The 56,105-nt window shown below is 40.2% G+C and carries 67 protein-coding genes (1 of these 67 running past the window's edge); 21 read left to right on the top strand and 46 right to left on the bottom strand.

All coding sequences use genetic code 11. The features are described 5' to 3' along the window. The 4 genes from ABDJ41_RS18820 to ABDJ41_RS18805 form a co-directional block, all read left to right on the top strand. On the top strand, positions 1-671 hold the 3' portion of the coding sequence (locus ABDJ41_RS18820; protein WP_349787639.1) for an SRPBCC family protein. Its footprint begins 64 nt before the window's first position; the window shows 671 of its 735 coding nt (coding positions 65-735); its start codon lies beyond the left edge, outside the window; the stop codon is at positions 669-671. After that, positions 672-1,178 (top strand): DUF892 family protein, encoded by a 507-nt coding sequence (locus ABDJ41_RS18815; protein WP_349787638.1) that lies wholly within the window; start codon positions 672-674, stop codon positions 1,176-1,178. Between the two features lie 63 nt (positions 1,179-1,241). Continuing rightward, the gene (locus ABDJ41_RS18810) at positions 1,242-1,394 is read left to right on the top strand and encodes a lmo0937 family membrane protein (protein WP_152541993.1); all 153 of its coding nucleotides are present in this window, start codon (positions 1,242-1,244) and stop codon (positions 1,392-1,394) included. A gap of 158 nt (positions 1,395-1,552) precedes the next feature. Next, entirely contained in the window at positions 1,553-1,771 is a 219-nt protein-coding gene (locus tag ABDJ41_RS18805) for a hypothetical protein (protein WP_349787637.1), read from the top strand. A 304-nt stretch (positions 1,772-2,075) separates the two neighbouring features. Here ABDJ41_RS18805 and ABDJ41_RS18800 read toward each other — a convergent pair whose 3' ends face one another. The 5 genes from ABDJ41_RS18800 to ABDJ41_RS18780 all read right to left on the bottom strand — a co-directional run bounded on the left by ABDJ41_RS18800 (position 2,076) and on the right by ABDJ41_RS18780 (position 5,862). Continuing rightward, positions 2,076-3,158, bottom strand: a complete 1,083-nt coding sequence (locus ABDJ41_RS18800; protein ID WP_349787635.1) for an AI-2E family transporter — start codon at positions 3,156-3,158, stop codon at positions 2,076-2,078. 112 nt (positions 3,159-3,270) lie between these two features. Continuing rightward, positions 3,271-4,215, bottom strand: coding sequence for a YihY/virulence factor BrkB family protein (locus ABDJ41_RS18795; RefSeq protein WP_349787634.1), 945 nt, complete (start codon positions 4,213-4,215; stop codon positions 3,271-3,273). A 4-nt stretch (positions 4,216-4,219) separates the two neighbouring features. Beyond that, entirely contained in the window at positions 4,220-5,029 is an 810-nt protein-coding gene (locus ABDJ41_RS18790; protein ID WP_349787633.1) for a mechanosensitive ion channel family protein, read from the bottom strand. Positions 5,030-5,104: 75 nt separating this feature from the next. Then, entirely contained in the window at positions 5,105-5,533 is a 429-nt protein-coding gene (locus tag ABDJ41_RS18785) for a hypothetical protein (protein ID WP_349787632.1), read from the bottom strand. Between the two features lie 44 nt (positions 5,534-5,577). Beyond that, complete coding sequence (locus ABDJ41_RS18780) at positions 5,578-5,862, bottom strand: hypothetical protein (RefSeq protein WP_349787631.1); 285 nt, start codon at positions 5,860-5,862, stop codon at positions 5,578-5,580. Between the two features lie 374 nt (positions 5,863-6,236). Here ABDJ41_RS18780 and ABDJ41_RS18775 point away from each other — a divergent pair, with 374 nt between their 5' ends. Next, complete coding sequence (locus tag ABDJ41_RS18775; RefSeq protein WP_349787630.1) at positions 6,237-6,950, top strand: hypothetical protein; 714 nt, start codon at positions 6,237-6,239, stop codon at positions 6,948-6,950. Between the two features lie 17 nt (positions 6,951-6,967). Further along, on the top strand, positions 6,968-7,474 hold the full coding sequence (locus ABDJ41_RS18770) for a hypothetical protein (protein WP_349787629.1): 507 nt from the start codon (positions 6,968-6,970) through the stop codon (positions 7,472-7,474). A gap of 19 nt (positions 7,475-7,493) precedes the next feature. On the opposite strand, the gene ABDJ41_RS18765 is transcribed toward ABDJ41_RS18770, so the two are convergent. Together ABDJ41_RS18765 and ABDJ41_RS18760 are read right to left on the bottom strand one after the other, a co-directional pair. Beyond that, positions 7,494-7,778 (bottom strand): hypothetical protein, encoded by a 285-nt coding sequence (locus tag ABDJ41_RS18765; protein WP_349787628.1) that lies wholly within the window; start codon positions 7,776-7,778, stop codon positions 7,494-7,496. An 81-nt stretch (positions 7,779-7,859) separates the two neighbouring features. Continuing rightward, on the bottom strand, positions 7,860-8,315 hold the full coding sequence (locus ABDJ41_RS18760) for a ferritin-like domain-containing protein (protein WP_349787627.1): 456 nt from the start codon (positions 8,313-8,315) through the stop codon (positions 7,860-7,862). A 117-nt stretch (positions 8,316-8,432) separates the two neighbouring features. Between ABDJ41_RS18760 and ABDJ41_RS18755 the strand changes: the two genes are divergently transcribed. The 5 genes from ABDJ41_RS18755 to ABDJ41_RS18735 all read left to right on the top strand — a co-directional run bounded on the left by ABDJ41_RS18755 (position 8,433) and on the right by ABDJ41_RS18735 (position 12,225). Then, entirely contained in the window at positions 8,433-9,191 is a 759-nt protein-coding gene (locus ABDJ41_RS18755) for a DNA-formamidopyrimidine glycosylase family protein (protein WP_349787626.1), read from the top strand. A 136-nt stretch (positions 9,192-9,327) separates the two neighbouring features. Then, positions 9,328-10,221, top strand: a complete 894-nt coding sequence (locus ABDJ41_RS18750; protein WP_349787625.1) for a cation diffusion facilitator family transporter — start codon at positions 9,328-9,330, stop codon at positions 10,219-10,221. Between the two features lie 115 nt (positions 10,222-10,336). Then, on the top strand, positions 10,337-11,068 hold the full coding sequence (locus tag ABDJ41_RS18745) for a class I SAM-dependent methyltransferase (RefSeq protein WP_349787624.1): 732 nt from the start codon (positions 10,337-10,339) through the stop codon (positions 11,066-11,068). Between the two features lie 201 nt (positions 11,069-11,269). Next, positions 11,270-11,614: a hypothetical protein gene (locus ABDJ41_RS18740; protein WP_349787623.1), complete on the top strand. Its 345-nt coding sequence runs from the start codon at positions 11,270-11,272 to the stop codon at positions 11,612-11,614. After that, positions 11,611-12,225 (top strand): GNAT family N-acetyltransferase, encoded by a 615-nt coding sequence (locus ABDJ41_RS18735; RefSeq protein WP_349787622.1) that lies wholly within the window; start codon positions 11,611-11,613, stop codon positions 12,223-12,225. The genes ABDJ41_RS18740 and ABDJ41_RS18735 overlap by 4 nt, the downstream gene beginning before the upstream one ends. A gap of 5 nt (positions 12,226-12,230) precedes the next feature. On the opposite strand, the gene ABDJ41_RS18730 is transcribed toward ABDJ41_RS18735, so the two are convergent. Then, positions 12,231-12,371: a hypothetical protein gene (locus ABDJ41_RS18730; protein ID WP_349787621.1), complete on the bottom strand. Its 141-nt coding sequence runs from the start codon at positions 12,369-12,371 to the stop codon at positions 12,231-12,233. Positions 12,372-12,503: 132 nt separating this feature from the next. On the opposite strand from ABDJ41_RS18730, the gene ABDJ41_RS18725 reads away from it, so the two are divergent. Next, the gene (locus tag ABDJ41_RS18725; RefSeq protein ID WP_349787620.1) at positions 12,504-12,959 is read left to right on the top strand and encodes a MaoC family dehydratase; all 456 of its coding nucleotides are present in this window, start codon (positions 12,504-12,506) and stop codon (positions 12,957-12,959) included. Positions 12,960-13,011: 52 nt separating this feature from the next. On the opposite strand, the gene ABDJ41_RS18720 is transcribed toward ABDJ41_RS18725, so the two are convergent. The 4 genes from ABDJ41_RS18720 to ABDJ41_RS23015 form a co-directional block, all read right to left on the bottom strand. Beyond that, positions 13,012-13,233 carry a hypothetical protein gene (locus tag ABDJ41_RS18720; RefSeq protein WP_349787619.1) on the bottom strand — a complete coding sequence of 74 codons (222 nt, stop codon included), beginning with the start codon at positions 13,231-13,233 and terminating at the stop codon, positions 13,012-13,014. Between the two features lie 248 nt (positions 13,234-13,481). Beyond that, positions 13,482-14,006 carry an RNA polymerase sigma factor gene (locus ABDJ41_RS18715; protein ID WP_349787618.1) on the bottom strand — a complete coding sequence of 175 codons (525 nt, stop codon included), beginning with the start codon at positions 14,004-14,006 and terminating at the stop codon, positions 13,482-13,484. Between the two features lie 751 nt (positions 14,007-14,757). Beyond that, complete coding sequence (locus tag ABDJ41_RS18710; RefSeq protein ID WP_349787617.1) at positions 14,758-14,937, bottom strand: DUF6496 domain-containing protein; 180 nt, start codon at positions 14,935-14,937, stop codon at positions 14,758-14,760. Between the two features lie 459 nt (positions 14,938-15,396). Next, entirely contained in the window at positions 15,397-15,486 is a 90-nt protein-coding gene (locus ABDJ41_RS23015) for a DUF3175 domain-containing protein (protein ID WP_502930345.1), read from the bottom strand. A 174-nt stretch (positions 15,487-15,660) separates the two neighbouring features. Here ABDJ41_RS23015 and ABDJ41_RS18705 point away from each other — a divergent pair, with 174 nt between their 5' ends. Then, positions 15,661-16,746 (top strand): AI-2E family transporter, encoded by a 1,086-nt coding sequence (locus ABDJ41_RS18705; RefSeq protein WP_349787616.1) that lies wholly within the window; start codon positions 15,661-15,663, stop codon positions 16,744-16,746. A 105-nt stretch (positions 16,747-16,851) separates the two neighbouring features. Here the strand turns inward: ABDJ41_RS18705 and ligD are convergent, their stop codons facing one another. The 4 genes from ligD to ABDJ41_RS18685 are packed head-to-tail and all read right to left on the bottom strand — an operon-like array spanning position 16,852 to position 21,009. Further along, positions 16,852-19,629: a DNA ligase D gene (gene ligD, locus ABDJ41_RS18700; RefSeq protein WP_349787615.1), complete on the bottom strand. Its 2,778-nt coding sequence runs from the start codon at positions 19,627-19,629 to the stop codon at positions 16,852-16,854. Between the two features lie 23 nt (positions 19,630-19,652). Beyond that, positions 19,653-20,309: a DUF4142 domain-containing protein gene (locus tag ABDJ41_RS18695; RefSeq protein ID WP_349787614.1), complete on the bottom strand. Its 657-nt coding sequence runs from the start codon at positions 20,307-20,309 to the stop codon at positions 19,653-19,655. Between the two features lie 60 nt (positions 20,310-20,369). Beyond that, positions 20,370-20,747 carry a hypothetical protein gene (locus ABDJ41_RS18690; RefSeq protein ID WP_349787613.1) on the bottom strand — a complete coding sequence of 126 codons (378 nt, stop codon included), beginning with the start codon at positions 20,745-20,747 and terminating at the stop codon, positions 20,370-20,372. Then, positions 20,689-21,009 carry a hypothetical protein gene (locus ABDJ41_RS18685; RefSeq protein ID WP_349787612.1) on the bottom strand — a complete coding sequence of 107 codons (321 nt, stop codon included), beginning with the start codon at positions 21,007-21,009 and terminating at the stop codon, positions 20,689-20,691. The genes ABDJ41_RS18690 and ABDJ41_RS18685 overlap by 59 nt, the downstream gene beginning before the upstream one ends. 296 nt (positions 21,010-21,305) lie before the next feature. Here ABDJ41_RS18685 and ABDJ41_RS18680 point away from each other — a divergent pair, with 296 nt between their 5' ends. Then, positions 21,306-23,180, top strand: coding sequence for a PAS domain-containing sensor histidine kinase (locus ABDJ41_RS18680; protein WP_349787611.1), 1,875 nt, complete (start codon positions 21,306-21,308; stop codon positions 23,178-23,180). Here the strand turns inward: ABDJ41_RS18680 and ABDJ41_RS18675 are convergent. The 5 genes from ABDJ41_RS18675 to ABDJ41_RS18655 form a co-directional block, all read right to left on the bottom strand. After that, the gene (locus ABDJ41_RS18675) at positions 23,177-23,548 is read right to left on the bottom strand and encodes a response regulator transcription factor (protein WP_349787610.1); all 372 of its coding nucleotides are present in this window, start codon (positions 23,546-23,548) and stop codon (positions 23,177-23,179) included. The genes ABDJ41_RS18680 and ABDJ41_RS18675 overlap by 4 nt on opposite strands. 408 nt (positions 23,549-23,956) lie before the next feature. Further along, positions 23,957-24,388, bottom strand: a complete 432-nt coding sequence (locus tag ABDJ41_RS18670; protein ID WP_349787609.1) for a hypothetical protein — start codon at positions 24,386-24,388, stop codon at positions 23,957-23,959. A 90-nt stretch (positions 24,389-24,478) separates the two neighbouring features. Continuing rightward, positions 24,479-24,874, bottom strand: coding sequence for a response regulator (locus ABDJ41_RS18665; RefSeq protein ID WP_349787608.1), 396 nt, complete (start codon positions 24,872-24,874; stop codon positions 24,479-24,481). Positions 24,875-25,102: 228 nt separating this feature from the next. Continuing rightward, positions 25,103-25,282 (bottom strand): hypothetical protein, encoded by a 180-nt coding sequence (locus ABDJ41_RS18660; protein WP_349787607.1) that lies wholly within the window; start codon positions 25,280-25,282, stop codon positions 25,103-25,105. Positions 25,283-25,414: 132 nt separating this feature from the next. Continuing rightward, positions 25,415-25,810: a TraR/DksA family transcriptional regulator gene (locus ABDJ41_RS18655; RefSeq protein ID WP_349787606.1), complete on the bottom strand. Its 396-nt coding sequence runs from the start codon at positions 25,808-25,810 to the stop codon at positions 25,415-25,417. 279 nt (positions 25,811-26,089) lie between these two features. Between ABDJ41_RS18655 and ABDJ41_RS18650 the strand changes: the two genes are divergently transcribed. From ABDJ41_RS18650 to ABDJ41_RS18630, 5 genes are all read left to right on the top strand, one after another. Continuing rightward, positions 26,090-26,452, top strand: a complete 363-nt coding sequence (locus ABDJ41_RS18650; RefSeq protein ID WP_349787605.1) for a YtxH domain-containing protein — start codon at positions 26,090-26,092, stop codon at positions 26,450-26,452. A 261-nt stretch (positions 26,453-26,713) separates the two neighbouring features. Then, positions 26,714-27,160: a DUF1810 domain-containing protein gene (locus tag ABDJ41_RS18645; protein WP_349787604.1), complete on the top strand. Its 447-nt coding sequence runs from the start codon at positions 26,714-26,716 to the stop codon at positions 27,158-27,160. A 71-nt stretch (positions 27,161-27,231) separates the two neighbouring features. Then, a complete protein-coding gene (locus tag ABDJ41_RS18640) occupies positions 27,232-27,684 on the top strand; it encodes a helix-turn-helix domain-containing protein (RefSeq protein ID WP_349787603.1) in 453 nt (150 codons plus the stop codon). A 116-nt stretch (positions 27,685-27,800) separates the two neighbouring features. Beyond that, positions 27,801-28,160 (top strand): hypothetical protein, encoded by a 360-nt coding sequence (locus ABDJ41_RS18635; RefSeq protein WP_349787602.1) that lies wholly within the window; start codon positions 27,801-27,803, stop codon positions 28,158-28,160. Next, positions 28,144-28,737 (top strand): GNAT family N-acetyltransferase, encoded by a 594-nt coding sequence (locus ABDJ41_RS18630; RefSeq protein WP_349787601.1) that lies wholly within the window; start codon positions 28,144-28,146, stop codon positions 28,735-28,737. The genes ABDJ41_RS18635 and ABDJ41_RS18630 overlap by 17 nt, the downstream gene beginning before the upstream one ends. 175 nt (positions 28,738-28,912) lie before the next feature. Here the strand turns inward: ABDJ41_RS18630 and ABDJ41_RS18625 are convergent, their stop codons facing one another. The 6 genes from ABDJ41_RS18625 to ABDJ41_RS18600 form a co-directional block, all read right to left on the bottom strand. Further along, entirely contained in the window at positions 28,913-29,296 is a 384-nt protein-coding gene (locus tag ABDJ41_RS18625; protein ID WP_349787600.1) for a DUF6922 domain-containing protein, read from the bottom strand. Positions 29,297-29,386: 90 nt separating this feature from the next. Beyond that, positions 29,387-29,788, bottom strand: a complete 402-nt coding sequence (locus tag ABDJ41_RS18620) for a hypothetical protein (protein WP_349787598.1) — start codon at positions 29,786-29,788, stop codon at positions 29,387-29,389. Between the two features lie 212 nt (positions 29,789-30,000). Beyond that, positions 30,001-30,627 carry a cupin domain-containing protein gene (locus tag ABDJ41_RS18615; protein WP_349787597.1) on the bottom strand — a complete coding sequence of 209 codons (627 nt, stop codon included), beginning with the start codon at positions 30,625-30,627 and terminating at the stop codon, positions 30,001-30,003. A 684-nt stretch (positions 30,628-31,311) separates the two neighbouring features. Then, complete coding sequence (locus tag ABDJ41_RS18610) at positions 31,312-31,818, bottom strand: helix-turn-helix transcriptional regulator (RefSeq protein WP_349787596.1); 507 nt, start codon at positions 31,816-31,818, stop codon at positions 31,312-31,314. Between the two features lie 334 nt (positions 31,819-32,152). Continuing rightward, the gene (locus tag ABDJ41_RS18605; protein WP_349787595.1) at positions 32,153-32,905 is read right to left on the bottom strand and encodes a nucleotidyl transferase AbiEii/AbiGii toxin family protein; all 753 of its coding nucleotides are present in this window, start codon (positions 32,903-32,905) and stop codon (positions 32,153-32,155) included. 16 nt (positions 32,906-32,921) lie between these two features. Continuing rightward, a complete protein-coding gene (locus tag ABDJ41_RS18600; protein WP_349787593.1) occupies positions 32,922-33,938 on the bottom strand; it encodes a type IV toxin-antitoxin system AbiEi family antitoxin in 1,017 nt (338 codons plus the stop codon). 370 nt (positions 33,939-34,308) lie between these two features. On the opposite strand from ABDJ41_RS18600, the gene ABDJ41_RS18595 reads away from it, so the two are divergent. Beyond that, positions 34,309-34,650, top strand: coding sequence for a VOC family protein (locus ABDJ41_RS18595; RefSeq protein WP_349787591.1), 342 nt, complete (start codon positions 34,309-34,311; stop codon positions 34,648-34,650). A 72-nt stretch (positions 34,651-34,722) separates the two neighbouring features. Continuing rightward, positions 34,723-35,022 carry a hypothetical protein gene (locus tag ABDJ41_RS18590; RefSeq protein ID WP_349787590.1) on the top strand — a complete coding sequence of 100 codons (300 nt, stop codon included), beginning with the start codon at positions 34,723-34,725 and terminating at the stop codon, positions 35,020-35,022. 501 nt (positions 35,023-35,523) lie between these two features. Here the strand turns inward: ABDJ41_RS18590 and ABDJ41_RS18585 are convergent. The 19 genes from ABDJ41_RS18585 to ABDJ41_RS18495 form a co-directional block, all read right to left on the bottom strand. Continuing rightward, positions 35,524-35,961, bottom strand: coding sequence for a hypothetical protein (locus ABDJ41_RS18585; RefSeq protein ID WP_349787589.1), 438 nt, complete (start codon positions 35,959-35,961; stop codon positions 35,524-35,526). A 499-nt stretch (positions 35,962-36,460) separates the two neighbouring features. After that, a complete protein-coding gene (locus ABDJ41_RS18580; protein ID WP_349787588.1) occupies positions 36,461-40,144 on the bottom strand; it encodes a YobI family P-loop NTPase in 3,684 nt (1,227 codons plus the stop codon). 225 nt (positions 40,145-40,369) lie between these two features. Further along, positions 40,370-41,437, bottom strand: coding sequence for a hypothetical protein (locus ABDJ41_RS18575; RefSeq protein ID WP_349787587.1), 1,068 nt, complete (start codon positions 41,435-41,437; stop codon positions 40,370-40,372). Between the two features lie 310 nt (positions 41,438-41,747). Beyond that, entirely contained in the window at positions 41,748-41,930 is a 183-nt protein-coding gene (locus ABDJ41_RS18570; protein WP_131607471.1) for a BF3379 family histone-like protein, read from the bottom strand. A 58-nt stretch (positions 41,931-41,988) separates the two neighbouring features. Next, entirely contained in the window at positions 41,989-42,996 is a 1,008-nt protein-coding gene (locus ABDJ41_RS18565) for a hypothetical protein (protein ID WP_349787586.1), read from the bottom strand. A 19-nt stretch (positions 42,997-43,015) separates the two neighbouring features. Beyond that, entirely contained in the window at positions 43,016-44,080 is a 1,065-nt protein-coding gene (locus ABDJ41_RS18560; protein ID WP_349787584.1) for a hypothetical protein, read from the bottom strand. Between the two features lies 1 nt (position 44,081). Further along, positions 44,082-45,134 (bottom strand): conjugative transposon protein TraM, encoded by a 1,053-nt coding sequence (gene traM / locus ABDJ41_RS18555; protein ID WP_349787583.1) that lies wholly within the window; start codon positions 45,132-45,134, stop codon positions 44,082-44,084. Positions 45,135-45,159: 25 nt separating this feature from the next. Beyond that, positions 45,160-45,381 (bottom strand): hypothetical protein, encoded by a 222-nt coding sequence (locus ABDJ41_RS18550; RefSeq protein ID WP_349787582.1) that lies wholly within the window; start codon positions 45,379-45,381, stop codon positions 45,160-45,162. Beyond that, entirely contained in the window at positions 45,368-46,003 is a 636-nt protein-coding gene (gene traK / locus ABDJ41_RS18545; protein WP_349787581.1) for a conjugative transposon protein TraK, read from the bottom strand. Before traK ends, ABDJ41_RS18550 begins: the two co-directional genes overlap by 14 nt. A 2-nt stretch (positions 46,004-46,005) precedes the next feature. Beyond that, positions 46,006-46,908: a DNA-methyltransferase gene (locus ABDJ41_RS18540; RefSeq protein WP_349787579.1), complete on the bottom strand. Its 903-nt coding sequence runs from the start codon at positions 46,906-46,908 to the stop codon at positions 46,006-46,008. Then, positions 46,908-48,092 (bottom strand): conjugative transposon protein TraJ, encoded by a 1,185-nt coding sequence (gene traJ, locus ABDJ41_RS18535; protein ID WP_349787578.1) that lies wholly within the window; start codon positions 48,090-48,092, stop codon positions 46,908-46,910. Before traJ ends, ABDJ41_RS18540 begins: the two co-directional genes overlap by 1 nt. A gap of 35 nt (positions 48,093-48,127) precedes the next feature. Beyond that, positions 48,128-48,754: a TerB family tellurite resistance protein gene (locus ABDJ41_RS18530; RefSeq protein ID WP_349787577.1), complete on the bottom strand. Its 627-nt coding sequence runs from the start codon at positions 48,752-48,754 to the stop codon at positions 48,128-48,130. A gap of 2 nt (positions 48,755-48,756) precedes the next feature. Continuing rightward, positions 48,757-49,407: a hypothetical protein gene (locus ABDJ41_RS18525; RefSeq protein ID WP_349787576.1), complete on the bottom strand. Its 651-nt coding sequence runs from the start codon at positions 49,405-49,407 to the stop codon at positions 48,757-48,759. Further along, positions 49,394-50,074: a conjugal transfer protein TraI gene (locus ABDJ41_RS18520; protein WP_502930349.1), complete on the bottom strand. Its 681-nt coding sequence runs from the start codon at positions 50,072-50,074 to the stop codon at positions 49,394-49,396. Before ABDJ41_RS18520 ends, ABDJ41_RS18525 begins: the two co-directional genes overlap by 14 nt. A gap of 29 nt (positions 50,075-50,103) precedes the next feature. Further along, entirely contained in the window at positions 50,104-50,481 is a 378-nt protein-coding gene (locus ABDJ41_RS18515) for a hypothetical protein (RefSeq protein ID WP_349787574.1), read from the bottom strand. A 17-nt stretch (positions 50,482-50,498) separates the two neighbouring features. Next, a complete protein-coding gene (locus ABDJ41_RS18510; protein WP_349787573.1) occupies positions 50,499-52,958 on the bottom strand; it encodes a TraG family conjugative transposon ATPase in 2,460 nt (819 codons plus the stop codon). Next, positions 52,955-53,302, bottom strand: a complete 348-nt coding sequence (locus ABDJ41_RS18505) for a DUF4133 domain-containing protein (protein ID WP_349787844.1) — start codon at positions 53,300-53,302, stop codon at positions 52,955-52,957. The genes ABDJ41_RS18510 and ABDJ41_RS18505 overlap by 4 nt, the downstream gene beginning before the upstream one ends. A gap of 85 nt (positions 53,303-53,387) precedes the next feature. After that, a complete protein-coding gene (locus ABDJ41_RS18500) occupies positions 53,388-53,636 on the bottom strand; it encodes a DUF4134 domain-containing protein (RefSeq protein ID WP_349787843.1) in 249 nt (82 codons plus the stop codon). A gap of 85 nt (positions 53,637-53,721) precedes the next feature. Next, a complete protein-coding gene (locus ABDJ41_RS18495; RefSeq protein WP_502930341.1) occupies positions 53,722-55,494 on the bottom strand; it encodes a reverse transcriptase domain-containing protein in 1,773 nt (590 codons plus the stop codon). Positions 55,495-56,105: the final 611 nt, after the last annotated feature.

The raw sequence follows: 56,105 nt of genomic DNA, 5'->3' as shown, positions 1-56,105 counted from the left end.
GAAAGGAGAACATCGATCAGGGAGAAAGAATTGTATCCTTACTGGCAGGAAGCTGGTTACTATACAAAAGTTTAAAAAAAATTGGCAAACATCCCTTCCTTGGTCTTCAAGGCGCTGCTGCAGGTGGACTAATGCTTTATCGCGGAGCCACAGGAGTTTGTCCTCTCTATCAAAAACTTGGAAAAGACACCACAGATCCTCAGGCCATCAACATTACCGAAGACATCATCGTCAATGCGCCAATAGATAAAGTATATGCCTTCTGGCGCGAGCTATCCAACCTCCCCAAATTTATGGAACACCTGAAAAGTGTAGAGGAAATCAGTGAGGAAGTTTCCCTATGGACAGCCAATACTCCCGGTGGACTGATAGATTTAAACTGGAACGCTGAGATTACCAGAGAAGAAAAAGGAACCTATCTTGGCTGGCAATCCCTGGAAGGATCAATGATAGACAATGCAGGTAAAATAGAATTCCGTGAAACCTTGAATGGTACAGGAACTGAACTGCACATAGAAATCGACTACTTTCCACCAGCAGGCAGTGTTGGCAGAGGCATAGCATCTTTGTTCAATGGAATATTCGAGCGTATGATCCGGGAAGACATCCAGCGTTTCAAGACCTACGCAGAGGAAACTGATTTTAAACAATACGCAGGCTTATCCCTATAAATGATGAAACCAGTCCCCACTGATTTAGCAGAACTATATCTTCAGCAACTCAAGGGCTGTCTTAGCTCAGAAAAGAAGTACGGTAAGGTTATAGAAAAACTAGCTGCTGCTGCAGCTACGGACGAACTTAAAAGAGCGCTGGCATTAACCTCGGCTGATCTCCCACAACAAAAGGAACGCATCAAGCAATGCCTGGCTTTATTAAACCGTAAAGCAACTGCTGCTACCAGTAAAACTGATCTACCTTTTCTGGAGCACATTAAGCAAAACAAAGTTATGGCAAAACCCTCAGTACTCAATGATATTAAAATACTGCACACCAGTCAACAAATATTCCAGACTAAAGTAATAGCCTATCAAAACCTGCAGCTCATGGCCAGTGTTTTAGAACAAGAGCATGCTGTACTATTGCTGGAACAAAGCACAAACGATAATCAGAATAATTACGGTCATCTCGTGCAACTTTCAGGCAACATTATATATCCTGAAGCCAAAAACAACAAATAAAAAAGAAAAACAAAGGACCTAACAAATTGCAAACAGAAATTTTAAACTAAATACATCAACATCATGGGAAATCTACTTTATACCATCGCCGTCATCCTGGTCATCATTTGGGCCATTAGTTTCTTCGGCGGTTTTTACACCGGAGGAATTATTCATATCCTGATTGTTATTGCCATCATTGCAATCGTACTGGGTGTGATCCGAAGGGCAGCGTAAAAATTAGTTCAGGCCCTTGAAATAAAGGGCCTGATTAGCTTCAGCTAACCTAGCTGTGGCTTAAACCTCTCTAAAGGTGGACACAATAGAAAAAGAAAAACATATACCGGAATTGGTTGTTCTTTAAAAGGAACAGTTTTCATTAATTCCCTAAGACTATGGAAAATAAACAAGATAACCACGGAAAAGAGCAAACGCCCAAAAAAACAGTTTATAAAGAAACAGAAGAGCGTATCAATGAAAAAAAACCTGATAGCGGAGAAACCTCATCAGTAGCCGATCTGGGAAGAACTGACTTGATCTCCAGACCCGAACGAAAACATAAACCCCTTGGATCAAGTCATGAACCAGGAACTACCCCTGGAAGTGATTTATAACTATGCAACAAAGGCGCTTATTAGAATCAGCGCCTTTGTTTTATAAACAGGTATATGCTTTCTTAATACCCAATACAAAACATCTAAATCAAATGACTTGCTAATGTAAGCGCCCAAGCCATGTACTCCATAAAGCCTGTCAATATTATATTTACAGCTCATGTAGATAATAGGTAAATGGGGATAAACCATTCTAATCTTAAAACAAATCGCTTTACAAAGCTCGCCACTCAAAAGTGAAAAATCCCCCTCCATTACGGTCAGAATTTCCCCACTAAAAAACCAAACCAATTACCTCTTGCCACTACTTATTAAAAACAGACTTGATTTTATCAATAAAGCCTGTTCTCTTACTTTTTTGTTTTTCAGTTCCAATCAAAAAACCATAAGGCTGCAGATCCGGAACATGATCACAAACAATTTTGAGCATTCCAAGCAAAGGAATCGCAAGCACCATTCCCGCCACACCCCATATCATCTCCCCCAATACTATCGCAAGAATAGTAAACAACGGATTGATATTTACCTGCTCTCCAACAATAAGCGGTTCAAGAATATAGGTTTGAATAAACTGAACCAAAGCATAAGTCACCAATACACCGATAACCATCCGGCTGTCCCCTCCCTGAGCAAGTACGGAAAGTAGCGTCACCGCAGTCCCGGTTAGATTTCCAACAAATGGAATAATCTCCAGAATACCACACAATACAGCGAAAAAGATCGCACTTTCTACCCCAACGATGCTAAAACCAATTCCATACATAACCCACAAAACCACAATCATCGTAGCCAGCCCACTCAAATACCGCTGTGCTACTTTCCCTGCCTGGTGTACCACACCATCCGCTTTACTTTTTTCATCTCCAGGTACCAGCTTCAGAATAAACTTTTTAATATGCGAACGGTACAATAAGAATAAAAACATATACACCAATACCAGCACAGTATTAACCAGTATATCCATAATCCCCCCTGCAAAGCTAGCCAGCATATTCCCCGAATCACTACCACCTGCCTGCTCCTTTATCATCTCTTTTTGTTGCTTCACATCTATACCGGCCTTTTCATAAACCCAATGCTGAAAGTTAGAAAACAGACTGACTACCCTTTGCTTCATGGCATCTATATTCTCCACAAGACCATTGAGCTGCCAGCCCAGCAAAAAAATAACTAATGCAATAGCCGACACAAAACCAACTATACACAACAGCGAGGCTATTCCCCTACTCATTCCTTTACTTTCCAACCAATTACAGAACCTGATAAAAAGCATAGAAAAAACGGCTGCCAGTGTAACAGGAATAAGAAAGGGCCCCGAAAAATATAAGCCTGCAAAAGACAAAATAAAAAAAAGTAGGATATAGATTGTGCGTTGTAGTTTAGTCATACCTGTTCTAACAAATCCTAAAGCAAACTGTTTTCGTGTTCTATTAGTCCATCGCATTTGCAATCGAAAACAGGAAATTCCCATAAAAGTTAAATTCCGCGTGACAACGCAATCAAGAAGAAGCGTTCTGCTGTACAGAAGCATTGCCCGTTTCCACCTCAATTTCTTTGGTAGTCACCGCATAATGAGCCGGACGAATCTCCGAACCATAGGCAACCGCATAGGCTTTAGTAAACTCTGCACCCAAATACAAAATAATTGAGGAATAATAAGTCCACAGTAACAAAATAACCAGAGATCCTGCAGCTCCATAGGTGCTCCCAACATCACTTTGGCCGATATAAATGGAAATAGCAAATTTACCCAACATGAACAGGACTGCAGTAACGACAGCTCCAGAAAATACATCCCTCCACTTAATAAGCGCATCTGGCAAAACTTTAAAGATGACCGCAAAAATAAGTGTAATCACAATCAAGGTGAGCAATTGATTCAGGATATAAAACAACACTACAGACACATCGGCATACCTGGCCTGAAGACGGGTACTAAAACCATCCAGCACAGTGGTTATGCCCAAAGAAACCAACAATATAAACCCCAGACTAACAATCACCGAAAAAGAAAGGAAGCGGTTTTGCAACATCTTTAACCAACCCCGTTTCGGTTTAGGTTTAAGTCCCCATATGGTATTGATAGATTCCTGAATATCTGCAAAAACCGTTGTTGCACCAACAAGCAAAGTCACAAGACCAATAATAAAGGCAACCTTATCCTTATCACCGATAGCAGCTTTTGAGACAATTTCCTGCAACTGCAAGGCAGTTTGTCTGCCCATAAAACCAGCCAACTGTTTATAAATCTCACCCTGAGCAGCTTCCTGTCCCAGGAATATGCCACATAACGAAATGATCACCACTAGCAGCGGCGCCATCGAAAACACAGTATAGTAAGCAAGTGACCCACTTAGCTTAGTGACCTTATGATCGCTAAATCCTGTAAACGTTTCTTTAATAACATTCCATATTCCCTTTAATGTAATCCGTTTCTGTTCCATAACATTATGATTTTGTATCCATACCAGGTAGCTTAATACCAGAAGATTTCAGGTTCTCCAGCAAATTTTCCTGGAAGATCATCCTTGCATCGTGAAAACCATGAGAATTCAACCATACATTGATCATCACCTTATAACCATTCTCCTCCAACAAGGAGATACCAACCCTTTTCTCAGGAGTTTTCAATATCGACTTTGATTCTGCAATAGTCTCATCTATTACGTGTCTGACCTTTGAAAGATCGATCCCATAATTAAATTTGAGTTCCAGATCCAGCCTTCTGCTACCAATCGCACTGATGTTAATGATCACCTCATTAGACAGTTTACTATTCGGGATAATCACCGTGCGGTTATCAAAAGTAGTCACCACCGTATAAAAAAGCTGTATGGAAGTTACAGTACCTTCCTGCCCCTGAGCAATGATGTTATCAGAAACACGGAAAGGTTTCAACAACAAAATCAGCACACCACTGGCAAAATTCTGCATAGTACCGGATAATGCCAAACCTGCAGCCACACCCACTGCCCCCACCAAAGCGGCAAATATCGTCAGCTGAATACCCATAATCTGCATCACCAGAAAAACCAGCAATATGCGTAACACTACCACTGTTACACTAAGAAAAAAAGGTTTTAGCGAACTATTGATTTTTTTACGCATCATCCGGTTTTGCATCCAGCGCGAAAATAACCTAATCAGCCAAAGCCCGACCAGTAAAACAGCTATACCCAATAAAATCATCGGTCCCTTTAACAGCAACCAATCATAAAACTTATCGTAGAAGTGCTCAGCTTTCTGATTTATCTCCATTTGTTCAACATTAAATTAACTCCTGACATTAACCTCTTTGCTGCCCTAAAAGTTTTGAGCCAATAGCTATACTCCTTACAGCCAAGGCTTTTTAAATTCAACCTCATTACCCCCACTTTCTTCCTCATCCAGACAATCCTCCTGGTTCCCATTTTCACAATGTTTTTCAAAATATCTTCTGATGGCAACTCCTGCGACTATTTTTTCAAGCGCATCCTTTTTCCAAAGCACAACGCAGACTAAAAGCACAAAAAATAAGGCTGCGAAACCGAATCCTTTCACATAACTGTGCAACAGGCTTGACAGATAAAAAGCGAGTGTAACCGCTGAGGCTAGAAAGGCTATAATCAGAAAAAATAATACAATGGCATTACTTAACAAATCAGCGACAAGCTTAGCTCCTTTTTCAATAGCATTCAATCTGATCAGTTCAATCCTAATCTCCAGGTAATGCTTAAAATCCGACAAAATTGACTTGAGTCCTTTAGGTATTTGATTATTCATAGGCTAGTATCTATCTTAAAAAAATCTGTTTACAATTCCATTTATCAATCCTGCGATGAATCCATATCAGCCTGCTCCAGATATTTTCGAATCTCAGCTTCAATCTTTCTACAGGTAAGTAACCACGGCTTTTTAGTAATCTTCACTTGCACAACATCACCAGAGATACTGTAGCCGCCAGCCAATTCAAATCCCCTTGCAGAAAAAGAAAACTCACCAGAAGAAACATCGCCCTTAAAAACACCATCAACCTGGCCTTCAATAGCAGCCCTTAACTGCCCCACCATATCATCCTTGGACCTGGGGTACTCAATCGAAAAATCACACATCACAAATTGATTATTTATTAAAAAAAACCGCAGACCACAAGCAGCCTGTGAAGGTTATCATCCATAGGATGACCTATTACCTTAATTAAAACAACAAGCCCCAGCCAAAATTGATTTAAGTTTTAGAAAATGACATTTAGTTCATGTTCATTATAATCTAACCAAGCCGAATCCCAAGCCCATTTCAAATCTGAAAATATTTCAGAAAAGCAATATCAAAAATTCCTATCAGGCGCCCCATCGCCCTATAAAAATATTTTAACATCCTGCATTCTAATCAAACTCCTAATCCCATTTTAGAAATTATTTCTTTATGAAAGTTGAAATACCTCTTCTAGAATTATTTTATAGATTTGAGTGATCAAATATTTCTCATGGACAGCTTACCTCCTGAAATAAAAGCTTTGAAGCGCATTAAAGAGCTGTTGGACAAACTCATGTCCGATAGAGCAACACCCGTTGAAATCCGGTCGAATGCCTTATATGAATGCATCATTAAAGACAGCCATCTAAGAAAGATATTCCCCGTCCAAAAGACATTCAACCAATTTTTGAGGCAACAACATAACAACAGCATTTTAAAGCAGTTCATCCCAAATTATAGAGTTGATACCTCAGATCGCCTGCACTACCAATGGTACTTCTTCCGCGAAACCAACAAAAAGGCCGGAATAGGTAAAGGCATCGAAACATCCGATAGTAAACTGGCTTATAAAGCTAATGAACTGAAAGTAGTATCTTTGGATGGGCAAAAATTCAGGTCCAGTCAGGAAAAAGATATTTATGAACGATTATTAACATGCGATTACCTCAGCATTGACTTAGAATTTCCAATTTCAAAACATGGCGAAAAAAAATATGCTGATTTTAAAATTCTAAACAGAATTACTCAGAAAACCTATTATTGGGAACATTTTGGCATGACCAACTCTGATAAATATATGAATGAAATGACAAAAAAGCTGGAATGGTATCGAGGTAATGGATTTAAAACTGTGGAAAAAGGCGGAAATGTAATTTTCACCATCTATTCTGATTCAAAAACGTTTCAAAGAGACATAGATAGATATATTACACTGATCTTATAAATGTAATTTTGTTCCTCATGGTTATCGACATAAGAACAATAGATTTCCCGCGTTTACTCGAGAAGATTGAAACAATCAGATCAACTAAAGCACTGTACACCTACCACAGCTATTTAATGAATTATACTGGTAAACATTGTGAACTCTGTGTGCTACCGCTTAATCCCTATGGAGTGTATTTAAGCCATGAACAAGCCATTTGTATCACATGTTTTAACAACTACATCAGCTCCAAAGATTACTTAAAGAACCTGAAATCATTCGAAACAAGAGTTTCAAAAATAATAGAGCAAGCAGACCTACTGGCCACTTCGCTAAAAACCAACCCTCAACATATTGATCTCGATCTGGCAAATAAACTCTTTAAGGAACTAACCCTATCAGAAATTGAACAGATGATCGGCGTTCCGCAACAATTCGGCAGTTTTGATTATGGAATTGAAGCCGGCAAATGGAAATTAAATAATTTCCTGATCGAAATATGGTTTAAAAATCAGATCTGCACTGAGGCAACAATGGCCTAAAACACATGCGGTTTCCACCTTATTCATCATCAGAATAAAGTTGACTGACCTGGATATCACCGTCTGCATCTAACCAAATATCAAAGAAAGTATCCCTGTCGACATACACATTCAATGGTTGAAGATAAGTATACTGACCGGCACGCAAGATAATCTTTAGTTTACGCCCATTTTCAATCAATTCATCAGCTACCTCATTAGCACAGCTTTTACTCAGCGTATTTAAATGCAGACTTAAAAAGTACCAGTCAGCCGCCAGTTCATTAATAAAATCATCAGTCAATATCAAAGGTTCAGGTCTCATAGCTGTAAATTTTAATGATCTCCACCACACTACTCCATAGCTCTATGTTTAAATACAAACCGTTGCATCGGGCAAAACCAATTATCGCACCAGGCGCATATGATAAGTCTCAATTTCTTTCAAAGCTTCCAGAATGCCAGTCCGCTGACGCTGCAGCAACACAATATGATCTAAATGTGAACCATAGTCATCCAACACCTTATCATATTTCTCTATCGCAGCTTTCTCACCTGTCTCAATAGCACTTAAAATAGCCGCATCTTCCTTACTGCTTAAAGCCTGCTTGATGTCTATCCAAGTGCGATGTAATGCACCTAAAATTCCACCTTCCTGGTTATCCGAATCCCCACCATGCTGAGCAATGTGCTCCTTCAACTCATCCGCATAATCCGCTCGTTGCGCAGCATACTTCAAAAATACAGCCTTCAATTCTCCACTGTCAGTTACCTCACTTGCAGATGCGTAACCTTCTTTTCCGTCATTGACAATATTGACCAATCCTTTAAGGTCGCTAATGATTTCTTGATTTGTTTCCATAATATATTTGCATATCTCCAAGAATAACTCCTGGCTCTTCATATAAACACTGCCCCGATAAAATAGTTTCAAACATTCCAATCCCCAGTTATGTTCCTCAACCAAATAGTACATAATATGCCAGAAGGACCATCTATAGTAATTTTAAGAGAACTCGTTGAAGCACTTCATCTGGAAGAAAAGCAAATCATAGCAGTTGAGGGAAATACTAAAATCGATAAAGAAAGAATGTTACATCAGCAGGTAATTGCTTTTAAAAGCTGGGGCAAGCATTTTTTGATCTGCTTCCAGGGATTTAGCCTTCGTATCCATTTCCTAATGTTCGGCAGCTACAGGATCAACGAGCGTAAAGACTCAACAGCCAGACTAAATCTAATTTTTAAAAACGCAGAGCTTAATTTCTATACCTGTTCCTTAAAATATATAGAAGGCGATATCAATGAAAGCTATGATTGGTCCATCGACGTGATGGCTGAACAGTGGGATCCAAAAAAGGCCTTAAAAAGAATCAAGGCCAAACCACAAGCGCAGATATGCGACATCTTACTGGACCAGGAAATCTTCTCAGGAGTGGGCAATATCATAAAAAACGAAGTCCTGTACCGTGTAGCCATACATCCTTTAAGTATAGTGGAAGCAATCCCACAAACAAAGCTCAAACTTCTGGTCACCGCAGCAAGGCAATACAGCTTCGATTTTCTGAAATGGAAAAAAGCCTATGTGCTGAAAAAACACTGGCTGGTCAACACCAGGAAACTTTGTCCTTTAGGCCACCACTTAGAAAAAGCATACCTGGGAAAGACAAAGAGGAGAACATTTTTTTGCCCAATTTGTCAAAAACGCTATGCTTCATCTATATCCGAACGCTCACATTAGTCCTACCTCTACTTTCCTTAGGTTCGAAACTTGTGCTGATATCCATGAATAGATTAACGCTTTCGATAAAAAGATCTCCTTAATTTGACTTGCAGTTTAACAAACTATTTGAGGTATACGTTTGTTAAAAATACGCATGCCCGGATCCAAACTACCCATATATACTGCCTTTGCTGCTAACCTGGCTATTGCTGTAATTAAATTAACAGCAGCTGCCATAACAGGTAGTTCAGCAATGGTTTCTGAAGGCATACACTCACTGGTAGATTCCAGCAACGAAGTTTTGCTGCTGATTGGTTTGCACAAAAGCAAAAAAGCACCCGATCAAAAACGCCCCTTCGGCTATGGAAAAGAACTTTATTTCTGGTCCTTCGTTGTGGCCCTGCTATTTTTTGTATTGGGCGGTACCATGTCCGTTTACGAAGGCATCAGACATCTAATTGAACCAGAAAAAATAACAAGTCCGGTATGGAATTACATTGTTTTGTCACTGGCTCTTGTATTTGACGGATATTCCCTTTACACCGCTGTCCGCATCTTTAATCAACAGCGAGGCAGCACTCCCTTCTGGCAAGCTATTAAGGTAAGCAAAGACCCTTCCTCTTTTGTAGTGTTATTTGAAGACATGGCCGACGTCATTGGTATTTTGATTGCGGCTACCGGGATAACCCTTAGTCATATATTTAATAACCCCTACATTGATGGCATTGCTTCTATACTCATCGGTCTTTTATTGATGCTGGTCGCTATATTTCTGGTCAGACAAAGCAGGAATCTATTAATGGGTGAAAGTATATCAGCCGAAGAATTGAATAAATTAGTTACCCTGATCGAGCACAACCAAAATGTCTGCAATGCTGATGCCCGCTTATCTATGTATCTGGGACCAGAAGAAGTTATTCTATTGATAAAAATAAAATTTAAAAATGATTTACCCAGTCAGAAAATTGTTGAGACCATAGGCTCCATCCGGAAAGCCATTCAGGCAGACCATCCCGACTATAAGCATATCCATTTTGAACCGGTTTGACATGCTGAAGAAAAGCCGGCCCGACATAAGACACCTCTTAAAAAAAGGGTTTAAGAAAAGAGGTAATGAGATCTATTCATTATTTTTGCCCGCGTTGACGTAATTTTTAGCGAGCATGAAAGAGAACAAATATGATAACCTTGCTTTTTTTGAACAATACGAAAAAATGAACCGTTCACAAAACGGATTAAAGGGAGCCGGAGAATGGTATATACTGAAAAAAATGTTGCCGAACCTTAAAGGAAAAGATGTACTTGATTTGGGCTGCGGGTTTGGGTGGCATTGCAGATATGCCATAGAAAAGGGCGCAACATCGGTTCTCGGCCTGGATATTTCTAAAAAAATGCTCGAAAAAGCCAAACAAATCAATAGTCTAAAAGGAATAAAATATGACAGCTTAGCTCTTGAAGATGCCAGCTTTCCTGCAAGCCATTTTGATGTCGTAATTAGTTCTCTAACCCTTCATTACATAAAATCCTATGAAACGCTTATTCAGCGTATTTGCCAGTGGCTTAAACCAGATGGCTTCTTTGTATTCTCGGTTGAGCATCCAATTTTTACTGCTCAGGGCAAGCAGGACTGGTTATATGATGAGCACAATAACAAAAGTTGCTGGCCTGTTGATCATTATTTTTCAGAGGGAAAAAGAAATACCATATTTCTAAATGAGCAGGTGATAAAATATCACAGAACACTCGCAACCTACCTGAATGTACTTTTAAAACAGGGATTTAAAATTGTAGAGATCAACGAACCCGTGCCGAGTAAAGAAATGATAAACAAAGATCCGGAAATGAAAGACGAACTCCGGCGTCCCATGATGCTATTGATCTCAGTTCAAAAGTAACAATTCAAACACTTTTCAAGTCCAGTTGCTGATATAAAAATCAAGATTATTAGCAATATTCAGACAGGCAACCAACATACATATGAAGGTAAATAATGTATATAAAATAATAGCATCTCTTTATGAAAATTCTCTTTCAGGTCCGGAAGCCTCAACGTTTTTTTATATTTTCGCTACTTAGTTTAGCTATTGTTGAAACGAATGAAAACTGATTTTGCCTGCTTATACTTTCTGGAAAACGAAAAACATGCCGTCATCGAGGTGAAGCGCTATGACCTGGAGGAAAAAGCAGATATTGCAGATGTTTACCTCTGGTTAATCCTCGAAAAAACATCAGGAAGTATTCAAAAATTGGCTTTCCGATCCATGGATTCTTCAGGTGATGTACAGGAACGATACTTTGATCAGGGTTACCTCAAGTTCAATAACCAAAATGGGACTTATATAGAAAAATTTAACTCCGGGCAGCACCAGCTGGAGAACAAAACCGGAAAAGCCTTGCCAACTGAGATCAGCGATGCATTAACCAGTTATTTTAAGGCATGATGCTTGAAACGATTTTTCTGGAAAACGAAGAACTACTAGTTCATTCCTTTCGTTCCCAAGACATGGATCACTTTGAAAAACTCACCCAAGATATTTTCAGTATCCTGTCAGATGAATGGACTTTAAAGTACATACCAGAGAAAAGATTACACAATCTTCAGCAGGCAGAGTTGCTGCTGCAAACCGCCATATTAAATTACCATTCCCGGCAGAATTACCTCCATTTTATCACACATAAAGCATCCAACAAAGTTATAGGTATGATTGATGTCATCACTCCTGAGCTTGCACGCAAGCACTATCACATGGATTATTACCCATTCTTTATAGAGTTTTATTTAAGTAGCGCGGCTAGTGGATGCTATATCATGACTGAAATACTTCCTAAACTAATGGAAGAATTACTCAGGCAAGGAATAAGTAAAATCGGCGCAGTGATCAACCGGGAAAATATTGCAGCAAGAAGAGTGTTAGAAAAGGCAAATTTTGAATTTAAAGCCCCTTTTGATGTCATCCAGGATTTCTATCAAAACAATCACCAGCTCGAAAAAGTCTGCTGTAGCAATGAGCACACAACAACCTACACAACATGTCCAAAGTCAAACAGTTGACAAAACTAAATCTCAAACTTTTTTCCGGGTTTTGAAATAGTCTTAGAAGCAATCACCTTGGCCTTCCCCCAATCCCAATCTTCCCTGAAATCCTCATCGGAATGAAAATAATACCCTTTATCCTTTTTCACAAAAGCTTTTCCCATATTCGTCCTTTTGTTAATTCTTTATGTAGCTTTCATTTTTATTAAATTTTATGGTACCCAATCATTCTTTATTAGATAACCAACTGAACCTTAAAAGGTTTGTCATAAAAAACATTTGAAATCATAAAAAACATGGTCATTATCAATAGTTTCGAGGAATACCAAGCATACACTGGTAAGGAGATCGGCAGTTCCAACTGGCATAAGATCGATCAGAACCAGATCAATAGATTCGCAGATGCAACGCTTGATCATCAATGGATTCATACCGACAAGGAAAGAGCAGAAAATGAAGGTCCCTACAAAGCCACCATTGCCCATGGTTATTTAACGTTGTCATTAATTCCTTATCTATGGAAACAGATCGCAGACATCCGCAACGTTAAAATGGAAATAAACTATGGAATAGAACATTTTAAGTTTACTCAGCCGGTACTTGTGAACGATGAAATACAGCTGAAAGCAAAACTCAAGTCTATAGCCGATTTAAGAGGTGTCACAAAAGTGGTGATTACTGCCACCCTAAGTATCAAAGGAAAGGCAAAACCAGCTTATACAGGTGAGGTCATCTTTCTCTATCACTTTTGATGCAGCTATCTTTTGACACCAATAAGCCTCAATTTAGCGCACAGCAAAAAAGCTAGCACGACCATCTAACGCGCTTAGCTAAAGCTACCAATCCGGCACCGATTATAGCAGAAATCATCACATAAGCGATCATACGCTTCTGCTGCCGACCGCATGAATGTCTAAGCGCATTGGCTTTTAAAGCCTCAAGCTGATCAGTTTGCTGCGCCCCTTTTATCACGTCAATATCTACCTTGCGTAATTTGGTCTGATTAAAATTCTGCGTAGTTTTCATTGAATCATAGATTATGTTAATACAATTTAAACACTAAATATGGAATGATGTTTAACTAAACTGTCAACTTTTTTCGATGACTTCCAGCCATGTAAAGCCCACACACACTTCAACAAAAAAATCAATAGCTAACTGATCTGGAAGAAGGGTTCCACAGATCTAAACAAACAGCAGAAAAAGATAACAACTGAAATAAGAATAGCAGGTACAAGACCTGCTATCAAAATCATAAAACATAAGGATTCCAGTTAACACACAGAAGACGACTGCGTTGCATACATTTGAAGCTGGAATTTCAGTGATTGTCTGGCAACATGTATTCGGGTTTTAACCGTACCAATTGGAATATTTAATTCTTCAGCAATTTCATGGTATTTATAGCCCTCAACATACTTTAAAAATGGAACTGAATATTCCGGCTGGAGTTTTCCCATAGCCTTATCAATATCTTCCATAACGAATTTACCCACCCCTAAATTGCTCGAAGCGCTGTTCTTCAATTGTTGCGCACTCAAATCGTCAGTTACCGTTAGAATATTCCTCCTGCGACCATCTCTTCTATAGTCGTTGATAAAAGTATTTCTCATAATAGTATATAACCATCCCCGAAGATTAGACCCTTGTTGATAAAGTTTATGATACCGGATTGCCTTGATGATCGTGTCTTGCACCAGATCATTGGCATCTTCCTGGTCAGCTGTAAACTTCATGGCAAAGTTCTCCAGACAAGATAGTTGATTGCAGATTTCAGTGTTTAAATTGATTGTAGTCATAGGATTTCGCGTATCTGTTTAAGTAAATATCTTTCGGTCATACCAAGGCAAAACACATACCAACACACAGCAAAAGCACTACAAATAAGCCATATAATATAAAATAAATTATTCTCAAACAATTCCGATTTGACATGTGTTTTTATCAGGCTCATAAAGAAAAACAAGCAAAAAAAAGCACTTCCAGCCCCTTTCTGAGTATATTTTTAATTATATCCGAAAAACAGTTCGAAAAATAAAACCACTTAAAAAAAAGATGTCCGTTAGACAGGGCAGTGCTGATACATTTGCTTAAGTCTCAACCCAAGCAACTGTTTTCAAGTAGTCAAAAAACGGCACCCCTGAAAAGAGGTACCGAAGGTAGTCAACCTCTTCCAGCCAAGCTATGAGTCACTCGGATGGGTTTTCATTTTTACTGTGCAAATGAATCGAGCGCAGCAAACCTGATGATAAAAACAGCGGCAGCATCAAAGATTACCGCCGCCATATACTACAAATAAATTTGAAATTAGTTTACGGTACTGGCAGAACCGATGGCACTGTATCGGCCATGGTATTACTTCTGACTGCACTATCAACTTGACTCACTGAATCCACATCCAACATATCCATGAAAGATGTATCAGTAACCAATGAATCAACAGCGCTTTCCCTTGCGCTGTCTGAATTACAGCTGGTTGCACTTATAACAATTAAGAATGCCAGGACAACAATTATCTTTTGCATTTTCACTTATTTAATTGGTAAAACCTTATGAAGACTTTTTCTTCGGGACTTTAGCACCTTCTTTTCGAGCCTCAGACAGGCCAATTGCAATCGCTTGCTTTTTAGAAGTGACTTTCTTACCTGTTCCGGTTTTTAAAGTCCCCTTTTTCTCCTCGTGCATGGCTTTTTCAACCTTTTCGCCTGCTCTTTCCGAATATTTTGCCATAATTATATGCTATTAATTAATCCTTAAATGAATGCCTATCAATTAAAATAATGGTGAAATCTTTACAGCTGTGTCCATCGTTTTGCGTTTGATGGTGTCCTTTTTAGTACTGTCTTTCCAAGGATTTTTCTTCTTAGACATTTTTGACTTTACCGGATGTTTTTTCGAAGTATCCTGACGTTTTTTTTGTGGTATCCTGTGGAGGAACTTGCCAACCGAATGCTGACCAACAAAACATAGCCAGCAATAATGTGATCATTATCTTTTTCATAACATTATGATTTTAAGTTTGTTACCAGTTTATAAACAACCGATAAACACAATAGTTTACCTTTTGTGAAAAAACATAAAACGCCTAATATCAATCAGTTAAAGGACAAAACCCGCTATCAGGATTTCACCTTTAGTGTCTGCCCAAAGCAGCCACGAATTCTTTCTTTGAACGCTCCGACACATTTTTTATTCCTCAGACAAATTTTTCCCGGCCCGGTTAATATAAAAAGTCAGCATTGACATTTGCCGGGTGGCACTGAAGAAATAATCGCTCATACAGTTAAAAATTTCTTGCCTATCGACTGCATCAATAGCTAAAAACCCTAATATAGGACAGAATTAAAACTCATTGTCCATCTCAAATGCCATCTTCAGCGTATTGTGTATCCTAAAAACAATCTTTTTGAAAGGTTGTTGCAATAAAAGGAAACATCTACATCTAACCTATTTATGCAGCGAGAAAAATACAGCCACAGCATTTATCGTCTAATCACCTCAGTGGTGCTTTACACATTTGGACTAGTCATTTTATTGTGGTTTTTATACAAGATAATCAGCATATTGATTCTATCCTTATTTGCAATCGTGCTTGCACTGATCATCAATCAGCCCGTAGGAAAGCTGGAAAGAAAGGGTATGAAACGATGGCAGGCAGCAACTTTAATACTTGGAAGTATATTTGTTATTATCACTTTACTATTGATCCTTGTGGTCCCTCACATCAGTACACAAATCGATGCCCTTATTGGCAATCTTCCCGGCTATTTGAACAGTGTCTCTTCGTATCTTAATAAAATCTTACAAAAATATCCCGAATTAGCTAAAGAACTTCAAGCAGAAGGATTTTCACTCTCCACGGTTATGCCTGCCCTAGACAAAACTGTCATCAGTTTGGGAAATTTTTCATTTAGTGTATTGGGAGGGATTTTTCTATTTATCGTATTCATTTCTATGATTGTATTTTTTGTGGGCAATCCAAAACCTGTTATCGAACTCTATTTATCTGTATTCGAACCAAATCAAAGGATTAAAGCAGAGAAGGCCTTGCAAAACACTTCTATCATGCTCGGAGGTTGGATGAAATCGAATCTTATAGGAGGAATCATCCAGGCCATATTAGTTTTTATTTTCCTTTCCATCTTAAAAGTACCCGGAGCACTCGTATGGGCTGCAATGGCCTTTTTCTCAGAACTCATTCCTAAAATTGGCTTTTATATCATGGCCATACCACCAACACTGGTTGCCTTATCAGTAAGTCCGGCAACCGCCTTTTGGTGCCTGCTTTTTTTCCTTTTGATGAATGAACTGGTAGCTGATCTGCTCATGCCAAAGCTCAGGTCTGCAACAATGAATATTCATCCGGTGTCCTTATTATTCCTATTGTTAGCCATGGCCGCTGCTTTCGGGTTAATGGGTGCACTGCTCGCTACCCCAATGGCAGCAATTATAAAAGCCTATTATGAAGAATTTTATCTCAAAAGGTTCGATCATGATCCCCAGATGGATAAGCGAATAGAACGGATTCTGTATAAATAAACCCTAAAATACGGCCATGATCAAATTCACTACTGAAATCCCAACAGACGTGTAATGCTATCTACGCCAGCCAGTCCAATAAATACCCATCACATCAATCTCAGCTTATCCAAAAACATCCTTAGCTTTCTGAATTGCCTGGCTAAGATCAATGCCCTTACCCAGCACACCTTTAAACAGATCACCAGTCTCTTTAAGGCGATCCAAGGCATTAAATATCGTAAAATCCTTCATGGTCATTCCAGGCTTCACTTCTTCCCAGTCCAGCGGCATAGATACGGTAGCTCCAGGCTTAGGTCTCAAAGAATACGGACCCGCAATCGTCGCACCGGGCCTGTTCTGCAAAAAATCCAGGTACATCTTTCCCTTACGGTTAGCCACCATTCTCTCCAGACTGGTAAACTCCGGCACCTGCTGATGAACCAGATTTACAATGATCCTGGCGAACATCTGTGACTGATCATAACTATACTTCGCCCCCAAAGGAATATAAACATGTATCCCTGTTGACCCCGAAGTCTTGGCAAAACAAGGCACCTCCATCTGATCCAACACCTCTTTCACCATTCTAGCCACCTGAATCACCTGGTCAAAAGTGTTTTTATCGGGATCAAGATCAATCACACAATAATCCGGGTTATCCGGTGACTGGCTCCTGGAAAACCAAGGGTTCATCTCAATGCAGCCCAGCGAGGCCATCCATAGCAAAGCGGCTTCATCATTACCCAAAAGGTATTCCTTGTGTTCATCTTCACTAGTGGTATAAGGAAAAGTATCTGCCCAATCCGGAGCCTTTCCTTTAACATCCTTCTGATAAAAACTCTTACCATGTATTCCCCCAGGGAACCGGTTCAGTGACATCGGCCGGTCTTTCAGGTAAGGCAAAATATAACCCGCCACCTGGTAATAATAATTAAACATATCGCGTTTGCTCACCTTATCCTCAGGCCAGTAGAGTTTACTCAGATGAGTAAACTTCAATTCATGTCCGTTCACTTTACGCACCTGGGTTTCATCTTTAGGATTCAGCAAAGTCTTACGACCAATAGACTTCGGTGGCCGGATCGCTGAGGCATGCTGATCCTTATGTACAGGGTCAGTTTTCTGCTGATCGGGAAGCTCATTATCAACAATCGCTTTAGTTTCTACTGCCCCTTCCCTGATCACCTCTTTAGCCTTTTTATCTATCCGCATTCCCTGAAAAGAAGGATGACGGAACACGCCATCGGAAGTCACCTCAGTAAACTCGACTTCACAAACTAATTCAGGCTTCAGCCAGGTTGCTTTCGCTTTTGGTGGATTGGGACGAAAACGCGAAGGCTTATTCACATCCGGAATCGCTGAAAAAGGACTTTTGTCCACGATCAGTGGTTGAAACTGCGCCATCATCTCTTTCTGATCCTGATCATTAAAGCCTGTTCCCACCTTGCCTACGTACTGCAAATGTCCCTGCTCATAAACGCCCAGAAGCAGGGAGCTAAACTGCTTAGAAGTTCCTTCATTTTTGGTAAAACCAGCAATGATCACTTCCTGACGCAGATGTACCTTTATCTTCAGCCAGTCTGAAGAGCGATTATTTCTTGAATATAAACTATCTGCTTTTTTCGCAATGATGCCCTCCAGTCCCATTTTAGTTGCCGCCCGGAAAAACTCAGTTCCTTTAGCTTTAAAGACTTTACTTAACCTTATCCTGTCATCATCCTGAGGTAAAACCTCAGCCAAAATCGCCTGACGCTCAGAAAGCGGGAGTCCTGTCAGATCCTTACCCTGATACCAGATCAAATCAAATACATAATAAACCAACTCACCATCGGCTTCACTTCTCCAGTTCTGTAAATCACCGAAATTAGAAATTCCTTTATCATTGATGACCAGAATTTCTCCGTCTACCACGATATCCATCTTCCAGCTCTGCATCAGCTCATAAATCGGATAGAATTTCTCATTAAACTGCTTATTATTCCTGGATAACAACTGCACATCACCATTCTTAAGACAAAAACCCAATGCACGGTACCCATCCCATTTAACCTCATAAACCCAATCCGGGTCATCAAAAGGCTCATCAACCAGAGTGGCCAACACGGGCTTCATCCCAATTGGAATTTTTGATTTTGTTCCTTTTTTAAGCAAAGCCTTCAACTCCGGACTCAGCTCTCCCCGATCTTCAGATTTATCCCCTTCACCCTCAGAGCCATCACTCCCCTGCTCAAAATTGGCAGCTACCACTTTTTCTGCCATCTTTTTTTTCCTTTTTAAAGGCATTTGCAGTTTTTGTGCATGACCATTCTTCCAGACTTTGTCACTGCTTTTTTCCATCTGCTCGATGGTCTTGCGGGAAAGCACAGATTTATCCTTTTTGGTAATGTCACCAGTGTCAGCATAAGCATCCTTATGTTTGATCAACAACCAACCATTCTCTCCCATCCCATGGGTTTTGACCAACGCATATTCACCCTTGAGCTTGCTACCGTGTAAAATAATTTTCAATGACCCAGCCTTCAGCTGAGCCAGCAAATGCTTTTCCTGAGCCTTTTTTCCCCTGATCTTCTCAATCGGTTCGTAAGTACCCTCATCCCAGACAATTACCGTCCCCCCACCATACTCCCCCTTAGGAATGATCCCTTCAAAACTTTTATAATCAAAGGGATGATCCTCGACCATCATCGCCAGACGTTTAGTCTTAGGGTCGGTAGAAGGGCCTTTAGGGACGGCCCAGCTCTTCAATACCCCCTGCATTTCCAGCCGAAAATCATAATGCAAACGCGAAGCATCATGTTTTTGAATCACGAACTGCAGTTTACCGACCGCCTTAGGTTTGCCAGCCTTTGGTTCAGCTGTTTTGCTAAAATCACGCTTTTTATTATACTCTTTAAGACTCATGAGCAAACAGTTAAAGTATTAAATTATTGACCTTCCACTTTCCCAGGACTGATTCCCAAAACATCATCACCGTTATTGGCATTGCTAATGTTCATTTTTTTTCCAATAGCCATAGCAGTTTGGTAATGCCCCTTAATAAGGGGAAGAGTTTTGACAGCAAAAGCCCTCAATTCCGCATCCTCAAGACGGGTACCAGATGTAAATAATTCAACCGTTTTTTGATGATCATTAATCATCATACGCATATACTGCAAATCAAAAGCCCGTTCTTCCAGGCCATTGAGTTTAGCCAGATCAGCAGCCATTTCATCAGGCAAAAACTTACCTATTCCAAGTCCCTTGGCATCCGCAATTCCTTTCAGTTCCGCATTAGCGGCACCATGATCTTTCAACATTTGCTCCGCAAAATCCTTCACCAATTTATTCTTAGTTCGTTTAATGGCTATACCTGCAGCCTCAACCTCCATCATACCACCATTTGCTACACTTAAAATAAAAACCTTACCATCACCATTCAAATCAACATCAGCAGTCAAAGCCTGCGCCCTGTGCGAAGTATCACTCAAAGAATCAACAATCTCCTTTGCAGTTTCATCCCGGCCACTCCGTTGGGCATTATTGCAAGCCTGCAATCCGCCAATCAGACAAATAATCCATAAGCCTATCCAATGATTTTTCATAATGCTATGTTTTAAATTATGTATTTTCAACTCCTTTCAATTCCATCCCCATCAGCCAGCCTAAGCCGGATTATCTTTGTTGAGTAAACCTTTTACCAAAGCCTTCCATTGCGGATAAGAAAACCCGATTTTTGCACCCCATCCCACAAAAGTATTACGGATATTGTCAAGGGGAATCCCTGTATCGGTATTGGGTAACTCGTTGCGTCCATGCTCTTCTGCATAAATGACCCGTCCAATGCGTTTCACCTGGAATGTAGAAGTTGCCTGATCCGTCAGAAAATGAGCAGTATCCTCGCTTGAGGTGGTAGGATTAGCTGAAGGTCTGGCCGTCATACTCAATACCTCCGCATCATCCAGCACCTGTAGTTTAATTTCTTCAATCGTGACCCAATCGTAACCACCCCCCAGTCTGTGTTCCCGGTCCGGGTATATCAATCCTGATGTGATCTCCACCCGTGGCCTTTCGCTGAACCAGATTGCCAGCGTTATCGGTAAGAAAAAAATCCGACATACCTCCTCCTGCAAACTCCGTCCACCGGTTAACATCCAATAAGCGTTCCTTTACCACGCTGAAGAAATAAAACGCCTCTGCCTCTGAGGCCAACTCAATCTTTTCAACAGCATTCATTTCTGAACCTACGTATTGGGCAGGCACATGAGCTTCACCTAAGTTATTTTGTTCCTTATTATTTTCCATAATTTACCGGATTAGCTTACTACATGGTTATAATAAAACGATATCAAAAACCTATGATTTCAAAAACTGTCAGCGGGAAAACGAAGTCAGCGATAGGCTAGCCTGCAATGATGAAATAGTCTAAACGATACGCATTTATTCATTAAACCACTCGGTAAAGAATAACCATGGACAAAGAAAAATGTTTCAAATATCTGATCATTAATCACACCATCAACAGGATCTATCGATTATAAATGCAAAGAAAATTGATTATCTTTCGTAATCTGGACCAACAACCCTCTCGGAAAATTATCATGAAAGAATTAACAAGTGCAGAAATCAAACTGGGTTTGTACGAAAGAAAAATAAAAGAAATGGAAGCTCGTATTGAAGAGCTGACGGACTTTATTGAAAGCGCCTCTATTCCACTGCACTGGGTTGACGAAAACGGCTACATCATCTGGGCAAACCAGGCTGAACTTGATGCGCTGGGATTTACAAAAGAAGAATATATTGGTTCATCTATTACCGACTTTCATGCCGATGCGCAGGTTATTGAGGACATACTTACAAAGTTGACAAATAATGAAACTCTACATAATTACCCGGCAAGATTGAAGTGTAAGGACGGATCTGTAAAACATGTGTTAATCAGCTCGAATGTATTGAGAAAAGACGGAAAATTCATACACACCCGCTGTTTCACCAGAGACATTACCGAACTGGCATTAGAAATGAAACGTAAAGAGCGTCTTTTGCAAGAGTTAGAAGAAAGCGACACCAGGATAAAAATGGCCATTAGTTCCACCAACATGGGCACCTGGGAATATACTCCTGCATCTGCCGGGCTGTATTTATCCCCTGAAGCGATCAGCATCATTGGCTTTCCTAAAGATTATACTGTAGATTATGCGAGCTTTTTAAAAACAGTCCATCCACAAGACAGAACATGGGTTCATCAAGGCTTAAACGCATCATTAAACGCATCCGAAAATGAAACCTATAGCGCTAAATTCAAGATCATCCGATACCATGACCTATCTGAGCGCTGGATACATCTGCAAGGTAAAATCATTTCAGGTTCGGTCTCCACAGACAAGAGATTTATTGGTACAATCCTGGACATTACAGAAGCAATGGCCGCCGAAGAAAAAAATGCCCGGCTAATTGCCATTATCGATTCCAGCAACGACGCCATCATCAGCATGAACCTGGAAGGTGTCATCACCAGCTGGAATACCGCTGCTGAAGAAATTTTCGGATTCCACCAGGAAGAAGTAGCCGGTTTACCTGCCCATTTCTTTCTTCCCGCTGACAAACAACACCAAGCAATCGATTTGCTGCAACAGGTTTCCAGAGGTGAAAAAGTCAAACAATTTGAGACCAGAATGAATACCAAAGAGAATGGGACAATTGATGTTTCTATCACCTTAAGTCCCATCAAAGATTCAAAGGGAAAACTCATTGGCTTTTCTAAGATCGTAAGAGACATAACTGAGAAAAAAGAAGAGGAACAACGAAAGAACAGCTTTATTGCCATGGTGAGCCATGAACTCAAAACCCCAATAACCGCTGTAGCAGCATACCTGCAAATGGTCTTGCAAAAAGCGGTAAAAGAGCAGGATAGTTTCTACATCAGCATGATATCCAGAGCTGATATAAAAATGAAAAAGATGACCACTATGGTTCAGGACTTTCTCAATCTGACCAGATTAGAAGAAAGCCGGCTCCAGGTTACCAGGCAACAACTGGAACTTTTACCCCTTATAAGAGAAGTAGTGGAAGATGGACAATTCCTGACCACCCGACACACCTTAAATGTGATAGGTTGCGAAGATATAAATGTCTTTGCTGACCGTGAAAAATTAGGTCATGTACTGATCAATTTATTGAGCAATGCCATTAAATATTCCCCACAGGGCGACTACATATTTATTAAATGCGAGCCTCTGAACGGAAAAGTCCGCGTCTCGGTCACAGACCAGGGTGTAGGAATTAAAGAAAGTGACCAGAAACGAATATTTGAAAGATTCTACCGCGTAAAAAATCAACAAATCAACGCCGCATCTGGGTTTGGCATCGGTCTGTACCTGGTATCAGAAATTCTATCACAACACAATAGTCAAATCCAACTCAATAGTAAAGAAGGTGTGGGTTCCACCTTCTTTTTTGATTTAGAGATTGTTTAATTACTTACTTGATTTAATAATTTATTTATTCTACTGACAATGTAATCAATATCAAATGGCTTACTGATATAATCATCAGCACCTGCAGCAATACTCTTTTCTTTATTGAGCTCGCTTGCCGACATGACAATAATCGGAATATGCCTGGTAAAAGGATCTGATTTAAGATCAGCGCATATCTCCGCTCCATTTCCATCCGGGATCATGACATCCAAAATAAATAAGTCTGGCACTGAGTCTTTCAGTTTACTTTTTAGCTCAGTAAATGAAGAAGAAAGTTGCAGCTCATACCCCTCATCTTTTAACAATACTCCGATAATGTATCTGATATCCTCATCATCCTCAAGCACATGAATTCTTTTAGTCATAATTCTATTGGTTTTTCGTTAATTCTGGCAATGAACAAGCAATTATTTTGCCATTTTTTCAATAAAATTAAACTCAATTACCACTGTGACCGGCTATTTTTTAACTTATCTCACATTTATTAAACCATATGAACAGATAAATGTTCTTCAACATTGACTTAAAGCATTCAATTATTCAACAGCATGTCAATAGGAGACGATCGAGTCACAGCACATTATGAAAATGAATTAGAATCAATAGCTTGTAAAGCCCGATCTCAAGCTGAAATCTGGCAGTGCTGGACTTCACTGATCAAAAAAGACTTCTCTTACCAGGCTATTCAGACCTACTTAATTACCGAATTTTTAAAGAATAACCCGCTATGAATATTACAATCGTGAATACAAGAACTAAATTTTAACTGAACCTCAATGCTCAGTATCCTCCGGAGTATCGTTTACAGGATAGCCCTCATCATCAAGATCAGCCCGATCATCTTCAGGAGTTCGTGCCAACAATTCATCCTCAGCACTAAGCTCAACACTCTCCCCCTGATCAATGTGCATCCCGAATTCATTTAGACTTTCCTCCAGCCCCTGATTCTTATCGGAATATTCATCGGCCACAAAAGGATTTGCCTCGTCATAATCTGAATCAGCATCAGCCCCATTATCCGAAGCTGTCTGATAAGGAAGCGGATGGTCATACGCTGTATCTTCAGCTTTAACATCAACTTCATAAGTATTCCGCTCTTCATTAAAGGAAAGATCATCAAAATCTTTAGTTTCCCCTAGATCAGGATTATGCAGCTTATCCTTTGCGGCCTCGGCTGCTGATTTATTTTTTCCACTAGTTTCCATACAGACAAATTTTATTCCTATAACGCCCCGCACAACAGATTTGTTTTTTTGCTCAAAAAGGAATGCTCGCCTAGATATGTGCGAATCATTTTAAGATAATTGCTCCTTTACGATATGTAATAACTGTGATAAATCGAATGGCTTTGAGATAAATCCTTCAGCAGCACAGCGCTGAGTAATCTGCTCAAGCTTAGCATGCGCAGACATCATCAGTACAGGTAAATGTTCAGATCGCCGGCTACTTTTGACTTCAGCACATAACTCCTCACCACTTCCATCGGGCAACATAACATCCATCAACAATAGATCCGGCAGATCCCGAGCGATCGCTGCCCGAAAAGCACTGGCCGAGGCAAACAACGTCGCATCAAACCCCTCATCATTCAAAATCAGTTGCAAAATATATCCTATATCCGCATCATCTTCCACAATCCATATATTTCTTTGTGAATCTCTACTCATTGGCATAGTAACGGTCTGTTCCATATAGCAGTAATTAAGTTCATGTCGGTAGCTCACCAACAGTTAAAACCTCAAGATAAAAAAGCGGCTAATGATCCTCAGCCTATGCAGAAATCCACAATAGACTTGCAAACGTCATCCATGGAATCTAAAAAAATCCTGGAATCCGAACATACTTTCAGATCAGTTCTAACTATTAAACCTGTTGCTTACCAAATTGTTTTAAATCCGGATTTCTCAGCTGATCTATGATTAGGCCTGAGCCGCATTATTTCCATTTATTACCCGCTTAGCATCTGACTGTTTAATCGCCTTATCTATAGAATGGGATCTGTGAATGTCACCCTCAGCTTCTGCCTTCTGGGAAAGTTTAGCATAGTACTTATGCAGCACGTCCATCTCACCTTCTGTCAGGTCCTCAATATCCACCATCCGTTATAAACCAACCACCTGAAAGAATTCGCTGATAAAAAGCACAAAGACACGCCAAGATGCATATCCAACCTGACAGATGAAAATAAGTTATAATCGAACCTAGACTAAGTACTCGGAAGAAGCCAGCTACTACTGGGATTGTCTCAATTTAGCCTGAATGCTTAAGGTAGTATGCGGAACAGCCATTAAACGTTCTTTAGCAATCAACTGACCAGTCTCCCTGCAAATCCCATAAGTTTTATTTGCGATCCGAACCAGAGCCGCTTCTAACTGCTCAATAAATTTTCTCTGACGTGCTGCCAATTGATGAATAGACTCTTTCTCTAATGTAGCCGATCCATCTTCTAATTGCCTGTAAGCACTTCCAGTATCATCCGTCCCATTAGGGTTGGTTGTACCCAAAGAACTGGAAAGCACTTCCAATTCACCTTTAGCAATTTCAATTTTTGAAAGAATCAAAGATTTGAACTCTTCCAAATCCTTATCTGAATATCGTGTAAACGATGCATTTGAATCCGCTTCCATGATTAAATATAACAAGTTGTCCCTAATAAGGGACTAGACATCCCTCAATTTATATTCCCTAAGACAAGTTTACAAAGATTTTGTTTGAAATCATATCGGAGGATTTCATTTTTTAAATAACTTTCAAGCATCAACACCAGGAAAAACCGCTTCCCCATACCAGTCCCGGCCATTATTTTAATCCTCAAGAAAAACATTCAGCTCCTTTTCCAATATCCAAAAATCATAGCCCTTAAAACAATTCATAGCCCAGGATGTTTAAGTGGAAAACACCCGCTTATGAATTACAGAAAACAATTTAACAAGATCTTGTCCGGCAAAAATGACAATTCAGCCATCGTTGGTTTTGCTTTAATTGGTGGAATTGCTATTGGCGCAGCACTTTCAGTACTTTTTGCCCCTAAAAAAGGAACCGAACTCCGTGAAGAAATTACCGAGGGAGGACGCCGTCTCTGTGGTACACTCATGGAACTAGCCGATGGTTTAAAAACCAAACTTAGCCATGAAAAAAATCCCCTGGATGATTCCTATGACGATGATGAACCTATTGCAGATGGAAATACTCCCGCTAAAAAGCCCAAATCCGACATCGGGGAATTTATACAGCAAGCACATCAAAACTCCAACGAAGCACAAAGCTGAAATAATCAGACACATCCTTATCAGCAAAAAGATCCTGAACTCCGACAGAGGTTGAGGTAATTACAGGTATACGGCTCAAAACTTGCATCAAGCTTCCTTTGCTGATGCACCTAAACTTTACACCTTTCAGGATCCTGAGCTATAATCCAATTCCAAAAGGATTACCCTGCCTGTCTACCCTATTTTTAAATATTTCTCCGGTCTTCAAAAACCAAATTTATCTAAAATGGTTATGCATTAAATCAATATAGAAACCAACCTATGATCACGATAAATGCACCAGGCCTGGAAAGATTTGTTTTAGCCCAGGAAAGAGATTACGAAATTGCCTTAACTGAAATCAGCTATGGCAAAAAACAAACACACTGGATGTGGTACATATTCCCCCAAATCCAGGGACTTGGTTTTTCAGACACAGCCAAATACTACGACATAAAAGACCTGAAGGAAGCCACCCAGTATTACCTTCATCCCCTGCTCGGACCAAGACTGATAAAAGTAACCAAAGAATTACTCCATCACACCGACAAAACCGCCTATGAAATATTTGGAACTCCAGATGAGCTTAAGCTGCGTTCCAGTATGACCCTGTTTGCTGCAGTACCACATGCTGATCCGGTATTTCAGCAAGCTATCGATCAGTTCTTCAATGGGGAGCACGATCAAAAAACCCAGCGGATACTCGGCCTGCAAGCATATGGACAATAACACATTCAACAGTCTAAATGCAAAAGCTACCTGATAAGCGGCTTTTGCTCTAACAATATACCTCTACACATATGATCACAGGAATAGAAAAATTAAACACAGCACTTTCAAGCGAACAAATTAACCAACTCAATAAAGCAGCCGATAGACATACCCAACAATCCAACATCAGTTTTACCTTACTGGCCATCGAAGACAATCTGATCGAAATAGAAACCGCCCAGGGCGAAAACAAATCTGGCAAATACGCAACTGAGGCTATCTTAATCAAAAGAACCCAGGAGGTATTCAGTAAAATCACCGAATTTCAACTCAAAGTCCATCCACTCACCTACCTGCCATCACCTACCAGCGTAGTAAACACCGCATGGCTGGAAAGAAAAATGCAGGAAAAAGGAGTGCGTATCAAACAAATCGCCTTTGAAACCGGCATCGACAGGGAAAGCATATCAGACTGGGTAACAGGCAAGCGCTCCATGAACCAGGTCGTAAAAGCCATGTTCTACTTCTATCTTTCCAAATGAAAATTCTCATAAAACCCATCCTAAAATCAACTGGTTAACGTAAATTAAATTTCAGATCCGGCAAGCATCAACGTTTTTTTCTATTTTCGCTTTAACCTTAACTATTGTTGAAACGAATGAACCCTGATTTTACCTGCCTATACTTTCTGGAGAACCAAACACACGCTATCATTGAAATCAAACGTTACGACCTGGATGAAAAAGCAGATATCGCAGATGTTTACCTATGGTTAATCCTGGAAAAACAATCAGGAAATATTCAAAAGCTAGCTTTCCGCTCCATGGACTCCTCAGGCGAGGTACAGGAAAGATACTTTGAGCAGGGCTACCTAAAATTCAATAGCCAAAATGGGACTTATATAGAAAAATTTAACTCAGGTCAGCACCAGCTGGAAAACAAAACCGGACAATCCCTCCCGATTGAGATCAACAAAGCATTAACCAGTTACCTAACTCCTGATGCTGGAAACCATTAACCTTGAAAACGAAAAACTACTGATCCACTCATTTCGTCCCCAGGACCTGGATCAGTTTGATAAACTCACCGAAGATATTTTCAATATCCTATCGGATGAACAAACTTTAAAGTACATACCAGAGAAAAGATTACACAATCTTCAGCAAGCAGAACTGCTGCTGCAAGCAGCCCTACTCAATTACCATTCCCGGCAGAACTACCTCCATTTCATCACAGATAAAGCATCCGGTAAAGTAATCGGCATGATTGACCTCATCAGCCCAGAGCTTGCACGAAAGCACTATTACCTGGATTATTATCCATATTTTATTGAATTCTATTTAAGCGGTCCTGCAAGCGGATGCTACATCATGACTGAGCTACTTCCACTACTAATTGATGAATTACATAAACAAGGGATCAGCAAAATCGGCGCAGTGATCAACCGGAAAAACATTGCCGCAAGAAAAGTGCTGGAAAATGCAGATTTTGAGTTTAAAGCCCCCTTTGATGTGATCCAGGATTTCTATCAAACCAATCTTCAGCCCGAAAAAAGTCGTCTTAAAGAAGAAGAAGAAGAATATAACAGACCATAGATCAGGTCCGCAGTTAAACACAGTAAGCTATAATAAATAAGCATTTGAACAATTCGCGATTTGCGAATCGAGAATTTTAACATCAACACATACCAAATACAGCCCCTATCGCCCAAAGAACCAGCGGCAGCTCAAAACAATTAACGGTTTGCTACCGCAAACTTAATATCGTCCTTTATAAAGGACCACTCCTTGCCACGTAAATACTACTACCTCCGGTAACTTCTTTCACCTTCTCCTTACCATAGAAATTAAGGATCTCCTTTTTCTCCTGAGTATTCCCCCGCTCAAATACCCTTTGAATAACAGACTTATATTGTTTTTGCCAATCTATCTTACTGATGTCAGTGTCCCAGAAAAGTATTTTGCGAATAACATCCAAATCAGGATGCAGCTTAATCTGGTCCTTATGTTGCGCTAACTTAATTGTATAATAAGCCTGCAACAAGAACATCTTACCCTCTTCAAGCCCTAAGTCCCTATCTATTTTCAACGAAATCTCCGGAGTAAGCCTTCTGCGGTTTTTAGTAATCTTAACAAACATCCAAGAACTCCTCATCAGTCAGTTGTTTTCCCTCTTTAAAAAAGCCAAAATACCGATTAGATACTCACTCCTTCTTCATTAACTCGACAGCTTACTGCGCTAAACTTAGTCTATCGTAAATTGGACAGTACTTGTTACACCATTAACTCCCGGAGGCGCATCGACTGGACTCACCTTCTTAATTTCCCCGTCAACCAGTATTATCAAATTATAATTTATCTTTTGATTGCTGGTATTATTTAAAATTGTGGTGAGTTTTGCAGTGTATGGTCTTTTGGTGATGCTTATTGTTTTCGACCCGTTCGACAATTCAGTTATATCTCTTAATGTGATCATGTTGTTCGCTTCATTAGAATAGGATATTTCAACAAAATATGGATTAGGACGGTCAATTTTGTATTCGACCTCAATCGTTTTGGGCTTTTCGCCCGCTTCATCATTATCCTTTTTGCAACTAAAGTTAACCGTCATCACCAAAAGGGTAATTCCAAATAATAGCTTTTTCATTTTCGTTCTTCTTAGGTTTGAAATTTATTACAAATATAAGATGATAATTAAGAGTCCAACATAGTACAAAAGCGACAACTTCCTAAAGCATATTTTCCTTAAGATTATATATTTTGGGGAAGAACCAGCTTTGGCGAAACTCCGACCTTGTAAACATGCCGAATCGAAGCCGTTCAGCCCGCTTTTGACAATACCTGGTTATACGGCGTGATTTACTTTTTTATTGTTTTCAATGCTGCTTCTATGTCAATAGGCTGCCCAACAAAAGCATTATTTGCAAAAAGTAATTTAAGTTCTTCTTGTGTAAATTGTTTGCTCATTTGTTCTTCATTCATATAACCATTGTGGCAAAAAACGTCATAGAATTTTTCTAGTTCTGGTGATATCGGTTGATGAATTGTAAGCAATTCACCTGGATTGTCCTTAATATGATTTGCAAAAGTATGTTTAGTTCCTCTAGGAATGAAAACTGTATCACCTTGTTTGATAATTGATATTTCATCTTCCAATTGTATTAGAAATTCACCTGATACTACATAGAATATTTCATCGTCTTTATAATGGATATGCAATGCCGGTCCTCCAATTTCTCTGTTAGATAAGTTAGAGCCGGAACTTATGTATAGTTGATTTTCTGTGTCGACTGAAGATACCATACAGCGTCCGAAAGTATCCTTGGGTGAAGTCTTTTGCCCAAAAAACCTACTTTCATTTGCTCTTACAATAAAACCTTTCTTAGATTTTTTCGTTGCAGCACTTTGCATAAACAAGTTAAATTTTGCGAAGGCTGTAAATGGTAAAGCAAGAAGTGTTGATAAAAGAAATTTCCGTCTTTCCATAGCATGTTTTTTTAGGTGTAGTATGTTTTGCAAAGTTCAAGAATCTTTCACGGTTGCGCTTAATATAGCTTATAACATTTGTCTTTGCGCATTAGGCAAATCCCAATTAAATATTTTTGTTATTGGTCTATTTTTTAGAATAATCTCTCTCTGTTATAAATATACAATTTTTGGCTTTACAAAAAGCTATCTAAATCATTACCTCTGATGATGATCAATTAGGGATTTTTTTCCTAATAACTCGTTTGAAAACTAAGAAAAGTATACCCATGCAATCCCGGCCCCGACAAATAACAAAGAAAGGAGCACATAAAGAATTTGTGCAGTTCTGAAGCCAAAGGTTTCCGCTACCCAGGCTATGTTGAACATGCCATCGCCGCCTTCAAATAACCAGCCCCACCACCCCGCAGTTAAACACAGTAAGCTGTAATAAATAAGCATTTGAACAATTCGCGATTTGCGAATCGATAATTTTAACATCAACCAATACCAAATCCAGCCCCTATCGCCCAAAGAACCAGCGGTAGCTCAGAACAATTAACGCTTTGCTACTGCAAGCTCAATATCATCCTTTATAAAGGCCCACTCTTTCCCACGTAAACAGATTGGACAAATTCATCAGTATGCATTAACTGAAACAAATAAGCATTTAATTGATCATTAACAGTACTCCAGTACATCATGCTAATTTAACTTCTTGTGACCAAGTACTGGTAAACTATTGCCAGAAACACTACTACGCCCAGTAACTTCTTTCACTTTCTCCTCACCATAGAAATTAAGGATCTCCTTTTTCTCCTGATCATTTCCCCGCTCAAATATCCTTTGGATAACAGACCTATATTGTTTTTGCCAATCTATCTTACTGATATCAGTATCCCAGAAAAGTATTTTACGAATAACATGCAAATCAGGACGCAACTTAAACTGATCCTTCTGTTGCTCCAATTTAATCGCATAATACGCCTGCAAAAGAAACATCGTCCCCTCTTCAAACCCCAAAGCCCTATCTATTTTCAATGAAATCTCCGGTGTAAGCCCTCTTCGGCCTTTCGTAATCTCATTGATCGTTTGCGGATATTCCGGCAAAGAAAGCGCAAAAGGCCCCTTCTTAAGATTCCTTTTCTTAAGCTCACGATCCAGTATCAGGCCCGGATGTATGCCTTTGTATTTCTCCAATGACATTTCCATACACCAAATCTAAACAAATTTGTTTAAGCAGATAATTTCCAGCAACCTGCAAACAAAAAGCGGAACTTATCACTTCCGTTATGCACATGGATGGAAAATACTTTTCAACAAAGTGAGAAATAGTCCCCTGAGCTCAAGAGTTTGAACAAAAAGTTGACAAGTACTAAATATTTCTAGTCATCTGTATTTTCTAAATTCTTTGTTTCAGATTTTATTCACTCCAGGAATTTGCCTGAAAGGACGTGGATAAAGAGAGCAGTTTATCAGAAGTCATATTTAGCGGTTATTTGGTAATCAAGTATACAAAAAATGACCCCTTTTTCCTAAATCATTTTTACACTTGTCCATCTTGCATCCCGTCCAGCATCGCCAGCCATCTGGCCGTTTCCCTTTTGGAAAGAATTGTAATTATCCGCTGTGCCAGTTCAGGCGAAGGTTCAAGCATAATTCTCATTTTCCTTCCGATCAACCTCGAGCAAACGAGCTGAATATAATCGGCATCGTTCGTATCATATAATTCGAGGATATCATAATGTATTATATAAATATCATCATCATAAAGCTCAAAGTAGGTTTGGATGATATGCTCAATATCAGTAATATCCTTGGTTCTCTGCGGCCTGTCATTGTTTGCAATAAGCTTGAGCAATACAATCCCCTCCATCGTACATACCTTGATGATCTGCCCATTACCCAGGTCAAAATGCTTAACAAATGGGTAGATCTCGGTAAAACCAGGCATATTCAGTACAAAAGTCGGATCTGTTAGCTTAACGTTTCTGTTGGGCTCCTCAATTTTACCAAACGGCAATAAATCAACCTCAACACTATTTTTATAGACTAGCTTGATAGCCTCAGTTTCATCTGCTTCAAAAAGACCCGTTTCCTCCAGCGCGGTCTTGACCTTGTTATATTGCCCCTGGTCACTGATCGTTATGGCCAGATCTACATCTTTTGTGCCACGAGTCGATGCTAACTCTTCATTGGCAGAAAGGTTGATGTCCCGCGCTACCGCTCCGACCAAATAGAAATCAATATTAAACTTCGAGAATACCGATTGCAATTCCATAAGCATCTCTGACACCATAGGCGCAAGGATACTTTTATTTGACATATTTCTCTTTTATACGCATTGCGGTCTCCCGGTTCCTGCTGTCAAAACTGCTAATTAATTCTGCATAGGCTAGTAAAGCAGGTACGGTATCTTCATTAGTAGCAAATACCTCCTCATTCCAAAAAGGCCTAAGTAATTCCACCTCACCACTTTGATCCGGAACTATTTTAAGTTTCCTCATCAACTCGAAGCGATCCTCGTTTGAATAAATCGTATACACTTCTGGAGAAAGATATTCAGTGAGTATTGCCCCGGCAGTTTCAGCGCCCCAATATATGCCAAGATCAGAACCAGCGTAACTGTGCCAATTCTCTCTGTCTTCATTTTTGTTAAAGCGGAACCTGCCAACCAGTTGTTTGGGCCGAAGAACATTCCTATACATATCTGCCCATTTGTCAATCAACATTGTCCTATTCTCTAATAGCAATGTCTCCTGCTTGTTCCTCACTCCTGCAACTACAAACCCTTCTCTTTTCAGCTCGTAAATAAAACTACCTATATTTCCTAGGGCAACACCTGCTGTATATGCGATATTTCGGTAAGATGAATTCAACAGTTTCTGATCCATTAAAATTGCAAAAAGAAACTTCATACCGGAAGGAGCCCATAGCTTAGTCTCCTCAATAGTCTTTAAAGGGGGGCTTTTCTGATCACTTATATAAACATAAATACCACTAGTCTCAATATAGCAGTTACCTGAACTTTCGATATAACTTATTCCATTGGCTCTCAGTTCATCCTTCATAGGAGTAGGAATGTATCTAGAAACCATTATAATCTTTCCATCAGTTGTCTTTTGCTTATTCAGTACATTTGACAATGCAGCTGTTCTAAGCTCAGTTTTAACCTCGGCCTCCAAAATATAGCTTTGCTTTCCCTTTGAGATCTGAACAATAGCATCTACGAATTCATTCCTTTTGCCAGGTAAATCCAAAATTCTAGCTTCAATTCCTGTGATCTCCGTCAGTTTATTTAACGCGGGAAGTAAAATTTGCTCTTCTCTCATGTTCACAAAATATTAACCGTTCACGTAACATGAACAATCAAATATAATGAACAACACTTATATTTCAAAGGAATACACAAATAATCGTTCATGAATAAGTCATGTTCACGATTCATGAACATGACTTATTCATGAACACCTTTCAATATTTCTAGCCGGATAAGCCTTTTTTATCCCCCAGATTATAGCAGACATCAGGGAGTTACTGAAAGCTATAGAAAATAAAAAGAAATAAACCCAAACTGCATATCATGCAGCTGGTAAACCATCCATGCAGCGCAATAAAATTGTTAAACAAAGCACCGTATTACTTATCCTCTTTAGTCATTTCAACTGCCTTGTTTATCGAATTATAACTAAATTCGACCCTATGCAAAACAACCATATCAATTACATCGAATTTCAGGCAAAAGACCTTAGTTCAATCAAACAATTCTATGGCGCTGCTTTTGGTTGGTCTTTTACCGACTATGGGCAGGACTATGTTGCATTTTCGGGATGCGGTTTAGATGGGGGATTTTACAAAGGTGACCAGGAAATAAAAAACGGAGCCCTTGTGATTCTTTACCATGAAAACCTCACTTTAGCGAAAGCCAATGTTATCCAGGCTGGTGGACAACTATCAAAAGATATTTTCAGCTTCCCAGGAGGAAAAAGATTTCAATTCTTTGACCCATCAGGAAATGAACTGGCAGTCTGGTCAGATCAATAAAAACTCAGTTTCAGCGCTCAAAAACCAAAACTCCTATTTGATATTATTTTATAGCACCTACTAGAAACGTACATGATCACAGGAATAGAAAAACTAAACACAGCACTTTCGAGCGAACAAATTGAACAGCTCAATAAAGCAGCAGATAGACATACCACACAATCCAACATCAGTTTTACCTTACTGGCCGTTGAGGACAATCTGATCGAAATAGAAACCGCCCAAGGCAAAAATAAATCCGGCAAATACGCCACGGAAGCCACCCTAATCAAAAGAACTCAGGAGGTATTCAGTAATATCACCGAATTTCAACTTAAAGTTCATCCGCATACCTACCTACCATCACCCACCAGCGTAGTAAATACCGCATGACTGGAAAGAAAAATGCAGGAAAAAGGAGTGCGCATCAAACAAAATCAGGAATATCGTTTGGAATGATATTATCTTTAAATCGCCTTTGAAACCGGCATTGATAGAGAAAGCATATCAGACTGGGTAACAGGAAAACGTTCCATGAGCCAGATCGTAAAAGCCATGTTTTACTTTTATCTCGCCAAATGAAATTCAAAAAAAACACCTTGGTAATACCTTAATTTAACAGTATACCTTCTTCGAATAAACATAACTGATCACCTTGAAAAAGAAAATCTAGAGAACAAATCAGTCCATTTGATCTTAATATTCCCTGTTGGTATTGCATATTGATCAATTATTATCATATTTGCATAAAGCAGAAAGGCGCCCCTCTATGGAACGCCGGAAAATGTTAACTATTAATTTTACTTAGAAGTTTGGAAGTTCCAAGCGTTCTATCGAACAACTCCTTTCCTTTCTGTCTGCATTGGCCGCGAAACCAATTTGATGAAAGCCTGATTACAGGCTTTTTTCTTTATAAGAATATCTAATAAGTTTTGCACTCATAATCTTTTGATATTCTCCTTTTTTAAATCCTTGATTCAGTACATTGGATACCATCCTTATATGCTTGCGGTCTTCGTTTTCGTCCATGCCACTAAAAAGCTTATAAATTAACACTAAAATCTCTCGTGCACTTATTGGCATTGGCTGTCGCAAAATTATAGAACGCACCATCTTTGAGTAGGTCATTTTCGGTCGCAATATGGGTCGACTTTTAACCCCATTCAAAAACATAGAAGTTAAACTTTTCGGGAGATCATCTACCATTAATGATGCCATCTCAATATCCTCTAACTTCTTTGCAATCTCAAGAGACCTACTTGGAAAATCTTTCTTATCATCAAGAAGTTGCTTCTTGATGAAATAATTTTCTATATTGGTCTTTCTATCCATTTAAAATCTCTTTCTGAACCAAAGGTATGTCATAAAAATCAAGGTTAAAAGCTTTTTTTATAAACAAACGCCTAGTTATTAACATTTTAGTCAACTATTAGAACATTGAAATACTGGTAAATCAATCCGGTGGATTTTAGTTCTGGCTTTTTATCTAGCTGTCTGATTCACACCGCATGCTTGACCACCTACCCCTATACCTGAACATCGGTTTTATACTTACTACCCTGTTGTCAGTCAGTATACTTGCACTTTTAATTCGTACCGCTTCCAAACCCATAAGCAGCACAGCACGTGGAATAATGACAACAGTGGTGATTTGGTTAGTCATCCAGGCCTTGCTCAGTTATACCGGCATCTACACCGATCATCCAGAAGCCCTTCCGCCAAACATCATTGTCTTTGGCGTAATCCCTACTCTATTTTGAATACGGCTTCAATCGTCTGAAAAAAAATGTAAAATGGTTGCCTAAGTAACCTGAAACTTATAAGTGATTGATTATTGCCGGAAAGTTGATATTCTGATACTTCCCCTTTCATCAGTCGCGCGTTTGATATAACCCGACCGGATTAATTTTCTTGCCAATTCCCAATTATCCTGGGTGTCTGGCAATTTAGGCCTTCGTCCTAATACAGTGATTTCAGAATATGGCTCAGCTAGTACTTGCAAGACATCAGTAATTTCATTTTTATTTAGACTGTCAAATATTTTATTTAATAGTTTCAGACTTAAACCAGCATTGAGATTTGCACTGAACAAACTTTTTAAAAGAATTTCTTTACCTACTTCCAGCCCGGTATCCTCAACCCGTAATTTACCAATCGCGGCAAACAAGTTATCATCATCAGCAGCAATTATAATAGCTTCTGTATGTGCTAAAACTTTATTTTTCTCCCCAACGGTAAAAGAATTCGACACTACAATACTATGGATTTGGTCTTTTCCAATTTCAAACTTTTCCAGGTCTTCAATAAATTTAGAATGCCAATGGTCTAATTGAAAACTGATTAAATTTGGGAAGTGTTCCCGGATCCGATCGTAATTTACTACCGTCATACCAACTGTTCCTTGCTTGATCAGCATACTGGCTTTTGAATCTGGCAAGTTGGTAAAGTCAAGATTAGGATAATTATAAGGAACAGAATTTAAAATCAACTGATAACTTTCATCAGGTATTTCAGCCGATAATATCATGGTCCTTAAAAACTTTTGTACGGTTTCCAGATCTGGAATAGGGTTATTGATATCCACTCTAGATTTAGATAAAACTTCTGCATTGCTCTTATCACTTAAAAAACTGACGATATGAGGGTTAAATTCATCCTCTAAGTGATGGTAATAATGAAGAATGTTCTTCCATGTAGGTGTTACTCCGGACTCATCGAATAATATTGGAATTACCTCTTCATCCTCCACAGTTTCTATCGATAGAATTTTAGTTTCCGCCTGCATAATGATGGCTTCCTTGCTTTCTAATGATAAGCTGTCGTTGTTCAGCAGACTTAGTAAATAGGTTTCATCCTCGTCGGTATTGGTTTCTATTTCCAGATATACATCTGAAACATACGCTTCAATCTCATCTTCGACGTAATCAATCAAATGCTGGCATCCTGATTCATTAATCGCATAAAAATTCCTGGTTTTGAAATCATCTTCCTGGAATGTACCGTTTGCTTTGATAACGTTTTCGATCATCTCCGTACTCAATATATAATAGTGACCTTGGTAAACAAACTTAGCCAGCTCATCCGGTGCTGCCTCAAAATTAAGATCGGCAAACTTGATATTCAGCGTTTTTATCAATTCCTTGATCTTCCCCGGATCAATGCCACTATTCAGGAAATCAGGCATAGAAGCAATATCAAATGCTAATTTGGATTTATGTGCGATTGCTTTGATATCTTCAGCGGCAACATGCTCTGCGATCAGCTTTAATAAATCCTCTAACTTTTCCTTTGGCAAATCCGATTGCTTAGAGAAGTATTGCCATATGCGAGGCCATGCTTTTGCCAACTCCTTTACAAAAACTCCAATACCTTTGCTAGCATCAATAAAACCCTTCAAAAACGCTATAGCAGTATCAGACTCGCTACTCAGGAGTTTTAGGATTTCGGTTTTCTGTTTCTTAAAATGGGTCTTTGAAAATAAGTAATCTACCAATGCATAATTCAGAATATAGGATTGGGTAAAATCAACAGTATCTATCTTAGGGATCAGTTTGTCAATTTTATGAAGCTGATATTCAAACACCGTACTGATCTGTGCTTTAACATTCAATAAAAACTCCCGGTCAGCTTTGGTAATACTTCCTTCATAAAATATCGATATATAATCCAAGTAATCTTCATCAATATAGCCATTTCGTAATAAAATATTGACTAGCTGCAGTTGCTTTTTATCCTCAACTTCCAGCTTATATCCACCCATTAAAATGACATCTTTGACTTTATAATTCCTGATTTCATTTTTCTTGCTTTCCAGTTCCGCTATTTTAACCTTGGAAGCTTCAATTTGATCACTGGTCCAACGATTTACTAAGTCGAGCCGCTCCTGATAACTGCGGTCGGGATCTACGAAAGTTTCTATCTTTTCGAATTTGATAGGCATCCGTGCACTGGTCGTAAGAATATAATTGTTACTATAATTGTGGGTTGTGTGATCGTATAAAACACTATTATCAACAAAAGCCGGGAATAACTCATCTGTTGTTACTTCGCTAAAAGTATACTCGACCCCATTGATTCTAAACTTAACTACATTAGTTAATATCTCTAAGTACTTTGCGACATATAACATCCGCAACTCTCTCACATCTTTAATTTTAAGTTTCTGAAGATCGGCAATCTCGTCTTTATACGAAGAAATTTCAATGTCGATATTTGCAATTTTTTCTTTAATAAATGACTCCTTTTTGGTAAAGGCAGTGTACAAATCACCTTCCAACTTACTCAACTTCACAAAATCATTCGGGTAAATATTTTTGTACACAATCATGGACAGCAGCCTATCCTCATTCAACTTACCTAACTTTTCATGGTAGATGTGATATTCATTGGTAATATTGTATAAAAGTCGCATATCATCTATGAACAAGGATATGTTCTCTATAAGGTCAGATTTGATCCCATACTTATTCTTGGTCACGATTTCCATCAACTTCTCATTTGAATTTGAAGAGTTGATCACTGGAATAACCGGAATGATAAAATCAAAGAATTTTGTCCTGTCCTTGTCCTTAAACATGTCATCACGAACAGCATATATAAAAGCAATATCCCTTCCTATTTTTTTAGAGCTGTTGATCAAAAGATTCAGTTCCCTTAGTTTTGTAAAAATCTCCGTTTGCTCAAAACGATCTAAATCTTCGATGATCACCACGGTGTAATCAGTAACCTCAAAAAAATAAAGGATTTCATCCAAATGGTTGTTAAGAATAGATTTGCTGATGGTGTCGCTGATCTCTATTTCAGCATTGCTGATATTGAGTTTACTGATGGTAATGCTGCTGATCGCCCGGATAGACTTCAAAATGAGGAAAAAATAGCCTGGAATTACGATCAGCAAGCAAACAATCGTGACGATGATATTGCTTAACTCATAAAATTCATATCCAAAGATATCTTCTAAGAACTTCTTATTGAAAAGTTGAACTGTGGCCAATACAAGTAAAAACAAGGATACGGACAATTTTTGGAGCCTCTTATTATCCAGACTTTTAATTTTTTTAAACCGGGAATCAGGAATCTTCTCGTCCTCTTCCCGATAAAATATTTGTTGAAGAATACTTAATTCGATCAAACGTAATAAATCAGATCCATCTGGTGTATTTTTCAAATCGGTCTCTTCCTTAAACGTCGCTAGTGAAATATTTAAGAATGATAAATCTTTGTCTTTATTGTGCTTCTGAAATGTTTTTAAAATAGTACTCTTTCCAGAACCATATGTCCCGGTTACAGCAATGTTTTTGATGTCTTCAGATTTTCGGTTTTTCAACGCCCACTTCAATGCCTGTGCATAAGCTCCCTCGGGGTCTGCATCACCAAGTGGCGAAAGAGAATGGTAAGCGTACTGAATTTCATCAGCAGGTTCAATAACCTCAACCTGGTGGCCTTCTAATTCCTTAACTTTAATTTCTATTTTCTTACTAAAATATTTGAGCAGTGCTAATTTAATTTTTTTCATTTAACTAATTAATGTATCAATCAAATATAGCTAATCATTTAGCTAAAAAGTAATTAGTTGTTTTTGGTATTGCAGATCAATAAAAAAATTGCCTAATATAAATTGCCCCCAAAGATTTCTAACTTTTGGAGGCAATTGCCTAGACAGTTTTCCTTTTATCGATTTATAGTTTTATATTTATTTAAAGGGCATTTATCCAGATCATGCATTTCAAATACCGTAAAATTACTCAGTTAAAATTTGTCCACCTAAAACCGGATTTCTATTCGCTAAACTGCCTTCGGAACTAAAAGTGGCAACTATGACAGAAACTTTAAAGTTCTTAAGAAAAACTAAGCCAAGCGATAGTTGGCCAAATGTAAACTGTTTACTCGAGATACCTAAGTTATCCCTATAAACGCCTGTGCCATAAATATTACTACCGGTTAAATTAAAAAAGAACCGAAGCGCGTTGTTTGACAATGCAGCATCTCCATATACATCAATTCCAACTGAACCACTTCCTGCCCATTTTTCAGTATTTGTTCCAAATGCTGGCAAATCACCTGTACCCTTAGCAATAAGTCGGGAAATTAGGTTATACTGATTTGTCCTATTGTGGAGATATGCAAGGGGATATTCAAAACTCAGAATCGTGTTACCTCCGTTACTCACCAATCTTTGATAGGCTTCCTGTTTTTTTGCTTCCTCATCATTCTTTTTATTACTAGCTGATACCATCGCTCCTAAACTGACCCTAAGCATACCCAAATTGCCGCTAACCAACTCTGAATAAATTGAGCCACTTTGATCACCAATATTAAAACCTGCATTGCCTAGTGCCTGAAATCTTTTACCACCTTCCTGATACACTAAGTCAAAAAATGCCCTTGACCGTAGAGGTCCAAAATTTAAAAAATTTACAGGCTTATTCTTTAGATATGCCTTTGTATATAAAAAATAAAGACTATCTGTTTTAGCCTTTAGCGCACTAATTTCTACGGAAAGCTTTTCAATCTCAGCCTTTTTTGCATCGATCTGGGCATCAGTATATTTCGTGTAAGTACCTCCGGCCGGATTCAACCCTTTAGAATTTGCATAAAGATCATCTATTTTAGCTTTATAATCATTTTCCTTAGCTTTAAATTCCTGATCTAAATAATTGAAATCGATAATCGATAAAGTTTTAAACGTATTATCATCATCCTTACCAGGTTTCACTGAGTTGAGGGTGTTGAGTTTAAATCCTGGGCTTTGAGCATAAGCCCCTGCCGAAAGTGCGATGAACATCGCAATTAGTTTAATTTTTTTCATTTTTTTGAGTTTGTTTGAATTTAAATGGTAAACGAAGTTAGCACAAAAATGGAGTACACATAACTTTGAATCAAATAGTTAGAATTAAGTATCAAATACTCTCGATGGTAAATATTGGTCAATACACTTTGTTTATCGGTTGTTTTTCATAAGATTTCAATTACACATATGGATAACAACTATTTGCATTGCAGCCTTAATAATTTAAACTATACTCATCCATAAGTATTCATTAGTTGGAATAGGAATTTTTCAAAAAAGCCCCGCACCTATAAAGATGCAGGGCTTCATTCCCAAAACAGTTATACTGCTATTTACTCTCTTTGTTTTTCAGTTCAGTGACTTCGTTACGTCCTTCCTGAGCCAAAACTTTAATATCCTGGAAAGCTTTACGCAAACGAGTTCCCGCTGCTTTATTTCCTTTAGTGTAAAAAGCTGTTGCATCTGCTTCAGTAGCAGCTACCAATTCTTTCAATTTTTCAAATGCTGACATAATAAATATAGTTTAAGGGGGTGAATTTATAAATTAATTGTTTAAAACGCCAAATGCGCTACATCGACATTTCCTGGCTTTGGGAAGCGCCCTTTTCCTTTCCAGCGGAAATATCCTTTCCCTGTTTCACTACTTTCTGAAACTGCTCCCTATTGACAGGCCTATTGTCCAGACCATAGAAATTCAGGTTACCAAAACGTGGCGCCGCCTCCATCTGTAACTTCTTTTGTTCCCCCGTCTCAGTCAATGCAGTAACAACCGGGCGTTCCCCATCTTTCATAGCTACCACAATAGCATTAAATTTTTCCGGACTGTCCAACTCCTTAATCCTATAGTTCGACAATTCCTTTTCCAGGTTAAAAGGATAACCCTCACCATACTGCTTGACCAATAGATTCCCGTACTTATCACGGGGTTCATCAAACTTATAGACATTCCAGGCCTGGTACTGTTCACCTGCACGGCTGACCAAATCATCACGATGTGCCGCACCACCCTGAAGCATATTACTGCTTTGGGTCATGTTAAATCCAACACCCCTATTCACATACACCGTATTCTTCACCACAGTATTGCGATAAGCCCCCTGAAAATCACGGGTGACATAATCTACCTTACCATCGTTCATCGTTGCCAGGGACTGACCTTCAGTCAATTTTCCATTTTCTGATACCTTACCCGTAAACAACTCACTATTGCCTTTCTGCTTGTTAAAAAAGTCTATCGCCGCGATGGGGCTGTCAAACCTGCGAAGCAATGGTTTTTCCAATAGCACACCATCTTTGACATCAGTTCTCACCGCATACTGATAATCATTCCCCAAAGGCTTTACCTTATTATTATAAGCCAGGTCATACTTATTGAAAAAATAATACTCCGAATCTCCCGCACCTCTTTTCAAATGAGCAGTAGCTTCCAAATGCCCCCGATGTGAAGGCAATTTTCCAGTTACTGCAATAGTCTCCAGATTTTTCTCCATTTGTTTTTCAATCGCCTGCTGCATTACAGCAGGCATTTTCAGGGCAGCCGCCTGCTCCCTGAAATCTTCCAATGAATTTCTGTTCATCTTAAATATTTTTAATTAACTAAATGTGCAGGGATTGATCCTGCTGTTGTTTCTTGTTGCGCTGTATCTTCTTTACCCTGGTTTTCACCTGCTGAGGCATCACCTTCAATGCAGCTTCCTTTTGTCTTTTCAACTGTTCCAGCGTAATGGGCTGCAGTTTCTCATTCAGAATTAAAACCTTTTTATGCAAAGGATTGGCTTCCAAATAAGTGGTCTTACCATTGGCCTGCTTTAAAGCAATCTGGTTACCTTGTTCCATACCGTTTAGCGCTCGTACACTGGCCAATTCCGGTTTATTTAAAACCTCAGCAATCCGGCTCACTTCCTGCCTCAAATTAAAATCATGGTCAGCAGGTGTCTCTTTCAAAAGCGGACTCCCATCAGCAGCCAGGTTCTTGAAATCCAGCTGCATCCATTTGGAAGCCATCCGATCTCCACCTATTGAATAGTATTGCAGCACCGCTCTTCCCTGTAACAGGTTAGCAGCTTCCCTGGCATTGATGCCCAACCCCACATCAAAAGTATAAGAGCGATTCTTATCAGGGTTCAGCGGATCTTTCAGCATCCCGGTATAACTCGACATCTGGTATTTACCGGAAAGGTCTTTTTCAAAATTCACCTTCACCTGGTAATTACTACTACCCCAGGGAGAAATCAGTTCAATCGAAGTCTTTGCCCGCTCAAAATCAAGTTTCTTATCCAGCTGAAGCAGATCAGGATTTAGCCCCATTGCGCCAACTGCAGCGTTAAGCACCACAAGGTTCTCGTTTCGCAACTTCTTAAACTTAGCCGCCTGTAAAGGCCGATCAAATAACACAGACTTTAGCCTGCGAAACGCGCGCAGCACCGGATTTGGATACAATTGTTTTTCCAGTTTATTCACCGCTTTTTTAACCATATCCAGCACCAGTTTTTCATCCGGACTCGCACCTTTAGCAATACGCCCCACCCCTGAACTTAAAAAATCATACTTCTGCCTGGCGATATCTTTTTCAATATCCCTACCAAACACCTCCTCCAGCATGATCATTTTATCCTGCCAGTTTTCGCAAAGCACAATTGCCCGGTTAACTTGCCTGCTCATGTCATTTCAGCTTTTTGGTATTGTCCCGAAGCAGCAAAGGATAACCCGCTTTCAACTTTTGTTTAACCCTTTTAACTTTTTTATTAAACAAAGATTTCGCGGCATCCAGTCCCGCTCCGGCTATCTGTGTACCTAAACTCTGATCAAAACCCATCAAACCAATACTGCTTACCGCATCTACGCTCCCCCTATTTACCGCATCTGTTAACAACGCTTCCGGTGCGTTAATCCCCGGCATGGCATCTCGTTTGTCAAATACCGTAAGGTTGACCGGGATGACAGAAGTTCCCAATCGAATGTTGCGGATCTGCAAATTCAGTCGCTGGTTACTGAACTCCGCAAGGCCGAATACCAGGTGCCCCTTGGGGATGAGCTGACCGTTTAGCCGGACACTATCCAGCAAGCGAAGTTCTACCACCGAACCCTGCACGGCCTTTTGGTTACCCGAAATGACCGCGGGAATAGCTTTAAACAGGCTATCCACCCCAATCGCAACAGGCTTCACATTTTGCCTGGCCAGTTCAGGATTCTGAACCGCCATGATCTTATCCATCAGGGAATGTAGTTGCACCATTTCCGGATCTTCCTCTGAAGGTGATTGCATGTTTTTCATCAGGCTTTCCAGCCTGGCTACATCTTTACCCATGGGCGCATCGGTTGAAAAAGCCGTCCTTCTACCCAGCTCCTCATAACTTTTAGCTGGCGTCACCGGGCTATTGATCTCCCTATTGATGGCAGCCAGTTTTTCATTGATCTGGCGGGTCTGCGGATCTTCCACTGGTGCAAAACCAAACCGTCCGGCTACCGCTTCAATACCATTACTGGTATCAGCGCCACTTTCCGTAAGCTTATAAATCCCCATTTTATCTTTTGGTTCCTGGGTTTTAAACTGCGCATCCGGCAGATTGGCATTAATTCCTTTAGGTTGTGCCTCCACATCTGTTTTTTCAGGACTTCCCCAACCCATGGCATAAAATGCCAGTGCTGAAAACAGCAGCACTAATAAAGGCAGGATTAACAATATCCTGCGCTTGTCTACTCGTTGTTTGCTCATATCTAATAATTTTATTGGTGAATGATTAAAGGATTTGTAGCAGTAAGCTCAGGCAGTAAAGACCAAAACCAGCGCAGAAAAGCACCAACAGTATGATCCATACTTTGCTGGAAATACCGGCGGTTTTACCATTCAGGTAATCCGCTACACGCTGCTGGTAACACAGTATAGCCAAGGCAATTCTTCCGGCGGTCTGCTCCTGCCTGCTGCTCAAACCCTGCTTTTTTCGTTTACTAAATAGTCTCATGAGGAGAACGTTTAGCTGCAACATCAGCATTGAATAATGTTTCCCAACCTTGTATCAAAAAGCCATGCGGGTTATTGTCCGTCTGGATTTTCAAGTCCCTGATTGTGCCCTGAGTAACCAGCTTACGAAATACCGTACTACTGGATCGCGACAATTTTTGAGTCGCATAACAGGTAAAAGCATAAGGATAAACATTGATATCCAGCCTGGTGCTGTCTACCGTAATCTCCTGGGAGATATTGGCCGAGATCAGGTTATTATAATAGCCCTGCTCGCGCAGATTATCATAAGCTTTCTTGGCACTTTGATCGGCCAGGTAAAGCGCTTTAACCATACTTCCCTGAATGGCCTTATCGTCAGGACTCAGGTTAAAAAAGTACTGGTGAAAAGTCTTGATATGATCGCGTAGCTCTATCTCCAGGTTACTTTTGCGGTCTGAGGCAAAAGCCTGCAATAACTTCCCGTTGTACAATACATGAACCGTTTGCCTTTCCACGCGGATGACCTCGCAGAATTTATAAATTCCGAAGCAAAGGGTCACGACATTTGCCAGCAGGAAAAACAGGCTGAACTTTTTAATGTGCTGAAAAGCACTGTCTATATTTTTAAGTTGTTTGAACATAATTACTTTGATTTAGTTGGCCAATTCAATTTAAGGCTAAGCTGTTCCAACCTTTTTCTTGCCGTATACACATATTGCGGGTTAAGTTCGAATCCGAGATAATCCCTGCCCAGTTTCCTGGCGGTAACAGCCGTTGTCCCTGACCCCATAAATGGGTCAAGGACTATCCCTCCCGGCAACGTACCTGCCAGGATACAGTCCTTAACCAGTTCCTGTGGAAAGGCCGCGGTATGTGCACCAAGGTATGGCCTGGTATTCACCGTCCATACCGATCGTTTGTTCACTAACTTTACCGGTGGCAGCAGATCAGATGTGTCACCACGGCGTACATTCGGGCGCAATATTCTCTGTTTGCTATTGTAGTCCAATGCTCTATCCCTGACAACGCCGAACGGCCTGTTTTCAAATGTCTTTGCCGGTTTACGAATGGCAAGATGATTGAAATAGTAACGGCTTTCCTTAGTCAAAAGGAAAAGATATTCATGTGCCTTCCCACACCTTCCCCTTACACTTTCAGGCATGGCATTGGGCTTATGCCAAATGATGTCCTGCCTTAGGTACCATCCCTGCTGGCGGAGTTTAAAGGCCAGTTGCCATGGCAATCCAATCAAGTCCTTCGGCTTTAAACCATCACCTTTTGCAGCATTCCAATAAGCATCTCCCATATTCAGCCATAAAGTACCCTCGCAACGCAAAACCCGGTATACTTCTGAAAAAACTGCGGCTAGATTTTGAAGGTAATCCTCCGGTGTCTTTTCTTGTCCGTATTGGCCAGCCACCCCATAATCCCTCTGTTTCCAGTAAGGCGGACTGGTTACGCAGCAATCCACACTTTCAGTTTCCAGCCCTTTTAACCCCAAAAGGCAATCACCATGAATAATCAGGTTTCTTATTTCCTTTTTCATTACTTACCAGATACCTTATCTTTGAAATAGTCGCTACCTTCTGCAGATGTATAAGAGCCGGACATCTTCCTGGCCATATCACCGAAGGCATCTTGTTGCATATTGTTGCCCCTGTGTACCTGTTCACCAGTCATCTGGCTACCGCTGACTACCAGGGTATTGATTTTGGACAGCATGGCATTCCCTCCTCCTGCATTGACAATGTAATTCGCTACCCCCGGCACAGTGAAATACCCGAATATGCCAATGATGAGAAATACCAAATACGCGGTATCTGCGGGACTAAAAAACGTATCTCCTTCTAAACCGATCTGCGAAATATCAATTTTTAACATGTTCTGCTGGATCTGTCCGAGGATCGTCCCAAAGATGTTGGCTACCGGGAGCCACATAAAAATGTTGATGTACCGCGCCAGCCAGATCGTTAAGCTATGCTGGAATCCATCAAAGACCGCAAAGCCAAAGACCAGTGGTCCCAGAATCGCCAGCACAATCAAATGAAAAGTCCGGACAGTATTGATACAAAGCGCAGCTGCTGCAAACAAGACTTGCAATACCTCACTCATCCATTGCTTGATGCTGTTACGAAAATTGTAATAACTCTTATCCATCCAGAACTTAATGTCATTACCCACTCCTTCAAAAATCCCTTCTTTGGTTCTGTCCGGATCTTTAGGGTGTGTGAACCGATACCACTTTTCACTATCTCCCTGCCCGGATTCACCCACATACATCTGCCACTGCCTGCTCTTCTTTACTGCAGCTTCTTTTTGTTTGAGCAAAGTCGCAATCGCTTTATCAGATTCCTTTACCATACCCCCTGTTGCCGAAACCACAGGTTGTAATACCCCATTCATCACGGAAATAACCATTGGAAAAAGGATAATCGCCATCCCCAGGGCAAAGGGTCGCAGTAAAGGATAAAAATCCACCGCTTCAGCCGCAGCAATCTGCCGCCATACCCTGGAAGCGATGTACCATAAGGCTCCAAAACCTGCCAGACCACGTGCCACACCGATCAGCTTACTGCATAGCGGCAACATATCCCGGTACACATTGTCCAGTACCGGCTGCATTCCACCAATATATCCAGCCCAGTCTCCACCACTCTGCCCAAAGGACAGCATAGGCAAAAGCGTGGCCAATACGGCAAAAAATGCGGTGATTAAAAATGTCTTGATCATAAATTATCGAATTAAATTAGAGCGCGTTGAGCACATTACAAATCATTATAATACTTCCTCAATCCGTCAACATCTGCCTTTTCCCGCCCTCGCTGCAGGTTCAGCGATCTGGTCTGCCGGTTAAAACTGCGCAGGAACATCAGCTTATCCTGGGTATCAGCAAATATCCGGTCAATGGCCTGCAAACGTTCATCATCACTCATGCGCAGTTTCCCCGCAGTAATTACCATCGCCAGCTGATCCAGGTTATCCAGGCTCTGACTAAACAATTCCCCGTAAACCTTACTAAGGTATTCCAGTTCAGAAACCGTAAAATTACCACCAGCACTAAACCGTTTAAAAGCAGCTTTGTATTCTGAGACAATATCCGACTGATCGGAAACGATGTCTGCGATCCTGCGGTATTTCCTGACTTCAGGACTTACCAGCATCATCCCGTCCAGGAAAACCTCGTGTAAAGAAAAATTACCTTCGGCAATGTTCTTCACCGATTTGTAACCCGTGGACAATACATCGTAACCCTTTTTCATCGAAGTAAGAATCCCTTTCAGCTGACTAAGCTTTTCCACATTCAGCAGCAGTTGCTGCGCTTCCTGCGACTGCCCAAAAGCACCAATACCACAACAGCACAGCAGAAGTAACATTAAAATCAAATTCTTCATCGCTATTCTTTAAAATGAAACATTCTGTTCATACCCTCCAGTTCCAGCACTTCAGACTGACGTTGCCGGATCAGCTCCATGGTATTGCCGATAAAATCCTGGGTAAAAGCAGATTTCTCTAACATACTTTCATGCACTTTATCCAGCCTGGACAAACGTTCATCGTCCTTCATTTCCAGCCTGCCTGCAGTAATCACCAGTAGCAGTTCCTCCAAATCATCATAGCAGCTCGCAATCAGCTGATCTGCAACCAGCACGACATAGCCTAAGTTTTCCGCAGATAAGAAAGCATTCCCTTTGATCCTTTCAAAGGCCTTCATAATGGAAACCTGCAAAGCAATGATCTCCGCGATCCGGGCATCCTTGCGTATAGCCGGACTGACCTGCTTCAGCGAACTGATAAAGGCATTATGCAGGTTAAATTCCCCATGGGTAATGTCCCTGATCGCCGACAGCCCTCCATCGACAATTTTATACCCCTTTTTCAGATACCCCGCATACACTTCCAAGGCAGCAATTTGCTGCAAAAGGTATTTTTTCTGCGTTTTCTTTTGCTTAAACCACTCCGCCCAGGTTTGCGCCTGAACAGGGATAACCATACCAGACAGGCAAATCACAAGTCCTGCAAAAAGCATTTTCCTAATCCAGTTCATACATCTGCTTTAAGGTTTTTACTTCAAATTCTGATTTCGCCCGCTGGATCGACAAAGTGATGTTCTGATTGTTAAACTGCTTTAAATCCGCATAATTCTGTTCCATCTGCTCAGCAGCAGAACTGATCAGTTCCAACCTTTTCGCATCAGACATCTGCGTTTTAAAAGAATTCACCACCACAAACACCTGGTCCAGGTTTTTGATGCTCGCATCCAGAATACCCCGATAAACTTCTTCCATATGCAGCAACTCATCTGCACTGAAATGCTTGTCTTTATTAAACAGACCAATTGCCCATTTATATTCCTTGACAATAGCCGCCTGAACCCCTGCCAGGTCTTTGATCCGCTTATAAGTAGCAATCAAAGCCTTCACTTCCCAGAGCTTCTGGTAGTAATCCGCATACAAGGCACGCTGCCTTTCCGTCCAGTCCGAAATCTCCGTTAGCTTCAACTTAGACAACTGGTTTTCAATGACCTTCTGCGCATTTTGCAGCCAGATCGTTTCATTTTGCAGCCGTTGCACCTTCAGGTCAACCGCCTTAATGACTTTTTTCACCCCTGCCTTAATCACCTCCACAATCGCCAGCTGCGCATTTGCCCCCTTGGGCAATGCAACCAGCAAAGTCATGGCACTAAGCGGCAGGACAACCATATAGGTTCTCATATAACGCTTTATTGTTTTCATAATTTTTGTTAATTGATGCGCTGATACCTGCTGTTTTCCAGGATCAGCAGCCCTTGTTTAAATTCGAATGAAATGACTCTTCCCTTGCGGTTCTCAGTCATGCTTTGTGAGCCTTCATCATACACCGCTTTCCACTGCTCCCGCTCTAACTGCAAATCTCCAACCCTGCCCTTTTCATCGATCAGCTGAAAACCCGTTTTCCGGTGGATCAGGTAATTCAAGTCTTTATCGTGTTCTACCACCAGGGTATCATAAGCAATACTGAATTCAGAAGATGCCTTATTCACATAGGTACCAGGAATGTTCTGTTCAAGACCAACACTACAACCAGCTATAGATAATGCCAATACCAAAACAAATAATAATTGTAATCTGAAATTTTTCATGATTGAAATTTTAAAGGTTATAAACTGATTTTACCACTGCGGATATCATTAGCCAGGGCAACAATGCCTTTGTGGATTTCACCGTAACGGGCAGCATACTCCTCCACTTTCATCTTCTCCGTCTCCTCCGTGGTGTACACAAGATATTCTTCCAGACAGAGCTCGTTCCGGTATACATTCATCTGCTGTCCGCCCTGATCTACAAAGATTTCACGGTACTGCTTACCTTCTTCATTGGACTTATTCAGCGAAAGCAGCATGGTTTTTGCCTTATCCGACAAGCCCAATACTTCCTGCAACTTGTCAAACTTGTTCATGAACTTGCGCATGTCCAAAAAAAGCTTGGTATCAGATAGATTGATTACCGTTTCCTTGATAATCGGTGAGCTGATCAAATCGTCCACTTCCTGGGTAATCAGTGCAGCGATCCCGTTAAACTTGCGAACGGTTTTGTATAAATATTTAATAAATCCAGCCATACCAGTCTTTGCAATGGCGATCCATGCCTCATCTATCGCCAAAATCTTCCTTTTACCTTTCAGCTTACGCATTTTAGAAATGAACATTTCCATGATGATAATCGTAACCACGGGAAACAGAATCTCATGCGACTTAATTTTGTCCAGCTCAAAGACGATAAAGCGCTCATTCAGCAGGTCCAGGTTCTCCGTTGCATTCAGCAAATAATCAAATTCACCACCCTTGTAGTAAGGATTTAAGACATACACAAAATTCGACAAATCAAAGTCTTTCTCCTTCACATCCCCATTGCGAAGCACTACCATATACTCCTCTAGCAAAAACTCATAAAAGGTATTGAAACAAGGAAAAACCTCCGGATGAACCGATAAATAATGATAATACAAAGTAATCGCCCCGGAAATCGCTACATACTCCGAGCGGTTATAATCCTCACTGTCTTTCTTCCAGAGTGCGATCAGTAAAGTCTTCAGACTCTCCTTTTTCTCCACATCCAGCACGTCGTCCTTGCCAATGTAAAAAGGATTAAAGCGGATCGGGTTTTCCTCGGTATAAGTAAAATAATAACCTTTAACCGCATCACATAAACCTTTATAACTGCCACCAATATCAATGATTACGCAATGTGCCCCCTCATCATACAACGAACGCAGCAAATGACACATCGCCAGCGACTTTCCAGCCCCTGATGAACCGCAGCAAAACAGATTCCTGTTAGTGATCAACCCCGATTTCATCGGTGCATTGAACAAATCCAGGTATACCGGACGCCCGTACAAACGATCCCCCAACCGAACGCCCGTAGCATCAGAGCGGCAAGCAGACTCCAGGTTCAGGAAACAAGCCGCCTGTTCAGCAAACGTATCAAAAGTATCATTCATCGGAAAATCAGCCTCATTGCCCGGCATCCCTGCAAACCAGATCTGCGCAGCGCCATCGGTTTCCTCTTTCACCACCGCATCCATCAGCGCCATTGCAGAACCTACCTTATTTCTCAACTCCGAAAGTTCCGACACCTGATCCGACCAGCAAAGCACATTAAAATGCGCCTTTACCGGCAACTTCTGCGTAGCCAACGCCTCATTTAAAAAATCGTTACAGGCATCCCTTCCAATCGCATTTTCGCGGGAATAAGCCGATAAAGACTGCAAACGCAGTTTCTTAGCCTCTAGTCCCTTGATCGTTTTCTGCGCATCCCCGATAAACACAAACTGATTATACACATGGTTACAATCCAAAAGTTGACCTAAAGGAGTCGCAAAACCAATACTGAAACGCGTCTTATCCGTAGAATATTTATCATAATTGATCCTGGAACCACAAATGGCAGGCAAATCCACCGCATCAGAAAGCGTATACAACTGGCAATGCTGATCACCAATCCGGATTTCATCACGGATATGAATGTCCCTGATCACAGGTTGCTGTCCGCGTCGCAAAAGGAAACAATACTTTTCAATCACGCCCGGCTCAGTTGCTGTCCCGGAAAGCTCCGCATCTACAAGCCTGCGCAAACCCAGCACCCCAGTATCCAGCAAAATTCTTTCAAACTGTCCGCAGGCAGATAAAAAACCAGCAAACAATTTCTCATCCTGCATCCGCACAGGCGCAATAGATTTCCGCAGGATATTGGAATAACTCGAAGAAGACAATTTACGCCCCGCAGGTTTATGCGTTAAAAACACAAAACACTGGTGATCCAGAAAACTCCGATCCTTAAAGAACTCCAAAGCCGAACGCGACAAAACATTATCCGAACTACCCGACACCCCGACTTTCGCCCGCTGAAACCAATCTGCCTTATGAAACACCGTTCCCGGATTCAACACCCGGATCGCCTTGACAAAAGCCTGGTGCAAGGACTCAAAATCCGCGACCGACTGCGTGCCGATCACCGGCAAAGTCAGCTCATAGGCAATCGTCACATCCCCGAACATCGAGATCATCGCCCCGGATTCCACCTTCCAGACCGGCATTATTTTTTCAATCCCAATCATACCCTTTGCCTTTCCGCATTACTTTGCGCGACGCGCAAACCCGTAAACACCCTCCTGGAAGAAAACTTCAGGTAAAGGGGCAATCCACGTTTGGCAAAGTATTTACTCAAGCCATGCACCCCAAAGCGCTTAGACAGCCTGGTCACCACTAAAAACAAAGCAGTGCCCAAAAGCATAATCAATGGTACCACCACTACCAGCGGAACACCCAGAATGTACATCAACGTAAAACTGAGCAATAGCAAAACCAGTCCAACCGCTAAATACGCAATGTACTGACCATACAAACCCCGAAACTCAATGGGCTTATTAATGCCCTTATTGATTTGATAAATTGAACTCATCATCTTAAAAATTTAATTCTACAGCGGGCCAGGCCATGTGCCATCTTAGACTAGGCCGACCCCGCCCGCTGAGAACCCGTTAACCCTAAACCCCGAAGAAAGACTTCAGCACCGTAGCCACAATCACCAGGAAAATACAGGAACCAAACCACGCCGCAGCTACCTTATTGGTATCCGGCTCACCCGCATTCCACTTATTGAAAACTTTCACCGCCCCTATCAAGCCCACTACTGCACCGATCGCATACACCAGATCACATCCCGTATCAAAATAACCCGACACCTGATCTGCCGCAGCCCTGATCCGTAGGATAAGAACCCAGCGCCTTTTTATATTTCTATAATAGGTTTCCGAGGTCTCTCCCCCAAACCGTACGTACACGTCTCCATGTATACGGCTCTCCACTAATATTCGCAGTCTAACCTCCGTGATGAATCTTTTTATGGCAGGGTATACACACTGCCATTGTCTTCCTTGCTCTGGCGATCATTTTAATTTGCCAAGGCGCTTTGCCTTGCTTATTAATGTCACTCATCTTTCTTATATGGTGCATCTGAAGTTCTCCTTCCGAACCACACAATTCACATTTTTGAGCTTTCAACCTGTCTATTAAACTGGTTGTAGAAAACATATCATCCCACTTTGGAAAACTATCCACACGGGATGTCATAGCTTCATCTTTCTTTTTGAAACCTCTGTTGTATAAGACTCTGATTCTGTTTTCACCTTTTTTATTTGTGTACCTTATGGTGAACTCACCATTAATTTTGTACTTCTCAATTACTCGTGGAATGAACAGTTGATGTTTTCTCCCGTAGGTTTTATACATACTGTATTCCATGAAGTATTTGAAGGTGTTAATCGCTCCAGCGTTTAACGCTATTGAATAGTAGTTATAAAACCCTATGATTTCGGAGTTGTATTGACTTATAATTTCCAGATCGTCATTATTAAATAACCTTGGTCTTGCTGATGGCTTCCACCGTTGTTCCCCTTGATACTGATCAAACTTGACAGCACCATATTCAATCAACTTGTCCCTCATCGCATTTTCAGGCATTTTTAAAACGACCCTTTTACTATAAACACGATCTAAACTTCTAGTCTTCTCATCCCTTTTTGCTAGATTGGATTTTCTTACAGTAATATTGTATGATAAGAATTTAGCAGGAGTTTCTGAATAGGTGATCAAAGTCTTTTCGTCTGATAGTTCAAGCTTCAGCTTATCATTGAGGAAGTCTTTAATTTCCTTTTTGATTTGCCTGCAATCTTCCAGATTACCAATTACACCGATCAGAAAATCATCTGCATATCTTACATATTTTAATCTTCTGTAATTCCCATCCATTTCATTTGCATAAGGAATTAGGGTTCTTTCTTTTTCAATAGTTCTTATCTCGCTGATAAGAGATAACTTTTCAGTTTCATCCTCTACAATTTTTAGTTTCTTGACCAGTAAAGCTCTTCTACTTTGAAGTTTAGCTGTTTCAGGATTTGCTTTCCGTTTTTTTCCTTTGTCGAATTTCTGGATGTATTCGTTCATATACTTGTCCAGTTTGTCCAGGTATATATTAGCCAGAATTGGACTAACAATTCCACCTTGCGGAGTTCCACTGTACGTTTTATGAAAAATCCAATCTTCAACATACCCAGCATTTAGAAACTTCCTTATAAGCCGAATGAAACGGTCATCTTCTATGCGTTCTCTCAGGACATTGATTAAAACATCGTGGTCGATGTTATCAAAGAAACCTTTAATATCGCCTTCAACAAACCATTTTACTCCACGGTAAGTAGTTTTAACTTGCATTAGTGCAGTATGGCAACTTCGTTTGGGTCTGAAGCCATGAGAGCAATGTTCAAATTGTCCCTCATAAATCGCTTCCAACACCAATCTGATTACCTCTTGTACCAATTTATCATCAAATACTGGTATCCCCAGAGGACGTTTTTTTCCGCTTTTTTTCTTTGGAATATATGTCCTCCTTGAAGGTTTTGGTTGGTACGATTCATCACGAATGGCACCGATTAGCTTTTCAATCCTTGCAAGGCTCATTTCGTCGACAGTACTGCCGTCAGAACCTGCTGTCATATTACCTGGCTTCGCATAAATACGTTGATAGGCAACATAGTACATCTCAGGATTGAATAAAATCCTGTATAGTTTCTCAAACTTATAGTTTGGAACCATACTGTGTCTTGTTAGACTGTTTAATACATTTTGCGGACTTCTCATAATGTCTCACACATTTTCCTTTATTAGTATTAAAAAATATTAGCTGTCTTCCTTCGCCATGTACAAGGCTTTCCCTTGCTCGGACTACTACGAAGACTCCGTTACCATACCGGATATTCAGAGACTACTCTCATAGCCACGCCAGTGGCATTCCGATTTAGGTAATCCCCATTTAGTTGTTAATAATTATGGCGCAACAGATTATCGGATATGACTTCCACCTTTTACTGCATATTGCAGTTGTGCTGTAATTTGTTCTAGCTCCCACGATAGGCAGGGAATCTGGGAGTATTACAGTATGACGATTTTAGTTATCTTACGTCATAAACACGGCAAAGAACACTCAGGCTATCATTCAATCAATCAGGACTTTATCCTTATATCTGTTTTTTCATCTCACTATTCAGTCGCAGTCTGATAACTAACTGACTTATAGCTTTATCAGCAGGCTATGTTTCCCGTTATTGGTTTCCCTCACGAGTTAGCTGATTAATGTTGGGTCTTTTGAACACTAACCCAATGCCTTGCCAAAGGCACATTTATTAACAACCCTATATGGGCGCACC

This window comes from Pedobacter sp. ASV1-7 (genome assembly GCF_040203335.1).
GTDB lineage: Bacteria > Bacteroidota > Bacteroidia > Sphingobacteriales > Sphingobacteriaceae > Pedobacter.
The sequence above is the reverse complement of the archived record's forward strand: the minus strand, read 5'-3'. Positions and strand labels throughout refer to the sequence as shown.

Excerpts from the sequence above, each read along its gene's own strand:
- ABDJ41_RS18815 (WP_349787638.1), top strand. The coding sequence starts at position 672 with ATGATGAAACCAGTCCCCACTGATTTAGCAGAACTATATCTTCAGCAA.
- ABDJ41_RS18810 (WP_152541993.1), top strand. The coding sequence starts at position 1,242 with ATGGGAAATCTACTTTATACCATCGCCGTCATCCTGGTCATCATTTGG.
- ABDJ41_RS18805 (WP_349787637.1), top strand. The coding sequence starts at position 1,553 with ATGGAAAATAAACAAGATAACCACGGAAAAGAGCAAACGCCCAAAAAA.
- ABDJ41_RS18800 (WP_349787635.1), bottom strand. The coding sequence starts at position 3,158 with ATGACTAAACTACAACGCACAATCTATATCCTACTTTTTTTTATTTTG.
- ABDJ41_RS18795 (WP_349787634.1), bottom strand. The coding sequence starts at position 4,215 with ATGGAACAGAAACGGATTACATTAAAGGGAATATGGAATGTTATTAAA.
- ABDJ41_RS18790 (WP_349787633.1), bottom strand. The coding sequence starts at position 5,029 with ATGGAGATAAATCAGAAAGCTGAGCACTTCTACGATAAGTTTTATGAT.
- ABDJ41_RS18785 (WP_349787632.1), bottom strand. The coding sequence starts at position 5,533 with ATGAATAATCAAATACCTAAAGGACTCAAGTCAATTTTGTCGGATTTT.
- ABDJ41_RS18780 (WP_349787631.1), bottom strand. The coding sequence starts at position 5,862 with ATGTGTGATTTTTCGATTGAGTACCCCAGGTCCAAGGATGATATGGTG.
- ABDJ41_RS18775 (WP_349787630.1), top strand. The coding sequence starts at position 6,237 with ATGGACAGCTTACCTCCTGAAATAAAAGCTTTGAAGCGCATTAAAGAG.
- ABDJ41_RS18770 (WP_349787629.1), top strand. The coding sequence starts at position 6,968 with ATGGTTATCGACATAAGAACAATAGATTTCCCGCGTTTACTCGAGAAG.
- ABDJ41_RS18765 (WP_349787628.1), bottom strand. The coding sequence starts at position 7,778 with ATGAGACCTGAACCTTTGATATTGACTGATGATTTTATTAATGAACTG.
- ABDJ41_RS18760 (WP_349787627.1), bottom strand. The coding sequence starts at position 8,315 with ATGGAAACAAATCAAGAAATCATTAGCGACCTTAAAGGATTGGTCAAT.
- ABDJ41_RS18755 (WP_349787626.1), top strand. The coding sequence starts at position 8,433 with ATGCCAGAAGGACCATCTATAGTAATTTTAAGAGAACTCGTTGAAGCA.
- ABDJ41_RS18750 (WP_349787625.1), top strand. The coding sequence starts at position 9,328 with ATGCCCGGATCCAAACTACCCATATATACTGCCTTTGCTGCTAACCTG.
- ABDJ41_RS18745 (WP_349787624.1), top strand. The coding sequence starts at position 10,337 with ATGAAAGAGAACAAATATGATAACCTTGCTTTTTTTGAACAATACGAA.
- ABDJ41_RS18740 (WP_349787623.1), top strand. The coding sequence starts at position 11,270 with ATGAAAACTGATTTTGCCTGCTTATACTTTCTGGAAAACGAAAAACAT.
- ABDJ41_RS18735 (WP_349787622.1), top strand. The coding sequence starts at position 11,611 with ATGATGCTTGAAACGATTTTTCTGGAAAACGAAGAACTACTAGTTCAT.
- ABDJ41_RS18730 (WP_349787621.1), bottom strand. The coding sequence starts at position 12,371 with ATGGGAAAAGCTTTTGTGAAAAAGGATAAAGGGTATTATTTTCATTCC.
- ABDJ41_RS18725 (WP_349787620.1), top strand. The coding sequence starts at position 12,504 with ATGGTCATTATCAATAGTTTCGAGGAATACCAAGCATACACTGGTAAG.
- ABDJ41_RS18720 (WP_349787619.1), bottom strand. The coding sequence starts at position 13,233 with ATGAAAACTACGCAGAATTTTAATCAGACCAAATTACGCAAGGTAGAT.
- ABDJ41_RS18715 (WP_349787618.1), bottom strand. The coding sequence starts at position 14,006 with ATGACTACAATCAATTTAAACACTGAAATCTGCAATCAACTATCTTGT.
- ABDJ41_RS18710 (WP_349787617.1), bottom strand. The coding sequence starts at position 14,937 with ATGGCAAAATATTCGGAAAGAGCAGGCGAAAAGGTTGAAAAAGCCATG.
- ABDJ41_RS23015 (WP_502930345.1), bottom strand. The coding sequence starts at position 15,486 with ATGAGCGATTATTTCTTCAGTGCCACCCGGCAAATGTCAATGCTGACT.
- ABDJ41_RS18705 (WP_349787616.1), top strand. The coding sequence starts at position 15,661 with ATGCAGCGAGAAAAATACAGCCACAGCATTTATCGTCTAATCACCTCA.
- ligD (WP_349787615.1), bottom strand. The coding sequence starts at position 19,629 with ATGAGTCTTAAAGAGTATAATAAAAAGCGTGATTTTAGCAAAACAGCT.
- ABDJ41_RS18695 (WP_349787614.1), bottom strand. The coding sequence starts at position 20,309 with ATGAAAAATCATTGGATAGGCTTATGGATTATTTGTCTGATTGGCGGA.
- ABDJ41_RS18685 (WP_349787612.1), bottom strand. The coding sequence starts at position 21,009 with ATGGAAAATAATAAGGAACAAAATAACTTAGGTGAAGCTCATGTGCCT.
- ABDJ41_RS18680 (WP_349787611.1), top strand. The coding sequence starts at position 21,306 with ATGAAAGAATTAACAAGTGCAGAAATCAAACTGGGTTTGTACGAAAGA.
- ABDJ41_RS18675 (WP_349787610.1), bottom strand. The coding sequence starts at position 23,548 with ATGACTAAAAGAATTCATGTGCTTGAGGATGATGAGGATATCAGATAC.
- ABDJ41_RS18670 (WP_349787609.1), bottom strand. The coding sequence starts at position 24,388 with ATGGAAACTAGTGGAAAAAATAAATCAGCAGCCGAGGCCGCAAAGGAT.
- ABDJ41_RS18665 (WP_349787608.1), bottom strand. The coding sequence starts at position 24,874 with ATGGAACAGACCGTTACTATGCCAATGAGTAGAGATTCACAAAGAAAT.
- ABDJ41_RS18660 (WP_349787607.1), bottom strand. The coding sequence starts at position 25,282 with ATGGTGGATATTGAGGACCTGACAGAAGGTGAGATGGACGTGCTGCAT.
- ABDJ41_RS18655 (WP_349787606.1), bottom strand. The coding sequence starts at position 25,810 with ATGGAAGCGGATTCAAATGCATCGTTTACACGATATTCAGATAAGGAT.
- ABDJ41_RS18650 (WP_349787605.1), top strand. The coding sequence starts at position 26,090 with ATGAATTACAGAAAACAATTTAACAAGATCTTGTCCGGCAAAAATGAC.
- ABDJ41_RS18645 (WP_349787604.1), top strand. The coding sequence starts at position 26,714 with ATGATCACGATAAATGCACCAGGCCTGGAAAGATTTGTTTTAGCCCAG.
- ABDJ41_RS18640 (WP_349787603.1), top strand. The coding sequence starts at position 27,232 with ATGATCACAGGAATAGAAAAATTAAACACAGCACTTTCAAGCGAACAA.
- ABDJ41_RS18635 (WP_349787602.1), top strand. The coding sequence starts at position 27,801 with ATGAACCCTGATTTTACCTGCCTATACTTTCTGGAGAACCAAACACAC.
- ABDJ41_RS18630 (WP_349787601.1), top strand. The coding sequence starts at position 28,144 with ATGCTGGAAACCATTAACCTTGAAAACGAAAAACTACTGATCCACTCA.
- ABDJ41_RS18625 (WP_349787600.1), bottom strand. The coding sequence starts at position 29,296 with ATGAGGAGTTCTTGGATGTTTGTTAAGATTACTAAAAACCGCAGAAGG.
- ABDJ41_RS18620 (WP_349787598.1), bottom strand. The coding sequence starts at position 29,788 with ATGAAAAAGCTATTATTTGGAATTACCCTTTTGGTGATGACGGTTAAC.
- ABDJ41_RS18615 (WP_349787597.1), bottom strand. The coding sequence starts at position 30,627 with ATGGAAAGACGGAAATTTCTTTTATCAACACTTCTTGCTTTACCATTT.
- ABDJ41_RS18610 (WP_349787596.1), bottom strand. The coding sequence starts at position 31,818 with ATGGAAATGTCATTGGAGAAATACAAAGGCATACATCCGGGCCTGATA.
- ABDJ41_RS18605 (WP_349787595.1), bottom strand. The coding sequence starts at position 32,905 with ATGGTGTCAGAGATGCTTATGGAATTGCAATCGGTATTCTCGAAGTTT.
- ABDJ41_RS18600 (WP_349787593.1), bottom strand. The coding sequence starts at position 33,938 with ATGAGAGAAGAGCAAATTTTACTTCCCGCGTTAAATAAACTGACGGAG.
- ABDJ41_RS18595 (WP_349787591.1), top strand. The coding sequence starts at position 34,309 with ATGCAAAACAACCATATCAATTACATCGAATTTCAGGCAAAAGACCTT.
- ABDJ41_RS18590 (WP_349787590.1), top strand. The coding sequence starts at position 34,723 with ATGATCACAGGAATAGAAAAACTAAACACAGCACTTTCGAGCGAACAA.
- ABDJ41_RS18585 (WP_349787589.1), bottom strand. The coding sequence starts at position 35,961 with ATGGATAGAAAGACCAATATAGAAAATTATTTCATCAAGAAGCAACTT.
- ABDJ41_RS18580 (WP_349787588.1), bottom strand. The coding sequence starts at position 40,144 with ATGAAAAAAATTAAATTAGCACTGCTCAAATATTTTAGTAAGAAAATA.
- ABDJ41_RS18575 (WP_349787587.1), bottom strand. The coding sequence starts at position 41,437 with ATGAAAAAAATTAAACTAATTGCGATGTTCATCGCACTTTCGGCAGGG.
- ABDJ41_RS18570 (WP_131607471.1), bottom strand. The coding sequence starts at position 41,930 with ATGTCAGCATTTGAAAAATTGAAAGAATTGGTAGCTGCTACTGAAGCA.
- ABDJ41_RS18565 (WP_349787586.1), bottom strand. The coding sequence starts at position 42,996 with ATGAACAGAAATTCATTGGAAGATTTCAGGGAGCAGGCGGCTGCCCTG.
- ABDJ41_RS18560 (WP_349787584.1), bottom strand. The coding sequence starts at position 44,080 with ATGAGCAGGCAAGTTAACCGGGCAATTGTGCTTTGCGAAAACTGGCAG.
- traM (WP_349787583.1), bottom strand. The coding sequence starts at position 45,134 with ATGAGCAAACAACGAGTAGACAAGCGCAGGATATTGTTAATCCTGCCT.
- ABDJ41_RS18550 (WP_349787582.1), bottom strand. The coding sequence starts at position 45,381 with ATGAGACTATTTAGTAAACGAAAAAAGCAGGGTTTGAGCAGCAGGCAG.
- traK (WP_349787581.1), bottom strand. The coding sequence starts at position 46,003 with ATGTTCAAACAACTTAAAAATATAGACAGTGCTTTTCAGCACATTAAA.
- ABDJ41_RS18540 (WP_349787579.1), bottom strand. The coding sequence starts at position 46,908 with ATGAAAAAGGAAATAAGAAACCTGATTATTCATGGTGATTGCCTTTTG.
- traJ (WP_349787578.1), bottom strand. The coding sequence starts at position 48,092 with ATGATCAAGACATTTTTAATCACCGCATTTTTTGCCGTATTGGCCACG.
- ABDJ41_RS18530 (WP_349787577.1), bottom strand. The coding sequence starts at position 48,754 with ATGAAGAATTTGATTTTAATGTTACTTCTGCTGTGCTGTTGTGGTATT.
- ABDJ41_RS18525 (WP_349787576.1), bottom strand. The coding sequence starts at position 49,407 with ATGAACTGGATTAGGAAAATGCTTTTTGCAGGACTTGTGATTTGCCTG.
- ABDJ41_RS18520 (WP_502930349.1), bottom strand. The coding sequence starts at position 50,074 with ATGAGAACCTATATGGTTGTCCTGCCGCTTAGTGCCATGACTTTGCTG.
- ABDJ41_RS18515 (WP_349787574.1), bottom strand. The coding sequence starts at position 50,481 with ATGAAAAATTTCAGATTACAATTATTATTTGTTTTGGTATTGGCATTA.
- ABDJ41_RS18510 (WP_349787573.1), bottom strand. The coding sequence starts at position 52,958 with ATGATTGGGATTGAAAAAATAATGCCGGTCTGGAAGGTGGAATCCGGG.
- ABDJ41_RS18505 (WP_349787844.1), bottom strand. The coding sequence starts at position 53,302 with ATGAGTTCAATTTATCAAATCAATAAGGGCATTAATAAGCCCATTGAG.
- ABDJ41_RS18495 (WP_502930341.1), bottom strand. The coding sequence starts at position 55,494 with ATGGTTCCAAACTATAAGTTTGAGAAACTATACAGGATTTTATTCAAT.